This window comes from Aliidongia sp. (assembly GCF_035943795.1).
In the GTDB taxonomy this organism is placed as follows: domain Bacteria; phylum Pseudomonadota; class Alphaproteobacteria; order ATCC43930; family CGMCC-115725; genus Aliidongia.
Genome location: NZ_DASZBY010000081.1, coordinates 1 through 42,289, shown reverse-complemented (window position 1 = coordinate 42,289; position 42,289 = coordinate 1). Strand labels below are relative to the sequence as shown.

Genomic DNA, 42,289 nt, shown 5'->3' with positions numbered 1-42,289 from the left:
GATCATAACATTCTCGGTTGTACGGCGGCGAAGCGCTAGCACATTAGCACTGCCTTCGAGATTCTGATCCACTGCGCAGTGAGCAGGCCAACGGTCGAGATGACAGCTACCTGTCTGCGGTCCCTACCGGATGGTTACAATAGATCCGGGCTACGCCGTTGTGGAACGAGGCTCGATCTCAATCGTGCCTTCGTCATGGAGTTCGGCCGATCCTGAGCCGGAGGTATCGTCCATTTCGTCGAAGCCCTCCCAGGCGAAGAACAGAGTGCGCTTGCCGTATTGGAGGGCCATGCCGCTCTGGAGCGCGCCGAAGGCGAACTCGCCGCGACCGCCGGTCTCGAAGAAGATGTAGGCGGGTCCGCAGAGGTCGAGGAAGTCGCGATCCCAGAGATCGGCTTCGATGATCCGCCACCGGCCGAGCAATTGGCAGTTGGCCGAAGCGCTCATGGTGCCGCTCTCAGCTTCGGGATGCGGACCAGATTGTATGCGGCCGCCGCGAATGTAAACGCTCAGTCCACCTTGGCAGGCAGGGTGTCATTGCTGACCGGCAGCATCAGCCGCCGCGCAAAGCTTGCCGCCGGACGGCCGCCCAAGGCGAGCCCCAGATGGTGAACGAGATGATCCAGTCGGGCCGTGCGGCGCGCCCACGGCGCCAGAAGGCTGCTGGCAAACCGCTCGGCGGAGATCCGCCGACCGCAAAGCACGGCATCACAGTAAAACCGCCGGGCCAGGACCAGCAGGCGAACCGCACGGCCGGCGATCGGCAGATCGGCTGCACGCCGATGATATCGACTATGAACGCGCGCCGATCTCGTGCCGCAACCCGGGCAAATACTCGCGCCACAGATGGAGCGCGCGACGATAGCCGCCACCGCGTCCTCAAGAGTGGCGCTCTCGACTACGAAGCCGACTGGCACCAATGCCGACGGCTGGAATACCTGCCCCGTGATGTCGTCTCCCCCGGAACGACACGAGCAGAATCGAGGTCAACGCGGGCGAGGCGCTCGCGATTGAGGCGACTGGTCTCTTCGGCATAGGCGCGCAAGGCGGCCCTCGATCGGAGTGCCTTGTAGAATATATTGACATGTCATTGAATTTTTGAACAACGTTATAATCTGTTTTTTGCAAACGGAGTCCTGGCCATGTTTCTGTCGTCAGAAGAATATCGCGAATCCCTTCGTCGCCTCAAACCGCGCATCTTCGTCGACAGCCGGCTGGTGGAGTCGGCGGCCGATGATCCGGCCTTTGCACCGGGTGTAAATGCGGTGGGGATTACGTACGATTTCGCCTTGCGGCCGGAATATCAGACACTGATGACGGCGCGGCAGCAGACGTCCGGCAAAATGGTCAACCGGATGCTGCACATCAACGAGAATTCACAAGATCTTCTCTACAAACTCGAAGCCGTGCGGCTGCTTTGCCAGGAATCCGGGTGTGCGCAGCGCTATGTTACGCACGACATGCTGAATGGGCTTTATCAAGCGACCGATCTCGCCGACCGAAACCACGGCACGACGTATCACCAGCGGGTCGTCAACTATATTCACTATGTCCAGGACAATGACCTCGCCGTCGGCGGCGCCATGACGGACGCCAAGGGCGATCGTTCGAAACGGCCCGGAGCACAATCGCAGCGCGATACCTATGTACACATCGCGGAGCGCAGGCGGGACGGCATCGTCATCCGGGGAACCAAGGCGATCGTCACCGGCGCGCCGTATATGCATGAGTTCCTGGTCATGCCGTGCCGGACCATGACGAAGGAAGAGGCGGACTTCGCCGTCTGTTGCGCCGTGCCGGTGGACGCGCCCGGCATTACCATGGTGGCGCGCCCGGCGGGACGGCCGGGTGAGGCAACGGCAAAATTCTCGAACAAATATGGTCAGTCCACGGCTGTCGTCATTTTCGACGATGTTTTCGTGCCGTGGGACCGTGTGTTCCTGGCAGGCGAATACGAAGAGGCCGGGATCGCGACGACCAACTACGCGACGCACCATCGTCATTCCTGCATCGGAGCCCGCGCCGGTTTCGGCGATCTCCTGATCGGTGCCGGAGCCCTGATGATCGAGGCAAATGGACTCGATGCCGATCGGCACGGGCATATCCGCGATGCAATGGTCGAACTCATCAAGATCGTCGAAGGCTTTTACGCCTGCGGGGTCGCTTCATCGGTCTATGCCGTGAAGGATCCGGCGGGATCGGTGATGCCCGACGTCGTCTTCTCGAATATCGGCAAGCTGCTGCTGGCGACGCAAATCTACGATATGCACCGGCTTGCCCACTATGTTTCGGGGGGGCTCATCGTTTCGCTCCCCGGTCCTGACGAGGACCACAATCCGGAGACCCAGGCGTCGCTCGCGGCGGTTCTCGCTGGCCGGCCGGACATTCCGGCCACACAGCGGCTCGAGGTCTCCCGGTTCCTCGAAGATCTGACGGCTTCCTACCAGGCGGGTTGGTATTCGCTGATCTCGCTGCACGGCGGCGGCTCGCCGGAGGCAATGAAGCGCGAAATCTGGCGCCACTATCCGGTATCGCAAAAGGTCGATCTGGTGGAGCGGCTCCTCGATCGCGGCGTGTTGGCGGAGGGGCAGCAGCCTTCGAAGCAGCCGGGCCGTTGCTGCGTCACGGGCTGTCAAGTCCCCGAGCCGGCCGTACCGGTTCTTACGGGGACGGACAGCCGCTTGATCGCCGCCACGTGAGCGCCGCCTGGAGCACGGAACGCCCAGTTTTATCCTTACACCGCCATTGTCTTGCAGCGGCCTTCGAACTGGATGGCGACGGATTGCGCATACATTTCCATCAATACGCGCGGTTCCAGCGCAAATATCCTGATACGCCGCGTGTGCTTCAGCAGGAGAAGGCCGACAGCGTGGGCAAATGCCGATGCGGCGCAGGCGCGCGCCTCATCGGCATCGAACCCGCATTGCCGAGCGGCCTCCGAGACTGGCGCCAAGCTCCTAAGCAGGCTTTCATTCAAGGCAGCGTCGGCTTCCCGCGAAATCCCGTGTGGCCGCATGCCACCACCGAACAGATAGAATCCGAAATCCAGGTCGCGCGGGTCTTCCGCAAAGAAATCGAAAAATGCGAGAGTTGCCAGTTGAAAGCGCTGTTCGGGTTTCTTTGCGTCGACGACGGCGCGCTCGACGCTCTCGACCAGGCGACCGATCAGCTCCTGCAGGATCGCGCCGTAGATCGCTTCCTTGCTGGGAAAATAAAAATAGATCGCCCCGGCCGTGTAGCCGGCTTCCCGAGCGATCGCTCGAATGCTGGCACGGTCCAACCCTTCCGATTCGAATACGCGACGAGCCGCCGCCAGGATCAGGGAGCGCTTCAGCTCGCTGACGGCTTCCGTCCGTTCGGCTTTAGCCGAAATTGTCATACCATTTGCTCCCGTTCCGTCGATTTTACGCCAATGCCGTCAAAAAAAGAAGCGTAGCTCTTTCTAGCATTGTTGATCGATTAATTGAACGATGTTAGAAATTATGACTGACAATCCTTCAACCTCAGCGACGCGAGTGCGACCGATGGATTTGGCTTCCGTGACATTGGACGACAAGTATCGCCTCGAAAAGGGCCGCGTTTATCTGAATGGCCTGCAGGCCCTGACGCGCCTTCTTCTCATGCAACGTCACCGCGACGCCGCCGCCGGTCTCAACACGGCGGGCTTCGTCAGCGGCTATCAGGGTTCGCCGTTGAACCATATGGGCTCGACACTCCGGAATGTCGGCCCACTCCTGGAAAGCAATAACATTCATTTCCAGCAGGGCCATAATGAGGAACTGGCCGCGACCGCCGTATGGGGCTCGCAGCAGGTCACCTTGATGCCCGGCGCCCGCTACGACGGCGTCTTCTCGCTCTGGTACGGCAAGTGGGCGGGGGTCGGCCGCTGTGGCGACACCTTTCTGCACGGCAATTCAGCAGGAGCGGCCCGGCACGGAGGGGTCTTGATCGTCTGCGGGGACGATCACATGGGGCATTCCTCCACGGTGGCCACCCAGAGCGAAGGCATGTTGTTGTCGCCCTTGATCCCCGTGCTAAATCCGGCCGACTTGCAAGACTATCTCGATCTCGGTCTGCACGGTTGGGCGATGTCCCGCTACTCCGGCTCTTGGGTCGGCTTCAAGGCTCTCGAGGAGACGGTGGAAAGCTCAGCGTCGGTCTATGTCGACCCGGACCGCGTGAAGATCATCTTGCCGACCGATTTCGAGCTGCCGCCAGACGGATTGAACATCCGCCTGCCTGATCAGCCGCTGCAGATGGAACGGCGCATCATCGAATTCCGGTTACCTGCAATTCAGGCTTATACGCGGGCCAACAAACTCGATCGCGTGACGATCGACAGTCGCACACCCCGACTGGGCATCGTCACGACGGGCAAATCTTATCTGGACACCCTCAAGGCGCTCGATCTTCTCGGTCTCGACGCCGCGTCCTGCGAAGAGATCGGAATTCGCCTCTACAAGGTGGCGGTGACATGGCCGTTGGAGCCCGTCGGCCTCAGGGCCTTCAGCGAGAATCTCGAAGAGCTGCTGGTTGTCGAAGAAAAGCAGCCGTTGATGGAAACGCAGATCAAGAACCAGCTGTTCGATCTGCCGAGCGGTCGACGACCGATCGTTCTGGGCAAGAGGGAGGCCGTCACCGATCCTGAGTTGCGCGGATATCTCCTGCCGGCGACCGGGGAGCTGTCGCCCGAGCAGATCGCCAGGCTGATCGCGCGGCGGATTGCGCGCTTCCATCGCGACAGCCACCTCGAGGATACGGCGGCGACCATCGCCGCGAAGGAGGAGGCGCAAGCGAAACCATCGCTGTCACCGCAGTTGCGCGGCTATCTCAGCGACGCGGGGCGGGTTCCGTACTTCTGCTCGGGCTGTCCACACAATACGTCGACACGCGTCCCGGAAGGCAGCAGCGCGATCTCCGGCGTCGGCTGCCACTTCATGGCGAGCTACATTTTTCCGGACTCGAAGATATTCTCGCACATGGGCGCGGAGGGGGCGGCATGGATCGGACAGGCCCCGTTCACGGATACCAAGCACATGTTCGCCAATCTCGGCGACGGCACTTACTATCATTCAGGATTGCTTTCGATCCGGGCCGCCCTGTCGGCGAAAGTCAACATCACCTTCAAGATCCTGTTCAACGACGCGACCGCCGCCACCGGCGGCCAAGCGCTTCCCGATGCGCTGTCCGTCCCCGGAATCGTGGCGCAGTTGACCGCCGAAGGCGTCGCCAAAATCGTCGTCGTTTCGGATGAGCCGGAGAAGTACGGCAAGGCTGATTTTCCCGCGGGCATTGCCGCGCGGCACAGGGACGAGCTCGACGCGACGCAAAAGGAACTGCGCGAGGAACTCGGCGTGACGATCATCGTCTATGATCAGACTTGTGCAGCCGAAAAGCGGCGGCGGCGCAAGCGGGGCACATTCCCCGATCCGCAGCGGGGCGCGTTCATAAACACGCGGGTGTGCGAGGGCTGCGGCGATTGCAACGTCAAATCGAATTGCGTCTCGGTGCTGCCCGTCGAGACCGAGTTCGGTCGCAAGCGTGTCATCGACCAGTCGTCCTGCAACAAGGATTTTTCCTGCACGCGAGGATTTTGCCCCAGCTACGTGACGGTCGAAGGCGGGAAGCCGCGGAAGGGCAAGGCGCTGGCGGCCGACACGATTGCGTTCGACAAGCTGCCGGCGCCGACCCTGCCGACGCTCGCGACCCCCTATGGCATGGTGATCGCGGGCGTCGGCGGTACCGGCGTCATCACCATCGGGGCTCTGCTCGGCATGGCGGCGCACATCGAGGGAAAGGGTGTGGGCGTCCTCGACATGACCGGCGTGTCGCAGAAAGGCGGCGCCGTCACCACTTTCGTCCGCATCGCCGATCGGCCCGAAGCCGTCAAGTCGATCCGTGTCGCGGCAGGGGAGGCCGACGCCGTCATCGGCTGCGACCTCCTGGTGACATGCGAGACGAAGGTGCTCTCGCGTGCACTCAAGGGCCGCACCCGCGCCGTCGTCAACACGAACCGGCTGCCGACGGTGGCGTTCATCCGGGACCCCGACCTCAAGACCCCTTGGGGCAACATGGAAGCCGGGCTGCATCAGACGTTCGGGGCGGGTGCGGCCAATCTCGTCGATGCGACGAGGCTGGCGAACGCCCTGCTCGGCGATGCGATCACCAGCAACATCTTCATGCTGGGCTACGCTTTCCAACATGGCCTCGTCCCGCTTTCCCTCGCCTCGCTGTTGCGGGCCATCGAGATCAACGGCGTGAATGTCGAGCAGAACAAGCTCGCCTTTCAATGGGGCCGCGTTGCCGCCCACGATCCAGCCGAGGCGGACAGGCAAGCACTCGGCGGTGCGGCTCAAACGGCAAATGAGCGGATCGACATCTCGCTCGACGCGACGATCGAACGGCGAGTTGCTTTCCTGACCGGCTACCAGGACGCCGCCTATGCCGCGCGATTCACCGACCTGGTGCGAAAAACCCGGGCAGCCGAAGCGGCCCTGTCGCAAAATACGATCCTCACCGAGGCCGTCGTCCGCGCCTATTTCAAATTGCTCGCTTATAAAGACGAGTACGAGGTCGCGCGCTTGTATACCGATGGCGAGTTCGAAAGGCAGGTGCGGGAGAACTTCGAGGGTTCCTATCATCTGCGCTATCAGCTCGCGCCGCCGCTTCTCGCGCGCTTCGACGCAAAACTCGGCGAGCCGCGGAAGATGTCCTTTGGGCCCTGGCTGCGACCGGCCCTGAAGCTGCTTGCACGGCTGCGAAGCCTGCGCGGCACTCCCTTCGACGTCTTTGGTCACACGGCCGAGCGACGCGAGGAGCGTCGGCTGATCACGGCTTATGAAGCGACGATGGCCGAGTTGCTCGGTCGTTTGAACCCTTCCAACGTCGCGCTCATCGCCGAGATCGCCGCATTGCCGGAAATGGTCAGGGGCTATGGGCACATCAAGCATGACAGCATCGTCGCGTTCGAAAAGAAGCGAAGCGAGCTCCTGGCACGGCTGGACGCCGTGTCGGCGGCAATTGCCGCCTGACGAGTTGGAATCGGCCTTGTCGTGGTGGGGATCGTGATCGAGCGGAAAACCTGGCGGCAGCTGCTCGATGCACACAAACCCCTCGTTCTGCCGGGAGCGCATGATGCGCTGTGCGCCCGCTTGATCGAACGCGCGGGCTTCCAGGCCTACGTCATCGGCGGGTTCGGGCTATCGGCAGCGCGACACGGGCTCCCGGATATCGGCCTGATCGGTCTTGGCGAAATGGCTGCGGGCGTTCGCGACATCATGGCGGCGAGCGCTCTGCCCGTGCTCGTCGACGCCGATAACGGGCATGGCGATACGCGGAACGTGACCCACACGGTCGAGACCTACGAGCGTCTCGGGGTATCCGCCTTGTTCCTCGAGGACCAAGTGTCTCCAAAGCGATGCGGCCATTTCGCCGGCAAGGACGTGATTCCAATCGACGCGATGGAGCGGAAAATTCGAGCGGCCGCTGCCGCACGCCACGACAAGGAGCTTTTCCTGATCGCCCGCACGGATGCCCGAAGCGTCCATGGCCTCGATGACGCGCTCAGGCGCGCAGAGCGCTACATCCGTGCAGGAGCCGACGGGCTCTTCATCGAAGCGCCCCGATCGGTCGAGGAACTTCGGACGATCGCGGGTGCGTTCGACGTGCCCCAGTTCTGCAACATGCTGGTCGGAGGCCAGACGCCGATCCTCGGCAACCAGGAACTGGGCGAGATGGGCTTTGCGATGATCGTCCATGGCACGACGCTCGCGATGAGCGTGGCCAAGGCCATCGATGACACGCTTGCCGCCATCCGCGACGACCGGCTGGATGCATCGACGTTCTGGACCCTTCCGGATTTCACGGGAGCCCTCCAATTGGAGCGGTGGAGCGACATCGAATGAGCAACCGGCCGATCGTCGGGCGGTTGTGCGACACGAGCGGAGCAGAAATTGGCCTATGCGGATAATCACAAGAAATTCGTCGCGGTCATCAATCGACGCCATTCGCTGCCGACGGCGCTCAACGCGCTTGGCCATGTCACCGCAGGGTTGGCGGCACGCCTCGGACAGGAGCCGGACTATCTCGACTACCCCAATCTCGCCGAAGGATTCGTCGCTGCGATCTCGCGCTTTCCCTTCATCGTTCTCGAAGCGAAGAACTCGAGCCAACTCGCTGCGTTGCGTCGGGCTGCCGCACAACGCGACCTGCCTCACAACGTCTTCATCTCCGCCATGATCGGCGGCAGCTCGGCCGAACATCAGGTCGAGCTTACCGGCGCGGCCCGCGGGCACGACGTCGATTACGTGACGATCGTGCTGTTCGGGAAAACCGAGGATCTGGATCCTCTAACCCGGAAATTCTCGTTGTTGCGGGACCGCCGGAATGAGGGCCGTACCGACGAAGCGGAGTGACGTGGCGGGTGTCGGCGGCGTACTCCCGAGCCTCACCCTGCGTGCGCTTCGAGAGCCGCGATCGAACGTGCCTCAGACCGCGAGCCGCGCCCGCGACAGGATCGCCTCCATATCGACATCGGGCGGCAAGGTTCCAAAAGCGCGGCCCCATCGGCCGTCGAGGCGCGCGGCGCAGAAAGCGTCTGCCACCGCCGGCGTCGAATGCTGGACGAGCAATGCACCCTGTAGCGCGAACACCATCATCTCGACCAGGTGCCGTCCGCGGTGTTCGAAATCGGCGAGGTTCGACAATTCCTGCTCGAGCCGCGCGATGTGCTTGTCCAGCCGGTGATCGGCGTTCTTCGCCTTCTTGACCTCGTCGAGGAAAGCGGCGATCGAGTCCGGCTCACGCTGGAAGGCCCGCATCACATCGAGCACGATCACATTGCCCGACCCTTCCCAGATGCTGTTGAGCGGCGCCTCCCGATAGAGCCTGGCCATCAGATGCTCTTCCACGAAGCCGTTGCCGCCGTGGCATTCGAGCGCCTCATGGATGAAAGCGGAAGCGCGCTTGCAGGTCCAATATTTCGCGATTGCGACGGCGATGCGCTCGAACCGGCGTGCACCTTCGTCGCCGCGCTGCACCTCGTCGCAGGCCCGCGCGACACGGAAGGCGAGGAGCGTGCTGGCCTCGCTGTCGACCGCGAGGTCGGCCAGCACATTGCGCATGAGCGGCTGGTCGATCAGCCTTCTCTGAAACGCACTGCGATGGCTGGTGTGATGCAGCGCCTGCGTCAGGGCGTGCCGCATCATTGCCGCCGAGCCCAAGGTGAAATCGAGTCTGGTCAGGTGGATCATGCCGACGGCGGCCCGAATTCCTCGTCCTTCTTCGCTGAGAGCGTAGGCCAGCGTATTCCTGAATTCGACCTCCGACGACGCGTTGGACCGGTTGCCGAGCTTGTCCTTGAGCCGTTGGATGAAAAAATTGTTGCGGCTGCCGTCCGGCAGGATACGCGGAATGATGAAGCAGGTCGGGCCCCGGTCGGTATAGGCCAGCGTATAGAAGCCGTCGCACATCGGCGCCGAGCAGAACCATTTGTGCCCGGTGATCTCGTAGAGCGCTCCCGGACCGGCGCCGTCGACGGCGACCGCCCGTGTCGTGTTGGCGCGCAGGTCCGACCCGCCCTGCTTTTCCGTCAGGGTCATGCCGATCGTGGCGCCGGTCTTTTTGGAAATGTGAATCGGCCGAGGGTCGTATGCGGTCGAATTCAGCGCCGGCGCCCAGGTTTCCCCAATGACCGCCGTCTGCTGGATGATCGGAACCGCGGAATAATTCATTCCGGTAGGGCAAGCGGTGCCATTCTCGGCCTGGTTCCATAGATAGCTGAGCGCCGCGCGTGCGACGTGCGCGCCCGGGCGCTTGTTGTTCCAAGCATAAGAATGCACCCCCGCGCCAAATGAAATGCGCATGAGTTCGTGATAGGAAGGGTGGTACTCGACGAGATCGATGCGTTCGCCGCGCCGGTCGTGCGTCTTGAGTTCGGGCAAATGTCGGTTCGCCTGCCGAGCGAGTTCCCGAGTGGCCTCGCTGCCGCAGACTGCGCCGAATGCCGCCAGATCCTGTTCCGCCCAACCGCCTCCCTCCCGGTCTACGGTCTCGCGCAGGATAGCGTCGCCTTCGTAGAGGTTCACGTCGGGCAGGAACGGCACCTGGTTGACGACCTCATGGGTCGCCACGTCCTTTTTCGCGAGAGTGACCGGCATAGTGCATCCCTTCCGTATGAAATGAACACAATTCATTTCATACGGAAGGGATGCCGCTGTCAAGAAGCCCCGCGTCCTGCATCAGGCCGCGCGCGAGGATCGCTCCCTTGCTTTGCCGGGTTAGTGCGTCTTCGATGCATCCACCGCCCGGAGGCAGAAGGCGCGCATCTCGTCGACGAGATCGACGGATGGCTCTTCCGTCACTGCGCTTTCCGTCGCCAATGCGTCGTTCAACGACTCCATCAAGGCGCCGACGATCGCCGCCGCAGCCGCAGCAGGGTTCTGTTGGGCGAATTCACCGGTTTCGACGCCGTCCGCAACGATCCGCGCGATCACCAGTGCCAGCGCCCGACGATAGTGCCGTCGCGCGCCTGAAATGCCGACGTCGATCGGCTCGACGATAAGCAGGCGGGCGAGCCGAGCCCCGCGCAGGGCGCGGTCCACGAAAGTCGACACCGCAGTGTCGAGCCGATCGCGCGCGCGCGCGTCGGATTGGGCGATGCCCGCGATCACGTCGAGTTCGTGCTGCGAGGCGAGGCGAACGACCTCTGTCAGAAGGTCGGTCTTCGATGGGAAATACCGGTAGACGGTGCCGGTCGCGACAGACGCCCGCCGCGCCACTTCGACAATGGGTGCATCGAGCGAACCACCCTCCATGACGAGATGGCGGGTGGCCGATAGAATGCGAAGCCGCTTGTCTTCCAATTGCTCGCGGACCCGATCCGTCTTGCGATACGCCATTCAAATCTCTTCGTTCACGTTGCCACCAATACGAATTCCAGCCCATCGCGAGATGATCGCGGCATGCGCTACCGGGCGGATAAGGCAAACTCTCCGTCGTTCTTCCGTCTGCTCTGCGCCAGCGCCTCCGACGGCACGACGGGCCTGGCGAGGGCCCGGTGGACCAGGTTATCGAACGATCTCAAAGGCGCAATCTCGCAATGCTCGGTGGCGACGTCGGTTCGTCGATCCGGACTCTCGACTAGACGCGACCGACACGCCGAAGCGCGCGAGCGCGATCTGCATCGTTGACATAAAATTTGAACCTTGTTTAATATGAGAAACAGATGTTCATTTAATTAGGTCATGATGACAGAATCCGACGAGCGCCGCGCGATCATTTCCATCGTTTCCGACAACGAACCAGGCGTCCTGGCGCGTATCGCGGGCATGTTGTCGGGGCGCGGCTACAATATCGATAGCCTGACAGTGGCGCCGATCGATCGCAAACGCGCCCGATTTACCATTCTGACGACGGGCTCCACCGCGATCGTCGAACAGATCATCGCGCAGCTCGGTCGATTGATCCCCGTGCACTCCGTGTTCGACCTGAATGAGACGGAGGATTTCGTCGCGCGCGAACTCGCGCTTATCAAATTGAGGCCGTGCGATGTCGCGAGCATCGACATGGTCAATCTCGCCGAGATTGAAAGCATTCGGACAATCAGGTCTCACGCCGACGCAGCAGCCATCTTCGAATTGACGGGCACGACGCAGCAAATCGATCGCTTCCTGACCCGATTGACCTCCGCTGCCGACATCGAGATCGTGCGCACCGGCATTGCGGCAATTTCTACGAAAACGCATCCGCTCGACGGCATCGAACGGTCTGAAAGCGCGCATTCCCTCCCGTCAGTGATAGGACAAGGTTAGACGCAATGGCACCCGTTCACGACATTGGACTTCAAAGACCGCTCCCGTCGGGTTTCGGCACGGTCTTCACGGACCACATGTTCCTGGCCAACTATAATCGCAGGCTCGGTTGGCATGACCCCCGAATCGTCGATAGAGGGCCGCTTCCGCTCGATCCCGCGGCGACGGTGCTGCACTACGGCCAGGCCGTCTTCGACGGCCTCAAGGCATTCCTCGGTCACGACGATATCTTGCGCACCTTCCGGCCGGAGGCGCACGCGGAAAGGCTCAATCGATCTGCCGAACGGCTCTGCATGCCGACGCTCGACAAACGCTTCATCTGCGCTTCGTTCGACCAACTGCTCGAGCGCGATCGCGACTGGGCGCCGCCCGCGCCGGCGGCACTCTATCTCCGGCCGACCATCGTCGGAACAGAGCCGTTCCTGGGCGTCCGCTCTGCGAACGAATTCGTCTACTTCCTGATCATGTCTTCGGTTGGTGACTATTATCCGAACGGCTTCAGCCCGCTACGCCTCCTCGCGTCCGACCGATTTTCCCGCGCCGCGCCAGGCGGGCTGGGATCGGCGAAGACGCCCGCAAACTACGCCGCCAGCCTGCTTGCGGCACACCAGGCCCAGGCGGAAGGCTTCGATCAGGTGCTCTGGCTGGACGCCGTGCATCACCGCTATCTCGACGAGGTCGGAATGATGAACATCATGGTTCAGATCGCCGACGAGATCATTACACCGCCATTGAGTGATACCATCCTCGCCGGTGTTACCCGAGACAGTTGTCTTGCGATCATGCGCGACTGGGGCCTCAAGGTCAGCGAACGTCCTATCGCTATCGACGAGATCATCGCAGCCGGAAACGACGGCAGCCTGAAGGAGGTTTGGGGTACCGGCACGGCCGCAATCGTGGCACCGATCGGCGAGATCGCCTTTCGGGACCATCGTGTTACGATCGGCGGCGGTAGGATCGGTCCGATGACGCAGCGCCTCTACAACGCTGTCAGGCAACTCCAGTACGGCCTCGCACCTGACGCGCGCGGGTGGCTGCGAGACGTCCGCGCAGCAACCGCGACGGCTCCATAGCCGGCTGCCGTCGACAGACAGGCCGCGGCCATAATCGTTCTTCATGGCGAAACTACACGCGCGCTTATTTGTGGAGGGCGGCTGGCCTGGACCCGCTGCCCGTCCGGACAGGTCGCCTCCGTTCGCCTGGAATCCATCGATCCGGGCTGGTCCGCGAAGCCTCCGCCGTGTTCCTGCCAATTCGCGACGGTCCAGCGCCTAAGCCATGCGAATGCTCCGCGACGGGAAGACCAAGCGATGTCCCAAAAATCGATGATTTCCTGTTCGATCTCACTGGAGGACGAGGGCGTGCGGTTCGGACACCTGCGCGTTCCCCACTCGGTGCACCGCTCCGCCTATGGTCACATTCCGATACCCATTGCTGTCGCCAAGAACGGCGATGGCCCAACCCTGCTGTTGACCGGCGGCGTGCACGGCGATGAATACGAAGGACCGATCGTCCTGACGAAACTGATGCAGAAACTCGAAAAACTTCCAGTGTCCGGCCGCGTCATCATTCTCCCGTCGGTCAATCATCCGGCCTATCTGGCGGGAACGCGCACGTCGCCGATCGACGGGCTGAACCTCAATCGAACTTTCCCCGGTAACCGCAACGGGTCCGTGACCCAGATCATCGCTCACTTCGTGGCCAGCGAGCTTCTACCGCTTGCCGACTACGCCATCGACATGCATTCCGGTGGGTCATCGCTGCAGTACTTACCCACGCTCTTGGCGCCGAGGTGGGACGACCCTGAAGACATGCAGATCATCGACGGTCTGATCGCCGCCTTCGCCCCAACGCGCGTCGCCTTTTTCGACAGCCGCAGGTCGCCGGATGGCGAAGATCGTGTCTTCGGCAATGCGGCTTATCACAATAAATGTCACTTCCTGACAGGGGAGTTTGGCGGCGGATCGAGCGTGAATCCCAAAGGGGTTGGGGAGTTGCAGGATGGGATCGCCGGGCTCATGCGGCATATCGGCGTTCTCCGCGACGATGAGCCATCTGCGCCAGCCTATATTCGTTTCCTGTCGATGAACGATGACGGCCTCTTCGCTTTCGCGCCGCAAGCCGGCGTGTTCGAACCCGTGTTTTCCCTCGGCGACGAGCTTCCCGAGGGCGCCCTGGCCGGGCGCATTTACGACCCGGTGAACCCGTGGCTGCCTCCGGTGGAAGTCCACTTCAAATCGGCCGGCCTCGCCATCTGCGTCCGAACCTTCGCCCTCGTGGAGGCTGGTGATTGCCTGGGGCACCTGGCAAGCGACCTCGTCAACCGAGATGGCCCTGTACGAGCATCGGGACTGAAGCGATGCTGAGCTTCCTGCCGATCCAGCCGATCGATCTCTTGAAATGATCCCTCTATCATCGGCGGTCCGGGCGAAATTCGGCGCGGCCGGTTCGGCTTGATACGGGACGACGTCGCGATCAATGACGGGGAAAGCCCATGGGTAGCGAAACTGCGCCGCGAACAGCTCGTTACCGCCATTCTCTACCGCAGCTATCGAGCGATTTGTTCCTGACGGACGGGGGTCTGGAGACCGACCTCATCTTCAATCATGGCATCGCCATCGAAGGGTTCGCAGCCCACACGCTGTTGTCGAGCGAGACGGGGCGGGCGGCGATGGATCGCTACTTCGACGGCTTCCTGTCGCTCGCACGCGAGGTCGGCGCGGGCTTCATCCTACACAGTGCGACATGGAAGGCGCATCGCCACTGGGCCGATGCGCTGGGTGCGACCGTGGCCGAGCTGAAAGCCGCGAATGAGGAAAGCATTCGTTTCATCGCCGGGTTGAGACGGCGGTTCGCCAACCCTGCAAAACCGATCGTCCTGAACGCGATCATCGGGCCACGCGGCGACGCTTACAGCCCCGAGGTGGTCATCCCGGTTCGGGAAGCCGAAGATTATTTCAGCGAACAGATCGGCTGGTTGGTTCAGACTGAAGCCGACATGATAAGCGGCATGACCTTCAGCCAGGCGTCCGAAGCAGCCGGTTTCCTGTGCGCCGCGCGCCGCGTCGGGATGCCGGCAGCGCTGTCCTTCACGGTCGAAGCCGACGGCATGCTGGCGACCGGCCAGAGCCTCGGCGATGCCGTTCGCGAAGTCGAGGCGGCGTCGAACGGCTATTGTGCCTACTACATGATCAACTGCGCCCATCCGACTCACTTCGCTCCGGCCCTCGGGCAGGCCGATTGGACACGGCGGATAAGGGGCTTGCGCGCCAACGCCTCGACCAAAAGCCACGCCGAACTCGACGGCGCGAGCGAACTCGACGCCGGCGATCCTGGCGAGCTTGCCGAGCACTATCGATCGCTGGCAGCCCGCATGCCGTGGATCAACATCTTCGGGGGATGCTGCGGCACCGATCTGCGCCACGTCGCGAAGATCGCCGAGGCGATACGGCCGCTCCGCTGATGGCGAAGACGGCTGGATATCTCCAGACGCACTCGCAGCTCCCGGCAGCGGGATTTCTCGCAAGATCAGAGAGGCTGGCATTTCCGGGCCGGTGTCGAGCAGGGCAGTTTAGAGCGAGATGGGTATTCCGGTGGGCGAAGGCCTGGTGGCGCATGCCGGCGATCATGAGCGGTTCGGGGCGCTTGGCAGGAATCTCCGGGGACCTCTAGAATGGCGCGCCCACCCAAAGATTGGCCGCATTCAGTGATCGATAATCCCGACCAAGTCGAACGGCTCCTCGCCAAGCTCACGGCGTCTCTACCCCTTGCCGCGACTACGGAGCCGGCCTTGGCCGCGATGATCAAGGCCGAATCGCCGGGAACCGATCCGTCACGATGCAACATCACATGGGCCAGCTATAGCGGCGATGAAGGCGGCATTCTCTGCAAGCTCGACTTCGGCCAGGAGGAGGGCGTGAAAGCTTTCTTGGTGTCGATCACCCATCTGGTTTTCGATCGCAAGGCACCGCTGGCGCGCGAGATCGCGGCCTATCAGAAGCATCGCGTCAAGCGGTTGCGCCGGCTCGGCAATCCGGCGAACCCTGGTCCGGAGCATCCTGGGGCATGAAGGACTCAGTGCCGAAGGCGATGGCCGCGCACCACCAAGCGGTGGTTGCCCTAACGGACGCATTCTGTCGTCAGCATCTCAACGAGGAATATGCCACCCTGGCCCGACGGGCGGTGGCGGCGCTGTGCCGCAAGCGACCGAGTCCGATCGTCTCAGGAACCGCGCCCACATGGGCGTGCGGCGTCCTGTATGCCTTGGGCCAGGCGAACTTCCTCACCGACAAGAGCTCGACGCCATCCATGTCGATGCAGGCACTGTGCGCCGGTTTCGGCGTCGGCGTGAGCACCGGCAGCAACAAGGCCAAGGCCGTGCGGGATGCGCTCGACATCAAGCGCTGGGATCATCGCTGGCTGTTGCCGAGCCGTCTCGGGTCCATGCCGATGGTTTGGATGGTTGAGTTCGATGGTTTCACGGTCGATGCTCGCGGCCTGCCGCGCCCGCTCCAGATCGCCGCCTTCGAGAACGGCGCAATTCCCTACGTCCCGGCCGACGGGCCGGCCGGCGACGGCGGCATTCGCGAGGCCATTCTCGCCCGGTATGATGAGTATCGCCGGACCAATACCGACCTCCAGACCGACTTGGCGAAGCGGCTCTGGACGGGCTCGATCACGCAGATTGCGCTTCGCCTTGGCCTGATCGAGGCGAAGGACGAAGGGAACGGGTGGGATCTGGATGACCTCGCCCCCGCCGCCGATCTTGCGCTCTACGCGCCGGACAGCGGCGGAAGGGCAGCGGTGCATCGGTACGCAGCCGAGAAACCGGATCGACGCCCCGCTCTCGCTCAGAAAGTGCTGGGGGCCATGGGTGCCACCGTGTTCTCGATCTTCCGCGTCGACGGCTGTCATCGCGGTGCCGGAGTCGATCTCACGGATCTGATCTCGGGCCAGCGCCTGTGGGTGGTCGACCGCGGTCTTGAGGCGTCTGCTTTCGCCGGCGTGGAAGTGGCGCTTCGGCTGTTCCGGCCAGACGAATTCTGGATGACGACAGGCGTTGCCATTCAGATCGACAAGGGCGTCTGGCGGAAATTGGAGGCTGTCGGTGTCATCCGCAGATCCGCACTGCCGTTGCCCTCGCTGGACCGCGAAGCCTTGGCCGAAACGCTCTATCGAGTCGTTGCCCATTGACCGAAATTGGCGGGAAGCAGAGCGTATGGCGGGACGAGGGATCTATCGCCGGTAAGATGGGACCGAAGAGCGTCGTCGCTCAACAGAACGAATGCCTGACTTGAACACTCCCCGCACATGACCTGCGGCTTTCCGCAAACGCCTCGAACCCACTCGTTCCGGCACACCGGCGAATAACCTGCTTTGTCCAAAGAGCGTGGCCGTCCGGGATCAGGACGGCGCACGTACGATGGGCTTGATGGCTCTGCCGCTTTCGGAGTCCTCGACGGCGCGGTTGATGTCCGTGAATTCATAGAACCGGACCAGTCGATCGAACGGAAAGCTGCCGCCACGATGGAGGTCGATCAGACGCGGGATGAAGATATCCGGCCGGCTGTCGCCCTCGACGATGCCGCGAATGTGCCGGCCCCCGCTCAGCAGGTGGGTCAAGTCGGTGCTCAGCCGCGCGCCGGCCGGCGAAGCGCCAACGATGCCGCAGGTTCCGCGCGGGGCCAGCACGCGCACGGCCTGCTCGATCGCGGCGGGGACCCCGGTCGCATCGATCGAAAAATCGACGCCATATCCGGTCAGGGCCATGATCGCGGCGACAACGTCCGTGTCGGCGGCATCGATGGGGTCGGTGGCTCCAAGCTCCTTGGCCAGCGCCAGCCGGCCTGGATGCAGATCCACGGCGATGATCCGGGATGCCCCGACGATCCGCGCCGCCATGACGGCGCTGAGGCCGACCGAGCCCAGGCCGAACACGGCGAGGCTCCGGCCCGCCCCGATGCGGAGCGCGTTCATGACCGCGCCGGCGCCGGTCTGGATGCCGCAGGCAAGCGGGCCCATCAGTTCGAGCGGCACGTCTTTCGGCACGACGACGACATTGCGTTCATGGCAGAGCGCGTGGCTGGCGAAAGACGACTGACCGAAGATATTGCCATGAATGGGTCCACCGCGCTGCGACAGACCGGAACTGCCGTCGGATCGCGTGCCGAGGAAGTTGCGACCGAAGAAATCGTGGCAATAGCTTTCGGCATCCTCTCGGCAACTGGGACACACGCCGCAGGAATTGAAGCTCATCACGACGTGGTCGCCGGCGGCGACCTTGGTGACATCGGCCCCGACGCGCTCGACGATGCCGGCGCCTTCATGACCGAGCACGACCGGATGGGGCACCGGCAGATGCCGATCCCGCATCACCATGTCGGTATGGCAGATGCCGGTCGCGACGATACGGACCAGGACCTCGCCGGGGCGAGGGTCTTCCAGATCCAGCGCCTCGATCGAGAAGGGCGCGCTCGGCGCCCGCGTCACTGCCGCCCTGATCTCCATCGTTCCCCCTTTCATCCTACCCGGTTCGCCGGGTCAGCGTACCGAGATCAACGCATCGAGCGCCACCGCACCCCGTCCTGATGGATGGAGCATGACCGGGTTGATGTCGACCTCGGCCACGGTCAGATTGGCCGCCATGAACGCACCCAGCCGCGCGACGATGTGGGCGGCGGCCTCCACGTCCAGCGGCGGGTTGCCGCGGAAGCCGCGCAGCAACGCAGCCGCTTTGAGCCGGTGCAGTTCGTCGACGATGGCGGCCTGGCCGAGATCGGGCGGCAACAGCCGCACATCGTGCAGCGCCTCTGCCAGGACGCCGCCCAGGCCGATCAGCAGGACCGTTCCCCATTCCGGGTCGTTGCGTGCACCGACGATCAGTTCGGTGCCCCGAGCGCCCATGGCTTCGACCAGGACGCCGTCGAGCGCCAATCCTGGGCAGGCCGCGATGACGGCCCGGTGCAGCTGGCCCCAGCCTTGGACGAGCGCTTCGGCCGTTGCGAGATTGAGCACGACCCCGCCCACGTCACTTTTGTGGGAGAGATCGGGCGACTGCGCTTTCAGCGCCACCGGATAGCCGACCCGCTTCGCCACGGCATGAGCTTCTTCGAGCGTCGTGGCGAGTTCGCCCTCCGGAACCGGGATATCCAGCGTCCGCAGGATCTGCTTGGCGCGATATTCGGGAATGATACCGGAGGCCAGGCCCGCCGGCTCGAGCGGCGTCGCGGGCGCAGACCGGCCCTGTCTCGCCGCGGCCTCGGCGAGGCAGGCCACCGCGGTCAAGGCCCGTTCGGCGGTGGGGAAGAACGGCACGTTGAAGCCACGCAATTGCTCGATATAGGTCGAGGGCACCTCGGCACCTTCGTCCAGGCCGGCGAAGATCAGGGGCTTTTCCGGTCGAAGCCGACCGATGGCATCGAGGATTGCCGGAAATTTGAGCGCGCAGGTGGCCGGATCGGACAGGATGATACCCATCACGATGCAGCCGTAGCTTTCGTCGCCCAGCAGGACCGACAATGTCCGGCTATAGAGATCCGGATCGACCAGCGCCTGGGCGGTGAGATCCAGTGGATTGGTCGGTGGGATGAAATCGGGCAGCGCTGCGCGCAATGCCACGGCGGTGACGTCGCTCACGGCGGGAAGATCGAGCCCGGCCTCCTCGCACAGATCCAGCGTCAGCGCTTTGAACGCACCGGATTCGGTCATCACGGCGGCCCCGCGCTGCGGCAGCACCGGGCAACGCATCATGATTTCCGCCACGTCCAACAGCATTTCCAGCCGATCGACGACCACGACGCCGGCGTGGGTGACCTTGGTGCGCATGACATGATAGTCGCCGACCATGGCGCCGGTATGCGTGGCCGCCGATGCCCGGGCGGCGCCGCTGCGGCCGGGATGCAGCAGCACGATGCGCTTGCCTTGCCGCAGCGCCCGTTCCGCCAGATCGAGGAAGCGGCGCGGCTGGCGGAACTGCTCGACGATTATGGCCACGACCGGGACCTGCGGATCGTCGAGCAGTTCCTCCAGATAATCCTCGATGCCGCTCGCCGCCTCGTTGCCGGTCGAGACGGAATAGGCAAGCTCCAGCCCGCGCCCGTGAATACCGACGGTCAGTACCGCCGCCATGGCGCCGCTCTGGGACAGGATGGCCACGCCGGGGCGACCGCTCGGGCGCCGTTCGGGAATATCGACGAAGGTGAGCGGGGTGCCATCGACGTAATTCACCATGCCGAGGCAGTTCGGCCCCTCGATCGCCATACCATGGGTGCGGGCGATCCGGGCGATCTCGGCCTGATCGGCCCGCCCGACTTCGCCCGCCTCGGCAAAGCCGGCCGAGAACACGATGGCACCACCGACCTGCTTGCGGGCACAGGCGGCGAGCACCTCCAGGACGGCCGCCCGCGGGATGGCCAGCACCACGCAATCGACGCCGTCCGGCAGATCCCCGACGGACTTGAGGCAGGGGCGGCCTTGAATCTCCGCGTATTTCGGATTGATCAGGTGAATCGCGCCGCTATAGCCGGCCCGATCCAGATTGCGCAGGACGGCCGATCCCAGGGCCGTCGGCGTCGGCGACACGCCGAGGATCGCGACCGACCGGGGCCGCAGCAGGCGACGGATGGCCGACGGGGCGGCCATCGAAACGGCGTTCGTCATGGCTCATCCCTACCGTTTGAAGCTCGCGAGTCCCGGCTTGAAGCTCTTGTCGTCCAGGAATTGCTTCATACCTTTTTCCCGACTGCCTTCACGGTCGCGATACGCGGCCTGGTCGAGCTTGGCATAGAGGTAATCCTCATTCTGCTCCCACGTCAGTTCCCGGCAGCGTTTGAAGCCGATCTTGGCCGCGCGCAGCACCACCTCGTTCTTTTTCAGCAGCTTGTTGGCCAGCGCGATCGTCTCGTCCCGCAGCGCGTCGAGCGGAACCGCCTTGTTGACGAGCCCCATCTCCGCCGCCTCGGCGCCGGTGAACGTATCGCCGGTCATGATGTAATGCAGCGCCTTGCGGTGCCCGATCGTGTCGGCCAGGGCCTTGCTGACCAGATTGCCCGGCGGAATGCCCCAGTTGATCTCGGACAGGCCGAAGACCGCCTGATCGGCCGCGATGGCGAGGTCGCAGGCGACGAGCGGCGAAAAGGCGCCGCCGAAGCACCAGCCGTTGACCATGGCAATGGTCGGCTTGCTGTAGGTTCTGAGCAGGCGCCATTGCCAGGTCGAGGCATCGCGGCGCACGCGTTCCTGCACGACTTCGGGCTGACCGTCCGTCTCGCGGAAATATTCCTTCAAATCCATGCCCGCCGACCAGGCAGCCCCTTCGCCGGTCAGTACGACGACGCCGGCGGCGGCATCGAGCTCCAGGGCCTCGAGTGCTTCCAGCATCTCCTTGTTCATCGTCGGGCTCATGCAGTTCCGTTTGTCCGGTCGATTGAAATACAGCCAGGCAATGCCGTCCTCGACGAGGACCTTGATCGTGTCCCACCGGTCTTTGTACGACGCCATGATGTGTTGCTCCTGATGGGGATTGCATCGCCCGCGCGATGGGCGCATCCGCAAGCTTCAACATAGTTATATTATATAACAATTATAATTAACGTCAATGTGCGGTTAGGCTAATTCCGAGCGAAATTCGTTGGCGGTCGAGGTAAGGCCTCCCATGGAGATCGACCTTGTGCGGGATAGGCAAACCGCAGATGATGGTCGGCACATTCGTTGCAAAATGAAACAGTTATAGGAGGTTCGGGTGGCTCGTCGCGCCAGCGGTCGCAAGGCGAATGAAGCGGCGATGGCGCCCGGATCCAGCGGCCGGAGCACGGTCGATATCGTCGATACGGGCTATCTGCCCTCGGTCCTGGGTTACGCCTTGCGACGCGCGCAACTTGCCGTCTTCAAGGAGTTCAAAGCCCGCTTCGACGGTATTGGCATCCGTCCGTCGCAATTCAGCATCCTGACCATCATTGCGCGCAATCCGGGGATCAAGCAGACCCAGCTCAGCGAGGCGCTGTTTATCAAGCGCGCCAACCTGGTGCGCCTGCTCGACGAACTGGAACTGCGCGACCTCATCCGCCGCGACGCGTCCGTGCACGACCGGCGCTCCCACTCCTTGATTCTCACCGCCTATGGCGTGGATTTCGTTGCGCGCATGGAGGAAATCCATCGCCAGCTCGAAGATCATCTGGCCGGCCTCTTGGGTAAGGAGCCGAAGACCGCCTTGCTGAAGATGCTCTATCAACTCATCGACAGCGCTCCAGGCGTCGAAGACGTCGTGGCCGACTACGACTGACGACGGCCGGCTGGCGTCATCCATCGATCGCGACGCCCTGGGCACCGGCCGGAACGGTTTTTCCGTCGTGGCCGCCCTTCAGCAGGAAGCAGGCGAGCGCCGGCAAAAGAATGAGGGCGCCCAGCATGTTCCACACGAACATGAACGCGAGCAGGATGCCCATGTCGGCCTGAAACTTGATCGGTGAGAATGCCCAGGTGGCGACCGCGATGCCGAGCGTGCAGCCAGTCAGCACGACGACGCGGCCGGTGAAGAGCAGCGCGCGATAATAGGCCTGGGACAGCGACAGGCCCTGGCGCAGATGCGCCTGGGTCACCGTCAGAACATAGAGCGCATAGTCGACACCGATGCCGACGCCGAGCGCGATCACCGGCAGGGTCGCCACCTTGACGCCGATGCCCAGCGACACCATCAGCGCCTCGCAGAGGGTCGAGGTGAGCAATAGCGGCAGAACCGCGCAGACGACGGCGCGCCACGACCGGAAGGCGACGAAGGACAGGATGACGACCGCGGCGTAGACCAGGACCAGCATCTCGCCATTGGCGGCCTTCACCACGATGTTGGTCGCCGCATCGATCCCGGCATTGCCGGCCGCCCTGAGGAAATGCACGTCGGCGCTGTCGTTCTCGGCGGCAAAACGGCCGACCGCCTCGCTCACCTCCGTCAGCGTGTCCGCCTTGTGGTCCCTGAGATAGGTATAGACCGCGAGGAAATCGCAATTGACGTTGAACACTTCCCGCGGCGCCCGGTTGACGACGAAGTTGAGTGTGTCCTGATTGCGCGGCACGTCGTACCAGCGGGCGTTGCCCTCGTTCATGCCCATGCCCATCCGCTTGGCGATGCTCGCCAGGGACAGGGTGCCTTCCGCGCCCGGCAATTGGGACAGCCCCCATTCCAGCGCATCGACCCGCATCAGCGTGTCATAGCGCGCGCATTGCCCGGGCGGCGTCGTGACCATGGTCACGAAGATGTCGCTGCTGGCGGCGTAGTTGCCGGTGATATAGGCGTCGTCACGGTTGTAGGCGGAATCCTGCCGCAGTTCCGGGGCGCCCTGTTCGAGATCGCCGATCTTCAGATGGTGACCGACGATCGCGGCCCCGATGCCGAGCGCCAGGGCGCAGCCGATCGCCGGGGCGGCGAGCCGGGGGCGGGTAAAGCGGTCGAGGAAGTGCCACAGCGGGTTCTTCGAAGCATCGGCCTGCGGCAGCGGCTGTTCGGCCGCCGCCAGACTGCGCCGGGCGGCGGTGGCACTGACACCCAGATAAGACAGCAGGATCGGCAATAGGACCAGGTTGGTGAAGATCAGCACCGCGACGCCGATGCTGGCGGCGATCGCCAGCTCTTGAATGACCCGGATCTGGATCAGCATCAGCACGGCGAAACCGACGGCATCGGCCACCAGTGCCGTGAGACCGGCGACGAACAGGCGCCGGAAGGTGTAGCGGGCTGCGATCAGGCGATGGGTGCCGCGCCCGATATCCTGGGTGATGCCGTTCATCTTTTGAGCGCCGTGGCTCATGCCGATGGCGAACACCAGGAACGGCACCAGGATGGAATAGGGATCGAGCTCATAGCCCAGGCTTGGCAGCAGACCCAGTAGCCAGACCACCGCGATGCAGGAGCAGGCCATCACGACCACGGTGCTGCGGATGCAGCGCGTGTACCAGAAAAGCAGGCCCGAACAGATCCCGATCGCGACGACGAAGAAGATCAGAACCTGGTGCATGCCGATGATGAGATCGCCCACCATCTTGGCAAAGCCGTTGATATGAATGGCGATCTTATCGGATTGGTGATCGACGCGGAGCTTTTCCATCCGCTGGCTGAACGCGCGATAGTCGACCCGGTTTCCGGTTTCCGGATTACGCTCCAACAGCGGCACCAGCACGATGCTCGACTTGAAATCGGCGGCGACGATCTGACCGATTTCGCCCGATCGCTCGACGTTGTGGCGCACCGCCTCGAGCGAGGCGGGCGATCCGTCGTAGGTGTCATCGATGACCGGGCCGCCGTCCAACCCGTCCTCGGTCACGCCGGTCCAGCGGGTCGCCGGCGTCCAGAGTGATTTCATATACGGGCGTTCGACACCGGGGATCAGGAACACCTCGTCGTTGATCTGGCGCAGCGTCTCCAGATAGTCGCTGTCGAAGATCGAGCCGGTCCGGTTCTCGATGGCGATGCGAACGACGTTGCCGAGCGCGGCCAGATCGTTCTTGTGATCGAAGTAGTTGACGATGAACGGCTGCTTGGTCGGGATCATCTTCTCGAAGCTGGCGGCCAGTTCGAGCTTGGTTGCCTGATATCCAAGGACGATGGTCGTCAGCGCGCAGAGCAGGATGATCGCCAGGCGGTGGTTGAACAGAAGGCGTTCCAGCAGGCTTCCGGACGATTTATCGAAATCCGCCAGGTTCCGGATCGGCGGGTGCTGGGCCAGCGACGTATCGGGGCTCACGGCTGGTTTCCCTGTGCTTCGGTTGCCATGGTGAGGCGGAGGTTGCCTTGCGGTCCCGCGAGGACGAGCGTGCCGTCCGGGATCTGCTCCAGGGCGGAAAACGGCATCGGCCGGGGCAAGGGGCTGGTCGCAAAGGATCGCCCGTCATCGCCACTCCGTTTGAGATTTCCCGCGTCGTCGACCAGCGCGATGCTGCCGTCGGACAACAGCGCGCCACCGTTGATGCTCGCGGACCCCGCGACGATCCGGGCCCAGCTGGCACCGTCGTCCGTGCTTCGGAACAGGGCGCCTCGCAGACCGTAGGCGACGAGCGCGCCGCTTCTGCCAGCCACGATGCCGAACAGCGTGCCCCGTCCGACCGGCGCCAATGCTTGAAAGCTCAGCGCGGCGTCGGTCGAGCGGAAGATCGCGCCCTGCTCGCCGACCAGGAAGATGCCGGTCGCGGTCGTCGCGATCCCGTAAAGGTGGCGACCATCGGGATTATCGATCCGGCCCATGATCGAGGACCAGTGTCGGCCGGCGTCCTCGGTCCGGAACGCGAGCCCGTAGGCACCGACGATCAGGCCGCGATCGTGGTCGAAGAAGCGGATATCGAGGAACGGCTTGTCGGGCCCGTCGGTTACCAGCGCCTCGGCTTCGCGGAGGCGCCGCTGTGCCCGAGCGTCGTCTGGCGTCGCTGCGAGGTCCACCTGGGCCTGTTGCTGTTCCATGGCGGCGGCGTCCCGCCCGTCGAAAGCCTTCGCCCAGCTCTCCCCGCCGTCCCCGGTCGAAAGCACGATGCCGCCGTTGCCGACCACCCAGCCGACCTTGGGCGATGGAAAGGCGACGCCGGTGAGCGTGGTCCGCACCGGCGTCAGGACCTGCCGCCAGGTGGCGCCCAAATTATCCGACAGCAGGATGGTGCCGCGTTCGCCGACGGAAACCAGACGCTCGCCCGTCCAGATCACCCGCGTCGTCAGCAGGCCCATGCTGTGCGGCGACAGGATCGACGGGGTCGATAGGGGATCAGCCGGTGCGGCGGCGCTGGCGCCGGCGCTCGCCGCCAGCAGCATCGACGCGCCCAGGATTGTTGCACGCAGCATCGAAACCGCCTCGAATTCGGGAAAAGATGGGAGCGGCGCGACGCGACCGCTCCCAAGGCTCGGGGAAATCAGCGGACGCCTTCGGAGGCGAGCGCATCACCGGTGAAGAAGCTGTCGGGGCGCGGGTTCACGTTCTTGTAATAGCCGTCGTTGAACACCTCGATCGCGCTGTAGGTGCCCGCCTGCAGGTTGTGGACGATCGTGCTGTCGTAATAGACGTAGCCGGCGTCGGCGACATCGAGCGGCAGCATGTAAGAGGTGCGCCAGAGCTTGCCTTCGGCGTCGTAGCCGTCGGTCATGAGGGCCGCGTAGCTGTCTTCGTCGAAATAGATGCGCTTCTTCGGCACGACATGGCGCTTGCCGTTGGCGAGGCTCAGTTCCACGACCCAGACGCGATGCAGCTCCCACCGCAGTTTGTCGGCGTTCGGATGATGGGCCGTCAGAGCCTGATCGGCGGGCGTCTGAAAGAAGGCGTTCTCGTTGTACGGAACGTAGATTTCCTGCTTGCCGACCAGGTTCCAGTCATAGCGGTCGGGAGCGCCCCAGAAGCCGAAGACTTCGTCGAAATAGTTGGCGCCGGAAGCGACGAAGTCCGGCGTGTCGTAACCGACCGTCGGCGCCCGGCGAACCCGGCGCTGGCCGACGAGATATTGCCAGGCCTGGCGCGGCGTCGCCGCATCGATGCTGTCGCGTATCACCAGCATTTCCCCGGCCTTGAAGGCGGGGCCGACGTTCTGCAATCGGCCGAGGGCATATTCGCCGGTCCACGCGCCGGCCGATCCGTCCGGCGTGTAGTAGGGCGATTGGTGATTGTCGATGGCACTCACCGTCATCGTGACGGAGCCGTCGGAATTGCCGGTGAAATTGGCGATCTTGTAGTTGTTGGATGGCGAGACGTAGCGCAGCGCGTGGTTCCAATAGAGTTCGAGGCCGGATTTGGGGATGGGGAATGGTGTGCCGCCATAGACGCCTTTGACCGATTGGCCATTGTCCGCGAGCTGACCGGCCGCCGCGTTCTTCAGGTCGTTGTCGTAGACCCACTGCGGCGCTGCGAAAGTCCGATGCGACGGATAGACCGCCAGGTGATAGTCGGGATATTTCGCGATCAGCGCCCTCTGGCCTTCGCTCAGCCTGTCGGCATATTGCGCGACGTTCTTCTGGTCGATGACGACGAGCGGCTTCTCGTTTGGGTATTGATCCGCGGGCAACGTGCCGGTGCCGGGGATCAGCGCGTGGGTCAAGCCGCCGTCCCAGGCCGGGATGGTGCCATCCTTGTTTCCGGCCTTTTCGGCGCCGAACGGCGTGAGTTCGTGTCCGAGCTTCGCGGCGTCTTCCTGGTCGGCGGCAGCTTCGGCCGCGCCCGCCAACAGCATGGCGAGTACGATCGCCGTACCGGCGACGGTCTTGGTCTTGTTGTTCATCTTCGTCCTCCCCCGTCTTGTTTTCAGAACGTGCGCGATACCGAGAACGCGATGAAGTCGCGATCGTGCAGATCCTGCGCATAAGACAGGTAGCGCTCGGCACCACCCGCCGTCGGCTGACCCTTCGGGCCGAAATAGCTCGTGTAGGTCAGCGAGACGTTCCAGACCTCGTTGTATTTCCCCTTGGCGCCGATGCTGACGTCGCCGACGTTCTGTGCGTTGAAATTGCCGATATGGGAACCGAGCGCGGACCGCCCGTAGAGGCCGTAGCCCAGGCCGATGGGGGTCGTGAGATCGAGGTTCGGCATGACCTGGAAGAAGGACGGTTCGAACACTGCCCGGGCGGCCAGCGCGCTCCGGGTGCTGGTCGGGTTGAGAGACATGATGCTGTTGGTGAAGACCGCCCCGTTCGGCCCCAGCACCGTCGCCCTGTCGCCCTTGTTCAGAATGTCGATCAGGTGGTTGAAGCCCAATTCGCCGACGATGGAGGCGCCGTCCCAGATGCCATTCTCGGTCAGGAGTGAGATGGCCGACACGTTGGCATGCAGGGTTTCACCGCGCAGATAACGGGTGGCGCTCAGATTGTCGCTCGAGGCATTGGCGAAGACGATGCCGCCGTTGCCGCCGGCGCTGTCGGCCGTGGCGAGGGACTGATTGTGCCGAAACGACACCTCGCCCGAGACATTGGTGTCGCCGACCGCGGTGGCGAAGCTGGCACCGTAGGTCTGGACATTCTGGTTATAGGCATTGCGGAAATCACCGATCCGGAGCGCGTTCACCCCATCGGCGAAGGTAACGGGCGCGGCGCCGGTCTCGACCAGATAGGCGGCCGCGGGATCTTTTTCGTGATAGTTCGCGAAATAGAGGCCGAACTCCCAGTTCTTCGTCGCTTTCCAGCGCAGTTCCGCGCCGCCCTGGCCCTGGCTGTCCGGGGTCAGGTCCTTGCCATGGGCGAAGAAGAGGCCCGGCACGGCGCCTGCAAATTGCCCGGGCGGCCACAGGGTTTCGGCACCGGCGCCGAAGACGTCGGCGTCGCTGAAATAGCTGCCGACGCCGGGCAGGCGATCCGGCCGATATTCGAACTGATAATAGCCGCCGAGCAGGAGGCCGTGGCCGAGTTCCCAGTTGAAGGACACCTGGCCGACCGGCAGCATGATCTCCTTGAACTGCGAATTGGGCACGGAGAGCGCCTTGACGACGTCGATCGGCGCTTGGGCCGCGGCGATGCCGTTCGCCCCCATGAACAGGGTCTCGCCATAAAGCTGGGAGAACCGCCCGACCCGGACGGTGAGCGTCTGATCGGCGGGCAGTTCGAACGTATGGAACACCAGTGCGTCGAGGATTTCGACGTTCTTGCCGTGCAGAACCCGGGTTCCCTGGGGAAACTCGTTCACGCCCTCGTACGCATTGTTCGAGGTCGTCACTTCATGGTTGGTCGTCGACTGATTGTAGACCGTGTCGTACCAGCCGGCGGCCGACAGGCGGAATCCGGTATGGTCCTGATAGACCGCATCGAATTCCGACAGAAGGTCGACGCGGTTCGAGATCAAACCCTTGCGGAAGTTCTGGTCGCCGTCATTGGTGTTGCTGTTGAGCGGCTGCAGATTGCCGCCGATGGCGGGATCATACCCTGCAACGCGGAACGCACTGGAATACTTGATCGTATTGTCCCAGCGCACGGCCCAATCCGGATCGCCCACGTCCATCTGGTCGGCGCGCGCCACGCCGGCCGCCGCCAGGACACCGAAGGCTATGCCGGACAGGAGTCGGGATTTGGACAGGTTCTGCCCGATGATCGGAATCATTCTTGCCTCCCAAATTTCTTTGTCGGTGTTCCGTCTTGGGATGGAACGTGACCGGTTGCTGCTCGTTGGGCCGCACACTGGGCCGTCGATCGCACAGTATTATAATCATGCAATATTGTTATATACAATAACGATTATGCACATGCTTGTCGCTTTGGGCCTAGGCCCGCGACAACCCGGCCGGCGCCGCCTCGCCGGCCAGCAGAACCTCGACCAGTCGCTCGGGCGCCGACAGAAAGGGCGAATGGGACGTCGCGAGCTGAAACACCCGTGCGCACGGCCAGGCGGCCTGCATGCGGCGTTGCGCCTGCAGGGTAATGGCCCGATCCTCCAGGCATTCGATGAAGTGCCGAGGGATGCGGCCGAAACGCTCGGCCGTCACGTGGATGGGCGTATGGAGCGAAAAGAGGGGCTCCGGCCGCAACCGTGGAAACACGAAGTCGAGATCTTCGGCGGAACAATCGCCATAGAAGCCGTCGATGACGACTTCCTTGCGGATGGTCCAGGTTCCGGACTGCTCGTCCGGTATCAGGTTGGTCGGAATGATCGAGTCGAGATCCGTCGAAGCTTCTTGCCACAAGGTCTGGCCGTCTTTCAGCAGGAACGCCGTCAGATAGACGGCGCGCTCGACCCGCTCCGGAATCCGTTCGGCGATTTTGCTGACGAGGAGGCCGCCCCGGCTATGGCCGACCAGGACGACGGGCTGGGGCTGTGCCTGGACCAGGTCGACCAGACGGTCGACCCAGAGATCGAGGCTGAGTTCGGCGAGCGGCGTGCTGTCGGTTCCAAGGCCCGGAAGATCCGGAGCCAGGACGTGATGACCGGCCGCCTCCAGCAGCGGCACCACCTTGTGCCAGCACCAGCCGCCGTGAGCGGCGCCGTGAATCAATAGAAAGTGCGCCATTGCCGCCTCTCAATACGGTTTTTGGGTGGGGCGGTTCTCGATCGTGATCCAGCGCCATTGGGTGAACAGATCCCAGTTCGCCGGACCGCCGATATTGCCGCCGTTGCCCGACGCGCCGCGCCCCCCGAACGGGTTCGACACTTCGTCCGCAATGGTCTGATCGTTGATGTGCAGCAGGCCCGAATTGATCCGTATGCCGAGCGCCAGCGCCCGACCGACATCGGGCGAGATGACGGCGCCCGACAGGCCGTAGTCGGTGTCGTTGGCGATCGCGACCGCTTCGTCGTCGGTGCCGAACGAAATGAGGCTGGCGACCGGGCCGAACACCTCGTCCCGATAGGCGCGCATGCCGCGCGTCACGCCACTCAACACCGTAGGGCGATAGAACAGCCCCTCGTAGCTGCCGCCCGTCTCCAGGACGGCGCCCTGGTTTATCGCCTCCTGGACGATCGCGTGGACGCGATCCAATTGATCGGCGCTGATCAGCGGCCCGAGCGCGACATTCTCGGTTGCCGGGTTGCCGACCGGTAGATGGCTCGCCCGCTCGGCCAGCAACCGTGCGAACGGGCGGGCGACGCTTTCCTGGACGAGGATACGGCCCGACGCCATGCAGACCTGGCCTTGATGGAAATAGGCGCCGAAGGCGGCGTTGGACGCGGCCAGCTCCAGATCGGCGTCTTCGAGAACGACCAGCGAACTCTTGCCGCCCAACTCCAGCGACATACGCTTCAACAGACGTCCGCACGTCTCGCCGATCGCGCGCCCGGCGGCGGTGGATCCCGTGAAGGCGATCAATCGCGTGTCGGGATGCTCGACCAGGGCGCGCCCGACCTCCGCGCCGCCCGGCAGCATGTGGAAGACATCGGGCGGAAAGCCCGCCTCTTCCAGCGCGCGCGCCATGAGCACGCCGCCCGTGACCGGCGTGCGCGGATCAGGTTTCAGCACGACCGTATTGCCGGTGGCCAGCGCCGGCGCCACGGCGCGCGCGCCCAGGATCATCGGGAAATTGAACGGTGAGATCACACCGACCACGCCGTGCGGGACCCGTTGACCGTAGCTCAGGCGCCCCGCGCGAGAGGGCAGCACATGGCCGTGGGCCTCGGTCAGCATGCCGGCCGCGTGACGGAAGAGAGCGACGGTCTCGGCAATCTCGACGGCCGCCTTCGGCCGGATCGCCCCATTCTCCCGGACGATCCACTCGATCAGTTCTTCGGCGTTCGCCTCCAGAACGGCGGCTGCCTTCAGCAGCAATTCCATTCTCGTGCGATGGCCGGTTTCAGCCCAGGCCGGTTGTGCCGCCTTGGCCCGGGCGACCGCGACGCTCACGTCGGCGGGTGTCGCTAGGCCGATCCGGGCCAGGGGCCCGCCGGTCGCCGGCTCCGTGACGGTGATGGTGCCCGCGGTCGACGCCTGCCATCCGCCCAGATACAGCCTGTTGCCCCAGCGGGACGCATCGAGAAAACGATAGTCGGCCAGAGTCATGGGTCCCTCCCGCTGTGAATCCGCCCTTGCCATCGTTCGGCGAACTGTTCCTCTCACTTATAATTGTTATCACTAATAATTGTTATGTACGCAAGAGGGATTCAGCGAGCCGGGCCGGTTGAAATTCGCCCTCGCGAAAATCGCCGTTCCAATGCCGGGCTTGACCTAAGGAGCCGTCGCACCAGGATGGGGGCGGGCGCCGATAGCGGTCATCGTCTTGGGTGCCGCCCGGAACGGTCGATCACGAGGCACTCTCATGCCCGCTCCCGCTTGTTCTGGGACGACCGCCAAACCCGCCGGCGGGATCAGAGCGGATCGAAGGCGCGGATCGGCGGCAGGTTGCCGTTGAATCGCTCGACCTCGACCGTCGTCAACTGCCCGGTGCAGCCCTGGGCCAGGTTCGAGGTGCCCTCGTCCCGGGTCAGGACATTCGGATTGCCGTGAACGCATAGCGGCTTCTCGTCGGCGGGATCGGCCGGGTCGTACCATGCTCCCGTCGGCAGTTGGACCACGCCCTGCCGGATGTCTCCGGTCAGCCGCACACCGGCGAGGCAGGCGCCGCGCTCGTTGAACAGGCGGATGATGTCGCCGTCCGCGATTCCGCGCGCCGCCGCGTCAGCCGGGTGCATCCGGGCCACTTCGCGGCCCCGGTGCTTCGCCTCGGCGCTGTGCCCGCCGAAATCGAGCTGGCTGTGCAGGCGCGTAGCCGGCTGATTGGCGACCAGATGCAACGGCGCCTGGGCACTGGGCGGGTTGGCCGGGCCCAGCCAGGCCGCATGGCCCGGGCAGCTCGCCTCGCCGAAGCTCGCGATGGTCTCGGAGAAGATCTCGATCCGCCCGCTGGGCGTGGGCAACGGGGCCTTGTCCGGATCCGCCTTGAATGCCCGCAGCCGGCCGCCATCGTCCGGCTGCTGGGGCAGGTCGAAGCCGTTCCCCGCCCAGAACGTTTCGAAGTCCGGCGCCGGCAGGCCTTGTTCTTCCAGGCCCGCGCGGGTCGGCGCGTAGAGATGCTCGAGCCACTGGCGCACGGAGCGGCCCTCGGTGAAGGCTTCCCGCCGACCGAGCCGCTCGGCCAGATCGGTGAAGATGGCATAGTCGTCGCGGGCCTCCCCGAACGGCTCCGCGACCGGTCGCATCGGCACGAGCAGCGGGTCGTTCGAGTTGCCGCCGATATCTTCACGCTCCAGCGTCATGGTGCAGGGCAGGATGAAATCCGCGTGCCGCGCCGTCGCGGTCACGCCGAGCTCATGCACCACCAGCGTATCGACGCGCGCGAACGCCTGGCGCAGCCGGTCCAGGTCCTGGTGGTGATGGAAGGGATTGCCGCCGGCCCAATAGACTAGCCGGATGTCCGGGTACGTCCGGGTCCCGCCGTTGTAGCGATAGGCGCCGCCAGGGTTGAGCAGCATATCCGCGATACGGGCGACCGGGATGAAGTCGCGGATGCGGTTTCGGCCCTGCGGCAAGGTCGGCATCGGGACCGCATTGGTGCGCCGCCCGTAATAGGCAATGGCGCCGAGTGCGTAGCCGAAGCCGCCGCCCGGCAGCCCGATCTGGCCGAGCGCCGAGGCGAGCACCGCGCCCATCCAGACCGGCTGTTCGCCGAAGCGAGCCCGCTGCAGGGAATGCGACACGACGACCAGGACGCGCTTGCCGTGCAGCCGCCGGGCGAGCCCGACGATGGTCTCGGCCGGCACGCCGGTCAGCGGCGCCGCCCAGGCGGCATCCTTTGGCTGGTTGTCGCTCTCGCCCAGAAGGTAGCGCTCGAACGTTGCCCAGCCGACGGTGTGGCGATCGAGGAACGCCTGATCGTGCAGCCCCTCGGTGACCAGCGTATGGACCAGGGCCAGCATCAGCGCCGTGTCCGTGCCTGGTATGCTGCTGATCCATTCCGCTCCGGCTTCGTCCGGCAAATCGGCCCGCAACGGACCGACGAGCACGAACCCGCACCCGCGGGCGCGGGCACGGGCCATCGCACCGCGCTCGACATGGCGGCTGATGCCGCCACCTGCGATCATGCTGTTCTTGAGCGCCATGCCGCCGAAGGCAAGGACGATCTCGCTGTGCTCGGCGACCTGCTCCCAGGTCACGTTGCGCTTGGTCAGGTCCTCATAGTCGCCGACGATATGCGGCACCAGGACGGAGGACGCGCCGGAGCTGTAGCTGTTGACCGAGCGGACGTAGCCGCCCATCGCAGTGTTGAGGAACCGATGCACCTGGCTCTGGGCATGATGGAACCGCCCGGCACTGGACCAGCCGTAGGAGCCGCCGAACACGGCGCCGGGGCCGTAGCTGTCCCGCACCCTGGCAAGCTCGCCGCCCAGAAGATCGAGGGCCTTCTCCCATGACACAGGCACGTACTCGTCGCGACCCCGCCGCGGATCGGGTCCGGGCCCTTGCTCCAGCCAGCCCCGGCGGATCATGGGCCGGGCGACGCGGGCCCGGTGCCGGAGCGCTGCCGGAAAGTTCTGCAGGATGCCGTTCGGGTCGGGGTCGACCGGATGCGGCCGCACTTCGAGCTGTCCCTCCATCCAGCGAGCCGAGAAGGCGCCCCAGTGCGACGTGTGCGGCACGAACTCGGCCTCGGGCCCTGCGGGGTCTCGGGGGAACAGCGTACTCGACATGATGGAGATCCTCATCGCTTGCCTGGTATCCCGCTGCCTGTCGTGCGCTTTGCCGTGTCGCCAAGCAGTGGCGTGTTGGTGATAGTCCGCCTCGACAAAGAAAGTTTCGGCGATTCGCTGTCGGAGGGCTGGTTCCTCCGCAGCCGACGCAGTGCCGCGCTCCCGCGATTATGCCTTCGCGCGCTGGAGCATGCCGAACAAATCGCGCGGATCGTCCGGATCGGCGATGATGTCGATATCCTGGTAGAAATCGGTACCTTTCAGGCGTTCGCGGACGTAGCGCAGCGCGGAGAAATCCTCGATCGCGAAGCCGACGCTGTCGAACAGGGTGATCTGGCGCGCGTCGCGCCGGCCGGCTGCCTCGCCGCGCACGACCCGCCAAAGCTCCGTCACCGGATAGTCGGGCGCCATTTGCTGGATCTCGCCCTCGACACGGGTCTGTGGCGGGTATTCGACGAAAGTGTCCGCGCGCAGCAGGATGTCCCGATGCAACTCCGTCTTGCCCGGGCAATCGCCGCCGATCGCGTTGATATGGATTCCCGCGCCGACCATGTTGTCGGTCAGAATCGTGGCGAACTGCTTGTCAGCCGTGCAGGTGGTCACGATCTCGGCCCCTTCGGTGGCGTCCTGCGCGGACCGGCATGAAGTCACCGCCAGGCCGGAGCCGGCCAGGTTGCGGGCGGTCTTCGCCGTGGCGCGCGGGTCGATGTCATAGAGCCGCACGGCCTCGATACCGACGACGGCCTTCATGGCGAGTGCCTGGAATTCGGCCTGCGCGCCATTGCCGATCATCGCCATCGTCTTGGCATTGCCCGGTGCCAGATGCCGCGCGGCCATGGCGGAGGTCGCCGCGGTGCGCAGCGCCGTCAATAGCGTCATCTCGGTCAGCAGTACCGGATAGCCGCTCGAGACCTCGGCCAGGAGGCCGAGCGCCGTCACGGTCTGCAGTCCATCGTTCGAGTTCTTCGGATGGCCGTTCACGTACTTGAAGCCATAGGTCTCCCCGTCCGAGGTCGGCATGAGCTCGATCACGCCGTCGCGCGAGTGCGACGCGATGCGCGGCGTCTTGTCGAAAATCTCCCAGCGCCGGAAATCGGCCTCGATCGCGTCGGTCAATTCGAGAAGCATCCGTTCGATGCCGACCTGATGCACGAGGCGCATCATGTTCTCGACGCTGACGAATGGAACGAGCGCCTTCTCGGATGGAACCTGCGGCATGAGAAACTCCTGGCTGGGAGTCCAAGATTACCGCCGGCATGCATGCTCTGAAACCGCATAGTCTTACGGGAAGACACGTTTTTCTGACGGAATCGTCAGAAACCTTGCCCGTTTCGCCAGACTATTGTGATCGTGTCCCGGTTCGGCGGTCACGCGGGTCCGAGGAACAGGTGCGTTTCCGACTTCGCGATCCCCTCCATCACGCGGATACCGGTCACGAGCCGGTTGAACTCACTCATATCGGGGACCTCGATCTCCGCAATCAGATCCCACAGACCGTGCGTGGTATGAACGGCGGCGAAGCCCGGGTTCTTGCGCAAAGCGGCCACGGCCCCTTTGAGGTTTCTCCCCTCGAGTTCGATCATCATCACCCCCCGGATCTGGTCGGCACTGGTATGCTCCTTCAGCCTGACCGTGAAGCCGGCGATCGTGCCGTTGGCAATGAGACGGTCCATGCGTGTCTGTACGGTGCCGCGCGCAACCCCCAGCAGCTTGGCGAGCGTGGGGATCGTCGAGCGTGCGTTGACGCGCAGCTCGGCGATCAATCGGTGATCGAGGTCGTCCATTGCGTTTTGCTCATTTCGTCAATTCGGCTGTCAGAATAGCAGCTGAATGCCGAAAAATGGAATCTTCTGCCGGTTTCGTCGCGACACGACGTTGCGTAGGTTGCCTGGAGGCCAGGCAGGGATGAGGAACGACCCATGAGCGCGATCACACAATGGAATCCAGCGGAGCGGGTTCGAGACCTCTCGCTCCGGCTCGTCCGGTGGGCGAGCGTGACCGGAACACCGGGCGAGGCCGCGTTCGCGGAGCGACTGGCCGGCCTGCTCCGCGAGATCCCCTATTTCCGCGACCATCCGGACCACATCCGCCTGGTGGACAGCCATGGCGACCCCATGACCAAAAATGTCGTCGCACTGGTCCGCGGCCGAGGAGCCCGGACCCTTGTCCTCGCCGGTCACTATGATGTCGTCGCCATCGAGAACTATCGGGATCTGGCACCCCTGGCTTTCGAGCCGGACAAACTGCTGGCAGCCTTGCTGGCCGACCTCGGGAGCCGGCGGCTCAACGCCGCAGAGCAGCGCGCGCTCGACGATTTCCAGTCGGGCGCATTTTTGCCGGGGCGGGGGTTGCTCGACATGAAAAGCGGGGTTGCCGCCGCGATCGCCGTGCTCGAGGCCTTCGCCGAGGATCCCGGCAGGCAGGGCAACCTCGTGCTGGTCGCAACACCCGACGAGGAGCGTGGCTCTCGCGGCATGCGGAGCCTGCGCGATGCGCTGCCCGGGATCGCTGCCGAGTTCGGGCTGGAGATCGCCGCCGGGATCAATCTCGACGCGACGAGCGACCAAGGCGACGGTGCCGAGGGCCGGGCCATCTATCGCGGCACCATCGGCAAGGCATTGCCGTTCGGTCTGGTGATCGGCCACTCGTCGCACGCCGGCTACCCCTTCGAAGGGATCAGTGCCCAGCTGGTCGCATCGGAGGTGATGAAGGCGATCGAGGGCAACCCCGCGCTGTGCGACAGGTCCGATGGCGAGATCTCGCCGCCGCCGATTTGCCTGGAATGCAAGGACCTGCGCGGCGGCTACGAAGTGACGACGCCAGAGCAGGTCTGGATCGCGTTCAACTGGCTGTCGCACCGGTGGGGGCCGCGAGACCTGCTCGAACGCTTTGCCGAGGCCGTCGATAAGGCCATGGCAGACGCCATCGGGCGGTTCAACGGGCACGCACGAGACTATGCAGCGCTGCTCCGTACGCCGCAGTCCGCGCCCGTCGCTGGCGGGGAGGTCATCCCGATCGAAGAATTGCGGGAGAGAATGCGGCTCTTCGGCGGAGATGCCGCGCTCGCACGCATCGGCGCGCTTGAGGCTCAGTTGCTGGATTGCGACGATCCGCTGAGGCTCACCAGGACGATCGTCAGCGCCATGGCGGCAGAAGCCGGTGTCGTCGGCCCAGCGGTGATCGTGGGGCTGGGCAGCCTGGTCTACCCCTCCGTCCATCTCGGCGCGGGCAGCGGGCACCGGGCTTTTGCCTTGGCCGTCGAGGGCGGCAGGCTGGCATTCGAAGCGGGCGGCGGTCCGCCGGTCAAGTATCGGGAGTATTTCACCGGCATCTCCGACATGAGCTTTCTCGGGCATCGACCCGGCGAGGCCGACTGCTCGTTCATTGCCGACAACACGCCGGCGGGCGGGCTGGTCGATACCGTTCCGCACGACGTCCTGTCGTTCCCCGTCGTGAATATCGGCCCTTGGGGCCGCGAATATCATCAGCGGCTCGAGCGCGTGCACGCGCCCTATGCCTTCGGGGAACTCCCCAGATTGCTGAGAGAAATCGTCTCGCGATTCCTGGTGTCGTGAGGTCAGCCGCCAGAAGCCAGGCGAAGAGATCGATCGGCGCTCCTGCGTGTCTCCAGCCCATCGGAAGGAAATGACGGGGCCGTCGACCAAAAGCGGCTCGCCCACGGATACGCGGGCACAGATAGTCGGTGCGGACCATGTCCGGATAGGCTACTTGGGAACAGTCCCGCCATGAGCGAGGCTGCATCCATCATTCGGCTGCATCCCACCCCAACCGGAGCCGAAAGTCTCGATGAGCATCCAACAGTGCCCCTGCGGCAGCGGGTTGCGTCCGGTCCGGTGCTGCGGTCTCGACCTCTCGACCCTGGCATCGTCCGAAGCGAGCCGACATCTGCTGCCGCTGGTCGACCGCGCGATCGAACTCCATGGCAAAGGCGCCTTGGCCGAAGCGTCGGTGATCTGCCTTGAGGTGCTGGAACTGGCGCCGGGCCAGGGCGGCGCGCTCGCGCTGCTCTACCAGATCAGGAAGGTGACGGGACCCGTGTCGGCGGCGGAGGCGCTCGTGCGACGCCTGGTGGCGCTGCAGCCGAACAACATCTGGGCGACGCAGGAACTGGCGCTGCTGCTGTTCGGCAAAGGCGATTTCGCCGAGGCGGAAGCCCAGGCCCGCAATGCCGTCCGCATCGCGCCGACCGATGCCCAATCGCATAATCTCATGGGCATGATCCTGACCGAGGCGAACCGGCCGCAGGTCGGTGAATACCATTATCGGCGGGCACTGGAGCTGCTCACCCATCGCCCGCCGATCCTGCTCGCCAATCTTGCCTGGAACCTGAAGAACCAGGGCAAGATGGTGGAGGCCCGCGGGCTTTATGAGGAGTCGGTGTCGCTCGATCCGACCATCCTGCAAACCTTGCTGGGCTGGGCGCGCATGGAGGAGACCGATCGCGACTTCGCGCGCGCGGATGCGTTGCTCGACCAGGCCGAACGCCTGGTGCCGGACAACCCCAGCATCCTGCTGCATCGGGCGATCATCCGGGGCCGGACCAAGGACTATGACGAAGCCCTGGCGATCCTCGGTCGGCTCGAACAGATGAGCGGCAGCGCCGGGCTCGGCACCAACGAGCTCCTGGAAAAAGGCAGGCTGCTCGACAAGATGGGGCGGTTCGACGAGGCCTTCGCCGCGTTCACCGAAGGCAAGCGCAAAGGGCTGGAGCAGAGCGGCAACGCCTATCTGGCCGACCATGCCCGCAATCTGGCCCAGCGGCTTCAGAGCTACTTTACGGCCGGCCGTCTGAAGATCGTGCCGCGCGGCACGCCGGTGGAGTCCGGTCCCCGCCCGCTCTTCATCGTGGGATTCCCGCGCTCCGGCACCACCATGGTCGAGCAGACGCTGTCGGCGCATCCGCGGATTTCGGCCGGCGACGAGCTGACCTTGGTCAACGACATCGTCAATCTGATGCCACGCATGCTGAACAGCCCGCTGACCTACCCCGAAGCGCTCGCCGACCTGTGGATGGGCGATCAGCGCGAAGGGCTCGATAATCTGCGGGACTATTACCTGCAGCGCGCGCGGCAGCTGGGCGTGGTCGAGGCGGGTGCCACCTGGTTCACCGACAAGATGCCGCTCAACGAGACGCATCTGGGCCTGATCGCGCTGATGTTCCCCGACGCGCCGATCATCCATGTGCTGCGCCATCCGCTCGATGTCCTGCTGTCGGTGTTCTCGAACCACCTGACCCACGGCTTCTATTGCGCCAATGCGCTCGAGACGATCGCCCGCCACTATGTGCTGGTGATGGATCTGGTCGAGCATTATCGCAGCCAGATGACGCTGAAGTACTTGCCGATCCGGTACGAGGACATCGTCGCCGACCAGGAAGGCAGCATTCGGCGCATGTCGAGCTTCGTCGGCGTCGGGTTCGACAAGCGCTGCCTCCGGTTCCACGAGAACAAGCGCTACGCGCGGACGGCGAGCTATGCGCAGGTCGCCGAAAAGCTTTACGACAGCTCGCGCTATCGCTACCGGCACTACCTGAAGCACTTGCAGCCGGTGCTCGCGATCCTGGAACCGGCGATCTATCGCCTGGGCTATACGATCGATGGCTGAGTTCGTCGCAGCCCCGTCACCGCCCGTCTCGAAGACGATCGACCAGTGGCTGGCGGATGCCGGAGCGCACGAAACGGCCGGTCAGTTCGAGGAAGCGGAACGGCTGCTGTCCCAGATCATCGCAGCCGCCCCCCGCTATCATCCGGCCCTGCATCAGGCGGCGATCCTGTCCTACAAGCGCAAACGGCCGCTCGAGGCGATTGCGCGGTTTCAGCGCGCCATCGAGCTCAGCCCGGACCAGGCGCTCTATCACCGCAACATCTGCGAACTCTATCGCAGTCAGTCGCGGCTCGACGAGGCGGTAGCCCACGGCTGTCGAGCCGTCGAGCTCGCTCCCGACGATGCCGGCGCCCACTATAATCTGGGCGTCATTCGCTACGATCGCCTCGAGATCGAACAGGCGATCCGGGCGGTGCGCAGGGCGCTCGAATTGGATCCGACCCTTGCGTCGGCTCATTTCGAGCTCGCTGAAGCGCTCCTGGCCTCGGGCCAGTTCGCCGAGGGATGGCAGCATTACGAATGGCGCTTCGATATGGGGAACGCGCCCCCGCTGCTGCCGCCCGGCCACGGCAAGCCCCTGTGGGACGGTCAGCCCATGCCGAATGGCACGCTCCTGCTGATCGGAGACCAGGGCTTCGGCGATACGATCCAATTCTGCCGCTATATCCCGATGGTGGCTGCGCTCTGTCCGCACATCGTCGTGGCCTGCAGCTCGGAGATGAAGCCGATCGTCACGCAACAGGCCGGCATCTCGCGCTACCACGACCATTGGGAACAAATCGGGCCATTCGATGCCTATTGCCCGCTGTCCGGCCTGCCGCGCTTGTTCGGCACCGATCTTTCCAACATCCCGGCGCCGATCCCCTACGTGAAGGCCGACCCCGCCAAGGCGGCCCAGTGGCGAAAGCGTCTCGAAGCGCTGGTCCCGGCGGGCTACCGCCGCATCGGGCTGGTCTGGGCCGGCCGTCCGACCCATGGCAATGATTTCAACCGGTCGATGAGCCTCGAAAAATTGGCGCCGCTCACCCGGCTCGAGCGCACGGCCTTCCTATCGGTGCAGATGGGGGCTGCCCAGGGCGAGATCGGCCGCTATTTCGGCGCGGCGCCGCTCATCAATCTCGGCGCGGAGATCCATGATTTCACTGACACCATGGCGATCTTCGACGGGCTCGACCGGCTCGTCGCGGTCGATACCGGCGTCGCCCATCTCGCGGGCGCCATGGGCAAGCCGGTCTCGATCCTGCTGCCCCATGCGCCCGATTGGCGTTGGTTGCTGAACCGCACGGACAGTCCCTGGTACCCGAGCGTCACGCTTCATCGTCAAGCCAAGGCAGCCGACTGGACCGAGGCGGTCGCGGCACTCGCAGCGTCGATCTCTTGAGGGGGGTCACCCCGTGACCGATGCCATGATAGCGTCGAACCGGGCAAAGAACGCGGCGTTGCTATAGCGTGCCGCGGTCTTCTGGGCATTTCGCCCCATCTCCTCGCCCAGGCTCGGGCTGGAAGCGTATGTGCGCATGGTCAACGCCAGCAGTTCGACATGACGCGACGGAAACATGAGGCAGTTCCGGCCGTGGACGAAGACGCCGCGATAGCAGGGCAGATCCGACAGGATCATCGGTTTGCTCAGCAACGCCGCTTCGTAGGCGGCCAGCGACTGGGTCTCGCTGTCCGACGCGAGGCAGAACATGTCGGCCGACTCGACCCAGGCCATGACCTCGCCATCGCTCAGCCCTTCGAGCAGGCGATAGGTCTGCGGGTTGGCGACCACCAGCCTCTGGGCTTCCTCATCCATCTCGATGAACTTGCCGCAGATGACGGCTTCGATATCGAGGCCGCTGCGCGCGACCGCCCGCACGAAATCGCCGGGCCGTTTGCGCCGCTCGATCGTGCCGACCTGGACGATGCGGTACGGCTTGGATTTCGCCGGCACCTTGTCGCGGGCGATAGCGTTGGGGTCGATATCGACACCGAATGAGGCCGTGTGGAATTTGCCGGGGTCCAGCTGATAGGTGAAGGACCGGAACACGTCATGCTGGAACGGCATGTTGTAGATGATGGCTGCCGGCAGCGCGAAGGCCTGCAGGAGTGCGGTATTCTCCAAGAGAATACGGAGCGCCACCTCGGCCTCGTTGATGAACCAGATCGTGGGGACGAGCGGCCCGATCCGGATGACGAGTTCGGCCGAGCAGATGGTGTTCGCGATCGCGAGATCGACGCTCGACAGATCCACGGTTTCGACGATCTCGATACCCTGCTCGACATAACGTGCCCGCATCGGACCGTCGGCGGGATTGATCGGCAGCACCCGGATCTCGTGTCCGGCGGCCCGCAGATGCATCGCCAATCGCAAGAATGCGGTACTCGAGCCCGTGATCGTGAATTCGTGATTGATCATCAGAATGCGCAACGGAAATTCCCCGATCCGAAAGTGCCGGCCATCACCCGGATGCAAGATCGCGAGGTTGGCCGACACTTGTCAATCGGCGGTGCGCCGCGGACACTCCTGCTTCAGGCTTCGACGCTTACCAGGTGAATCTGAACCCCGCCGTGACGGCATTGCTGCTGGCGCCGGATGCCAGGTCGCCGTCGTAGTGGAGGTAGATGCTGGTATTGGCGAACACCGCCGTCGCCAGCCCGAACCCGATCAGCGCCGAGTCACCCGGGACCTTGGCGCCGGCGACCTGGAAGCCTGCCGCCGGGGCGCCGACGAAGGCCGCGTTGGTGCCGCGGCCGAGGGGGGCGAACTCATGCGCCCAGCCGACCGTCAGGTCGGTGGTGACGAGCGCGCTGCCCAGCGCCAGA

Annotated in this window: 34 protein-coding genes; 14 read left to right on the top strand and 20 right to left on the bottom strand. The window is 64.1% G+C overall.

Features of this window, described 5'->3' with window-relative positions; genetic code table 11:
- Positions 1–150: 150 nt before the first annotated feature.
- Positions 151–447, bottom strand: a complete 297-nt coding sequence (locus VGV37_RS14045) for a hypothetical protein (protein WP_326880319.1) — start codon at positions 445–447, stop codon at positions 151–153.
- 62 nt (positions 448–509) lie between these two features.
- On the bottom strand, positions 510–872 hold the full coding sequence (locus VGV37_RS14040) for a transposase family protein (RefSeq protein ID WP_414637994.1): 363 nt from the start codon (positions 870–872) through the stop codon (positions 510–512).
- A 270-nt stretch (positions 873–1,142) separates the two neighbouring features.
- On the opposite strand from VGV37_RS14040, the gene VGV37_RS14035 reads away from it, so the two are divergent.
- Positions 1,143–2,699 carry a 4-hydroxyphenylacetate 3-hydroxylase family protein gene (locus VGV37_RS14035; RefSeq protein WP_326880318.1) on the top strand — a complete coding sequence of 519 codons (1,557 nt, stop codon included), beginning with the start codon at positions 1,143–1,145 and terminating at the stop codon, positions 2,697–2,699.
- A 35-nt stretch (positions 2,700–2,734) separates the two neighbouring features.
- Here VGV37_RS14035 and VGV37_RS14030 read toward each other — a convergent pair whose 3' ends face one another.
- Positions 2,735–3,379 carry a helix-turn-helix domain-containing protein gene (locus tag VGV37_RS14030; protein WP_326880317.1) on the bottom strand — a complete coding sequence of 215 codons (645 nt, stop codon included), beginning with the start codon at positions 3,377–3,379 and terminating at the stop codon, positions 2,735–2,737.
- 145 nt (positions 3,380–3,524) lie between these two features.
- On the opposite strand from VGV37_RS14030, the gene VGV37_RS14025 reads away from it, so the two are divergent.
- Genes VGV37_RS14025 through VGV37_RS14015 form a run of 3 tightly spaced genes read left to right on the top strand, consistent with a single transcriptional unit; the run spans position 3,525 to position 8,414 of the window.
- Entirely contained in the window at positions 3,525–7,031 is a 3,507-nt protein-coding gene (locus VGV37_RS14025) for an indolepyruvate ferredoxin oxidoreductase family protein (protein ID WP_326880316.1), read from the top strand.
- 21 nt (positions 7,032–7,052) lie between these two features.
- Positions 7,053–7,904 (top strand): isocitrate lyase/PEP mutase family protein, encoded by an 852-nt coding sequence (locus tag VGV37_RS14020; RefSeq protein WP_326880315.1) that lies wholly within the window; start codon positions 7,053–7,055, stop codon positions 7,902–7,904.
- 48 nt (positions 7,905–7,952) lie between these two features.
- Positions 7,953–8,414, top strand: coding sequence for a DUF2000 family protein (locus VGV37_RS14015; RefSeq protein ID WP_326880314.1), 462 nt, complete (start codon positions 7,953–7,955; stop codon positions 8,412–8,414).
- A 72-nt stretch (positions 8,415–8,486) separates the two neighbouring features.
- Here VGV37_RS14015 and VGV37_RS14010 read toward each other — a convergent pair whose 3' ends face one another.
- Both VGV37_RS14010 and VGV37_RS14005 read right to left on the bottom strand, forming a co-directional pair.
- Positions 8,487–10,157, bottom strand: a complete 1,671-nt coding sequence (locus VGV37_RS14010; RefSeq protein ID WP_326880313.1) for an acyl-CoA dehydrogenase family protein — start codon at positions 10,155–10,157, stop codon at positions 8,487–8,489.
- A 120-nt stretch (positions 10,158–10,277) separates the two neighbouring features.
- A complete protein-coding gene (locus tag VGV37_RS14005) occupies positions 10,278–10,898 on the bottom strand; it encodes a TetR/AcrR family transcriptional regulator (RefSeq protein ID WP_326880312.1) in 621 nt (206 codons plus the stop codon).
- 345 nt (positions 10,899–11,243) lie between these two features.
- On the opposite strand from VGV37_RS14005, the gene ilvN reads away from it, so the two are divergent.
- The 6 genes from ilvN to VGV37_RS13975 all read left to right on the top strand — a co-directional run bounded on the left by ilvN (position 11,244) and on the right by VGV37_RS13975 (position 17,003).
- Positions 11,244–11,810, top strand: a complete 567-nt coding sequence (gene ilvN / locus VGV37_RS14000) for an acetolactate synthase small subunit (protein ID WP_326880311.1) — start codon at positions 11,244–11,246, stop codon at positions 11,808–11,810.
- Between the two features lie 5 nt (positions 11,811–11,815).
- Positions 11,816–12,883: a branched-chain amino acid aminotransferase gene (locus tag VGV37_RS13995; RefSeq protein ID WP_326880310.1), complete on the top strand. Its 1,068-nt coding sequence runs from the start codon at positions 11,816–11,818 to the stop codon at positions 12,881–12,883.
- Positions 12,884–13,120: 237 nt separating this feature from the next.
- Positions 13,121–14,176, top strand: a complete 1,056-nt coding sequence (locus tag VGV37_RS13990; RefSeq protein WP_326880309.1) for a succinylglutamate desuccinylase/aspartoacylase family protein — start codon at positions 13,121–13,123, stop codon at positions 14,174–14,176.
- Between the two features lie 128 nt (positions 14,177–14,304).
- Positions 14,305–15,273 carry a homocysteine S-methyltransferase family protein gene (locus tag VGV37_RS13985; protein ID WP_326880308.1) on the top strand — a complete coding sequence of 323 codons (969 nt, stop codon included), beginning with the start codon at positions 14,305–14,307 and terminating at the stop codon, positions 15,271–15,273.
- Positions 15,274–15,600: 327 nt separating this feature from the next.
- Positions 15,601–15,879 (top strand): hypothetical protein, encoded by a 279-nt coding sequence (locus VGV37_RS13980; RefSeq protein WP_326880307.1) that lies wholly within the window; start codon positions 15,601–15,603, stop codon positions 15,877–15,879.
- Positions 15,876–17,003, top strand: a complete 1,128-nt coding sequence (locus VGV37_RS13975) for a DUF6398 domain-containing protein (RefSeq protein ID WP_326880306.1) — start codon at positions 15,876–15,878, stop codon at positions 17,001–17,003. The genes VGV37_RS13980 and VGV37_RS13975 overlap by 4 nt, the downstream gene beginning before the upstream one ends.
- On the opposite strand, the gene VGV37_RS30335 is transcribed toward VGV37_RS13975, so the two are convergent.
- Genes VGV37_RS30335 through VGV37_RS13960 form a run of 4 tightly spaced genes read right to left on the bottom strand, consistent with a single transcriptional unit; the run spans position 16,982 to position 21,308 of the window.
- Complete coding sequence (locus VGV37_RS30335; RefSeq protein ID WP_414637993.1) at positions 16,982–17,296, bottom strand: TOTE conflict system archaeo-eukaryotic primase domain-containing protein; 315 nt, start codon at positions 17,294–17,296, stop codon at positions 16,982–16,984. The two genes, VGV37_RS13975 and VGV37_RS30335, sit on opposite strands and share 22 nt — an antisense overlap.
- Entirely contained in the window at positions 17,214–18,317 is a 1,104-nt protein-coding gene (locus VGV37_RS13970; protein WP_326880305.1) for an NAD(P)-dependent alcohol dehydrogenase, read from the bottom strand. Before VGV37_RS13970 ends, VGV37_RS30335 begins: the two co-directional genes overlap by 83 nt.
- Positions 18,318–18,350: 33 nt before the next feature.
- Positions 18,351–20,468, bottom strand: coding sequence for an acetate--CoA ligase family protein (locus VGV37_RS13965; RefSeq protein WP_326880304.1), 2,118 nt, complete (start codon positions 20,466–20,468; stop codon positions 18,351–18,353).
- A 9-nt stretch (positions 20,469–20,477) separates the two neighbouring features.
- A complete protein-coding gene (locus VGV37_RS13960; protein WP_326880303.1) occupies positions 20,478–21,308 on the bottom strand; it encodes a p-hydroxycinnamoyl CoA hydratase/lyase in 831 nt (276 codons plus the stop codon).
- 241 nt (positions 21,309–21,549) lie between these two features.
- Between VGV37_RS13960 and VGV37_RS13955 the strand changes: the two genes are divergently transcribed.
- Positions 21,550–22,089 (top strand): MarR family winged helix-turn-helix transcriptional regulator, encoded by a 540-nt coding sequence (locus VGV37_RS13955; protein ID WP_326880302.1) that lies wholly within the window; start codon positions 21,550–21,552, stop codon positions 22,087–22,089.
- Positions 22,090–22,105: 16 nt separating this feature from the next.
- Here the strand turns inward: VGV37_RS13955 and VGV37_RS13950 are convergent, their stop codons facing one another.
- From VGV37_RS13950 to VGV37_RS13910, 9 genes are all read right to left on the bottom strand, one after another.
- Positions 22,106–24,541 carry an efflux RND transporter permease subunit gene (locus VGV37_RS13950; protein WP_326880301.1) on the bottom strand — a complete coding sequence of 812 codons (2,436 nt, stop codon included), beginning with the start codon at positions 24,539–24,541 and terminating at the stop codon, positions 22,106–22,108.
- Entirely contained in the window at positions 24,538–25,623 is a 1,086-nt protein-coding gene (locus tag VGV37_RS13945) for a WD40/YVTN/BNR-like repeat-containing protein (protein ID WP_326880300.1), read from the bottom strand. The genes VGV37_RS13950 and VGV37_RS13945 overlap by 4 nt, the downstream gene beginning before the upstream one ends.
- A gap of 68 nt (positions 25,624–25,691) precedes the next feature.
- Entirely contained in the window at positions 25,692–27,044 is a 1,353-nt protein-coding gene (locus VGV37_RS13940) for a DUF1329 domain-containing protein (protein WP_326880299.1), read from the bottom strand.
- A 23-nt stretch (positions 27,045–27,067) separates the two neighbouring features.
- A complete protein-coding gene (locus tag VGV37_RS13935; protein WP_326880298.1) occupies positions 27,068–28,849 on the bottom strand; it encodes a DUF1302 domain-containing protein in 1,782 nt (593 codons plus the stop codon).
- 160 nt (positions 28,850–29,009) lie between these two features.
- Positions 29,010–29,753 carry an alpha/beta fold hydrolase gene (locus tag VGV37_RS13930; RefSeq protein ID WP_326880297.1) on the bottom strand — a complete coding sequence of 248 codons (744 nt, stop codon included), beginning with the start codon at positions 29,751–29,753 and terminating at the stop codon, positions 29,010–29,012.
- A 9-nt stretch (positions 29,754–29,762) separates the two neighbouring features.
- Complete coding sequence (locus tag VGV37_RS13925; protein ID WP_326880296.1) at positions 29,763–31,235, bottom strand: benzaldehyde dehydrogenase; 1,473 nt, start codon at positions 31,233–31,235, stop codon at positions 29,763–29,765.
- 305 nt (positions 31,236–31,540) lie between these two features.
- A complete protein-coding gene (locus VGV37_RS13920) occupies positions 31,541–33,859 on the bottom strand; it encodes a molybdopterin guanine dinucleotide-containing S/N-oxide reductase (protein ID WP_326880295.1) in 2,319 nt (772 codons plus the stop codon).
- A gap of 168 nt (positions 33,860–34,027) precedes the next feature.
- Positions 34,028–35,077 (bottom strand): ornithine cyclodeaminase, encoded by a 1,050-nt coding sequence (locus VGV37_RS13915; RefSeq protein WP_326880294.1) that lies wholly within the window; start codon positions 35,075–35,077, stop codon positions 34,028–34,030.
- A 149-nt stretch (positions 35,078–35,226) separates the two neighbouring features.
- The gene (locus VGV37_RS13910; protein WP_326880293.1) at positions 35,227–35,643 is read right to left on the bottom strand and encodes an Lrp/AsnC family transcriptional regulator; all 417 of its coding nucleotides are present in this window, start codon (positions 35,641–35,643) and stop codon (positions 35,227–35,229) included.
- A gap of 135 nt (positions 35,644–35,778) precedes the next feature.
- Between VGV37_RS13910 and VGV37_RS13905 the strand changes: the two genes are divergently transcribed.
- The 3 genes from VGV37_RS13905 to VGV37_RS13895 all read left to right on the top strand — a co-directional run bounded on the left by VGV37_RS13905 (position 35,779) and on the right by VGV37_RS13895 (position 40,865).
- Positions 35,779–37,434: a M20/M25/M40 family metallo-hydrolase gene (locus tag VGV37_RS13905; protein WP_326880292.1), complete on the top strand. Its 1,656-nt coding sequence runs from the start codon at positions 35,779–35,781 to the stop codon at positions 37,432–37,434.
- A 232-nt stretch (positions 37,435–37,666) separates the two neighbouring features.
- Complete coding sequence (locus tag VGV37_RS13900; protein ID WP_326880291.1) at positions 37,667–39,484, top strand: sulfotransferase; 1,818 nt, start codon at positions 37,667–37,669, stop codon at positions 39,482–39,484.
- A complete protein-coding gene (locus VGV37_RS13895) occupies positions 39,477–40,865 on the top strand; it encodes a tetratricopeptide repeat-containing glycosyltransferase family protein (RefSeq protein ID WP_326880290.1) in 1,389 nt (462 codons plus the stop codon). The genes VGV37_RS13900 and VGV37_RS13895 overlap by 8 nt, the downstream gene beginning before the upstream one ends.
- Positions 40,866–40,871: 6 nt before the next feature.
- On the opposite strand, the gene VGV37_RS13890 is transcribed toward VGV37_RS13895, so the two are convergent.
- Together VGV37_RS13890 and VGV37_RS13885 are read right to left on the bottom strand one after the other, a co-directional pair.
- Positions 40,872–41,894 (bottom strand): glycosyltransferase family 4 protein, encoded by a 1,023-nt coding sequence (locus VGV37_RS13890; protein ID WP_326880289.1) that lies wholly within the window; start codon positions 41,892–41,894, stop codon positions 40,872–40,874.
- Positions 41,895–42,009: 115 nt separating this feature from the next.
- On the bottom strand, positions 42,010–42,289 hold a 280-nt coding region (locus tag VGV37_RS13885), incomplete at its 5' end, for an autotransporter domain-containing protein (protein ID WP_326880288.1).

Bases quoted from the DNA above. Each gene is read 5' to 3' on its own strand.
- VGV37_RS14045 (WP_326880319.1), bottom strand. From the start codon at position 447: ATGAGCGCTTCGGCCAACTGCCAATTGCTCGGCCGGTGGCGGATCATC.
- VGV37_RS14035 (WP_326880318.1), top strand. From the start codon at position 1,143: ATGTTTCTGTCGTCAGAAGAATATCGCGAATCCCTTCGTCGCCTCAAA.
- VGV37_RS14030 (WP_326880317.1), bottom strand. From the start codon at position 3,379: ATGACAATTTCGGCTAAAGCCGAACGGACGGAAGCCGTCAGCGAGCTG.
- VGV37_RS14025 (WP_326880316.1), top strand. From the start codon at position 3,525: ATGGATTTGGCTTCCGTGACATTGGACGACAAGTATCGCCTCGAAAAG.
- VGV37_RS14010 (WP_326880313.1), bottom strand. From the start codon at position 10,157: ATGCCGGTCACTCTCGCGAAAAAGGACGTGGCGACCCATGAGGTCGTC.
- VGV37_RS14005 (WP_326880312.1), bottom strand. From the start codon at position 10,898: ATGGCGTATCGCAAGACGGATCGGGTCCGCGAGCAATTGGAAGACAAG.
- ilvN (WP_326880311.1), top strand. From the start codon at position 11,244: ATGATGACAGAATCCGACGAGCGCCGCGCGATCATTTCCATCGTTTCC.
- VGV37_RS13995 (WP_326880310.1), top strand. From the start codon at position 11,816: ATGGCACCCGTTCACGACATTGGACTTCAAAGACCGCTCCCGTCGGGT.
- VGV37_RS13990 (WP_326880309.1), top strand. From the start codon at position 13,121: ATGTCCCAAAAATCGATGATTTCCTGTTCGATCTCACTGGAGGACGAG.
- VGV37_RS13985 (WP_326880308.1), top strand. From the start codon at position 14,305: ATGGGTAGCGAAACTGCGCCGCGAACAGCTCGTTACCGCCATTCTCTA.
- VGV37_RS13975 (WP_326880306.1), top strand. From the start codon at position 15,876: ATGAAGGACTCAGTGCCGAAGGCGATGGCCGCGCACCACCAAGCGGTG.
- VGV37_RS30335 (WP_414637993.1), bottom strand. From the start codon at position 17,296: ATGAATTCACGGACATCAACCGCGCCGTCGAGGACTCCGAAAGCGGCA.
- VGV37_RS13970 (WP_326880305.1), bottom strand. From the start codon at position 18,317: ATGGAGATCAGGGCGGCAGTGACGCGGGCGCCGAGCGCGCCCTTCTCG.
- VGV37_RS13965 (WP_326880304.1), bottom strand. From the start codon at position 20,468: ATGACGAACGCCGTTTCGATGGCCGCCCCGTCGGCCATCCGTCGCCTG.
- VGV37_RS13960 (WP_326880303.1), bottom strand. From the start codon at position 21,308: ATGGCGTCGTACAAAGACCGGTGGGACACGATCAAGGTCCTCGTCGAG.
- VGV37_RS13945 (WP_326880300.1), bottom strand. From the start codon at position 25,623: ATGCTGCGTGCAACAATCCTGGGCGCGTCGATGCTGCTGGCGGCGAGC.
- VGV37_RS13940 (WP_326880299.1), bottom strand. From the start codon at position 27,044: ATGAACAACAAGACCAAGACCGTCGCCGGTACGGCGATCGTACTCGCC.
- VGV37_RS13935 (WP_326880298.1), bottom strand. From the start codon at position 28,849: ATGATTCCGATCATCGGGCAGAACCTGTCCAAATCCCGACTCCTGTCC.
- VGV37_RS13930 (WP_326880297.1), bottom strand. From the start codon at position 29,753: ATGGCGCACTTTCTATTGATTCACGGCGCCGCTCACGGCGGCTGGTGC.
- VGV37_RS13925 (WP_326880296.1), bottom strand. From the start codon at position 31,235: ATGACTCTGGCCGACTATCGTTTTCTCGATGCGTCCCGCTGGGGCAAC.
- VGV37_RS13920 (WP_326880295.1), bottom strand. From the start codon at position 33,859: ATGTCGAGTACGCTGTTCCCCCGAGACCCCGCAGGGCCCGAGGCCGAG.
- VGV37_RS13915 (WP_326880294.1), bottom strand. From the start codon at position 35,077: ATGCCGCAGGTTCCATCCGAGAAGGCGCTCGTTCCATTCGTCAGCGTC.
- VGV37_RS13910 (WP_326880293.1), bottom strand. From the start codon at position 35,643: ATGGACGACCTCGATCACCGATTGATCGCCGAGCTGCGCGTCAACGCA.
- VGV37_RS13905 (WP_326880292.1), top strand. From the start codon at position 35,779: ATGAGCGCGATCACACAATGGAATCCAGCGGAGCGGGTTCGAGACCTC.
- VGV37_RS13900 (WP_326880291.1), top strand. From the start codon at position 37,667: ATGAGCATCCAACAGTGCCCCTGCGGCAGCGGGTTGCGTCCGGTCCGG.
- VGV37_RS13895 (WP_326880290.1), top strand. From the start codon at position 39,477: ATGGCTGAGTTCGTCGCAGCCCCGTCACCGCCCGTCTCGAAGACGATC.